Source organism: Kribbella turkmenica, from assembly GCF_004348725.1.
Classification (GTDB): domain Bacteria; phylum Actinomycetota; class Actinomycetes; order Propionibacteriales; family Kribbellaceae; genus Kribbella; species Kribbella turkmenica.
On sequence record NZ_SMKR01000032.1, the window covers coordinates 1 to 50,006 of the forward strand.

Annotated in this window: 49 protein-coding genes and 2 pseudogenes; 21 read left to right on the forward strand and 30 right to left on the reverse strand. The window is 69.9% G+C overall.

Annotated elements, in window-relative coordinates; all coding sequences use genetic code 11:
• A pseudogene (locus E1218_RS09870) lies at positions 1-264 on the forward strand (epoxide hydrolase); the annotation flags it as partial.
• 4 nt (positions 265-268) lie between these two features.
• Here E1218_RS09870 and E1218_RS09875 read toward each other — a convergent pair.
• Together E1218_RS09875 and E1218_RS09880 are read right to left on the reverse strand one after the other, a co-directional pair.
• Complete coding sequence (locus tag E1218_RS09875) at positions 269-724, reverse strand: hypothetical protein (protein WP_132318530.1); 456 nt, start codon at positions 722-724, stop codon at positions 269-271.
• 122 nt (positions 725-846) lie between these two features.
• The gene (locus E1218_RS09880) at positions 847-1,782 is read right to left on the reverse strand and encodes a GNAT family N-acetyltransferase (RefSeq protein ID WP_132318532.1); all 936 of its coding nucleotides are present in this window, start codon (positions 1,780-1,782) and stop codon (positions 847-849) included.
• Positions 1,783-1,998: 216 nt separating this feature from the next.
• Between E1218_RS09880 and E1218_RS09885 the strand changes: the two genes are divergently transcribed.
• A complete protein-coding gene (locus E1218_RS09885) occupies positions 1,999-2,394 on the forward strand; it encodes a ribonuclease domain-containing protein (RefSeq protein WP_132318534.1) in 396 nt (131 codons plus the stop codon).
• A gap of 89 nt (positions 2,395-2,483) precedes the next feature.
• The gene (locus E1218_RS09890) at positions 2,484-2,993 is read left to right on the forward strand and encodes a putative immunity protein (protein ID WP_202865890.1); all 510 of its coding nucleotides are present in this window, start codon (positions 2,484-2,486) and stop codon (positions 2,991-2,993) included.
• 158 nt (positions 2,994-3,151) lie between these two features.
• Here E1218_RS09890 and groL (E1218_RS09895) read toward each other — a convergent pair whose 3' ends face one another.
• Positions 3,152-4,777 carry a chaperonin GroEL gene (gene groL, locus E1218_RS09895; protein WP_132318612.1) on the reverse strand — a complete coding sequence of 542 codons (1,626 nt, stop codon included), beginning with the start codon at positions 4,775-4,777 and terminating at the stop codon, positions 3,152-3,154.
• A gap of 265 nt (positions 4,778-5,042) precedes the next feature.
• On the opposite strand from groL (E1218_RS09895), the gene E1218_RS35970 reads away from it, so the two are divergent.
• The 3 genes from E1218_RS35970 to E1218_RS09905 all read left to right on the forward strand — a co-directional run bounded on the left by E1218_RS35970 (position 5,043) and on the right by E1218_RS09905 (position 6,295).
• Positions 5,043-5,318, forward strand: coding sequence for a hypothetical protein (locus tag E1218_RS35970; protein ID WP_165949214.1), 276 nt, complete (start codon positions 5,043-5,045; stop codon positions 5,316-5,318).
• The gene (locus E1218_RS09900) at positions 5,270-5,569 is read left to right on the forward strand and encodes an N-acetyltransferase (RefSeq protein ID WP_165949215.1); all 300 of its coding nucleotides are present in this window, start codon (positions 5,270-5,272) and stop codon (positions 5,567-5,569) included. The genes E1218_RS35970 and E1218_RS09900 overlap by 49 nt, the downstream gene beginning before the upstream one ends.
• A gap of 141 nt (positions 5,570-5,710) precedes the next feature.
• Positions 5,711-6,295: a DsbA family oxidoreductase gene (locus tag E1218_RS09905; RefSeq protein WP_132318540.1), complete on the forward strand. Its 585-nt coding sequence runs from the start codon at positions 5,711-5,713 to the stop codon at positions 6,293-6,295.
• On the opposite strand, the gene E1218_RS09910 is transcribed toward E1218_RS09905, so the two are convergent.
• A complete protein-coding gene (locus E1218_RS09910) occupies positions 6,270-6,611 on the reverse strand; it encodes an MmcQ/YjbR family DNA-binding protein (protein ID WP_233712128.1) in 342 nt (113 codons plus the stop codon). The two genes, E1218_RS09905 and E1218_RS09910, sit on opposite strands and share 26 nt — an antisense overlap.
• Positions 6,612-6,792: 181 nt before the next feature.
• On the opposite strand from E1218_RS09910, the gene E1218_RS09915 reads away from it, so the two are divergent.
• Positions 6,793-7,137: a PspC domain-containing protein gene (locus E1218_RS09915; RefSeq protein WP_132318542.1), complete on the forward strand. Its 345-nt coding sequence runs from the start codon at positions 6,793-6,795 to the stop codon at positions 7,135-7,137.
• Between the two features lie 72 nt (positions 7,138-7,209).
• Positions 7,210-8,469: a M48 family metallopeptidase gene (locus E1218_RS09920; RefSeq protein ID WP_132318544.1), complete on the forward strand. Its 1,260-nt coding sequence runs from the start codon at positions 7,210-7,212 to the stop codon at positions 8,467-8,469.
• On the opposite strand, the gene E1218_RS09925 is transcribed toward E1218_RS09920, so the two are convergent.
• The gene (locus E1218_RS09925) at positions 8,466-9,431 is read right to left on the reverse strand and encodes a glycerophosphodiester phosphodiesterase family protein (RefSeq protein WP_132318546.1); all 966 of its coding nucleotides are present in this window, start codon (positions 9,429-9,431) and stop codon (positions 8,466-8,468) included. The two genes, E1218_RS09920 and E1218_RS09925, sit on opposite strands and share 4 nt — an antisense overlap.
• A gap of 167 nt (positions 9,432-9,598) precedes the next feature.
• On the opposite strand from E1218_RS09925, the gene E1218_RS09930 reads away from it, so the two are divergent.
• Both E1218_RS09930 and E1218_RS09935 read left to right on the forward strand, forming a co-directional pair.
• On the forward strand, positions 9,599-11,320 hold the full coding sequence (locus tag E1218_RS09930; RefSeq protein WP_132318548.1) for an ABC transporter ATP-binding protein: 1,722 nt from the start codon (positions 9,599-9,601) through the stop codon (positions 11,318-11,320).
• Positions 11,317-13,053 (forward strand): ABC transporter ATP-binding protein, encoded by a 1,737-nt coding sequence (locus tag E1218_RS09935; RefSeq protein ID WP_132318550.1) that lies wholly within the window; start codon positions 11,317-11,319, stop codon positions 13,051-13,053. The genes E1218_RS09930 and E1218_RS09935 overlap by 4 nt, the downstream gene beginning before the upstream one ends.
• Positions 13,054-13,114: 61 nt before the next feature.
• Here E1218_RS09935 and E1218_RS09940 read toward each other — a convergent pair whose 3' ends face one another.
• Positions 13,115-13,657: an rRNA adenine N-6-methyltransferase family protein gene (locus E1218_RS09940; RefSeq protein ID WP_132318552.1), complete on the reverse strand. Its 543-nt coding sequence runs from the start codon at positions 13,655-13,657 to the stop codon at positions 13,115-13,117.
• A gap of 175 nt (positions 13,658-13,832) precedes the next feature.
• Positions 13,833-14,111, reverse strand: coding sequence for a helix-turn-helix domain-containing protein (locus E1218_RS09945; protein WP_132318554.1), 279 nt, complete (start codon positions 14,109-14,111; stop codon positions 13,833-13,835).
• Positions 14,112-14,212: 101 nt separating this feature from the next.
• On the opposite strand from E1218_RS09945, the gene map reads away from it, so the two are divergent.
• Entirely contained in the window at positions 14,213-14,980 is a 768-nt protein-coding gene (gene map, locus E1218_RS09950) for a type I methionyl aminopeptidase (RefSeq protein ID WP_132318556.1), read from the forward strand.
• Between the two features lie 184 nt (positions 14,981-15,164).
• Here the strand turns inward: map and E1218_RS09955 are convergent, their stop codons facing one another.
• Positions 15,165-16,244 (reverse strand): Rv2578c family radical SAM protein, encoded by a 1,080-nt coding sequence (locus E1218_RS09955; protein ID WP_132318558.1) that lies wholly within the window; start codon positions 16,242-16,244, stop codon positions 15,165-15,167.
• Positions 16,245-16,347: 103 nt separating this feature from the next.
• Between E1218_RS09955 and E1218_RS37145 the strand changes: the two genes are divergently transcribed.
• From E1218_RS37145 to E1218_RS09965, 3 genes are read left to right on the forward strand one after another with little or no spacing between them, the layout of a single operon-like run.
• Positions 16,348-16,749 carry an SDR family oxidoreductase gene (locus tag E1218_RS37145; protein ID WP_233712130.1) on the forward strand — a complete coding sequence of 134 codons (402 nt, stop codon included), beginning with the start codon at positions 16,348-16,350 and terminating at the stop codon, positions 16,747-16,749.
• On the forward strand, positions 16,746-17,180 hold the full coding sequence (locus E1218_RS37150) for a Rossmann-fold NAD(P)-binding domain-containing protein (protein WP_233712131.1): 435 nt from the start codon (positions 16,746-16,748) through the stop codon (positions 17,178-17,180). Before E1218_RS37145 ends, E1218_RS37150 begins: the two co-directional genes overlap by 4 nt.
• Positions 17,181-17,199: 19 nt before the next feature.
• Positions 17,200-17,985: a TetR/AcrR family transcriptional regulator gene (locus E1218_RS09965; RefSeq protein ID WP_132318560.1), complete on the forward strand. Its 786-nt coding sequence runs from the start codon at positions 17,200-17,202 to the stop codon at positions 17,983-17,985.
• On the opposite strand, the gene E1218_RS09970 is transcribed toward E1218_RS09965, so the two are convergent.
• The 6 genes from E1218_RS09970 to bioA form a co-directional block, all read right to left on the reverse strand.
• Positions 17,980-18,942 (reverse strand): endonuclease/exonuclease/phosphatase family protein, encoded by a 963-nt coding sequence (locus E1218_RS09970; RefSeq protein WP_132318562.1) that lies wholly within the window; start codon positions 18,940-18,942, stop codon positions 17,980-17,982. The two genes, E1218_RS09965 and E1218_RS09970, sit on opposite strands and share 6 nt — an antisense overlap.
• A 271-nt stretch (positions 18,943-19,213) precedes the next feature.
• Entirely contained in the window at positions 19,214-20,764 is a 1,551-nt protein-coding gene (guaA, locus tag E1218_RS09975) for a glutamine-hydrolyzing GMP synthase (protein WP_132318564.1), read from the reverse strand.
• Positions 20,765-20,786: 22 nt separating this feature from the next.
• Positions 20,787-21,884: a cytochrome P450 gene (locus tag E1218_RS09980; protein ID WP_202865891.1), complete on the reverse strand. Its 1,098-nt coding sequence runs from the start codon at positions 21,882-21,884 to the stop codon at positions 20,787-20,789.
• Positions 21,881-22,537, reverse strand: a complete 657-nt coding sequence (gene bioD / locus E1218_RS09985; RefSeq protein ID WP_132318568.1) for a dethiobiotin synthase — start codon at positions 22,535-22,537, stop codon at positions 21,881-21,883. The genes E1218_RS09980 and bioD overlap by 4 nt, the downstream gene beginning before the upstream one ends.
• Positions 22,534-23,655: an 8-amino-7-oxononanoate synthase gene (locus E1218_RS09990; protein WP_132318570.1), complete on the reverse strand. Its 1,122-nt coding sequence runs from the start codon at positions 23,653-23,655 to the stop codon at positions 22,534-22,536. The genes bioD and E1218_RS09990 overlap by 4 nt, the downstream gene beginning before the upstream one ends.
• Positions 23,655-24,956: an adenosylmethionine--8-amino-7-oxononanoate transaminase gene (bioA, locus tag E1218_RS09995; RefSeq protein WP_165949216.1), complete on the reverse strand. Its 1,302-nt coding sequence runs from the start codon at positions 24,954-24,956 to the stop codon at positions 23,655-23,657. Before bioA ends, E1218_RS09990 begins: the two co-directional genes overlap by 1 nt.
• Positions 24,957-25,171: 215 nt before the next feature.
• On the opposite strand from bioA, the gene E1218_RS10000 reads away from it, so the two are divergent.
• Positions 25,172-26,653, forward strand: coding sequence for a S8 family peptidase (locus tag E1218_RS10000; protein WP_132318574.1), 1,482 nt, complete (start codon positions 25,172-25,174; stop codon positions 26,651-26,653).
• Positions 26,654-26,676: 23 nt separating this feature from the next.
• Here E1218_RS10000 and bsaP read toward each other — a convergent pair whose 3' ends face one another.
• From bsaP to E1218_RS10020, 4 genes are all read right to left on the reverse strand, one after another.
• Positions 26,677-26,877, reverse strand: a complete 201-nt coding sequence (gene bsaP, locus E1218_RS10005) for a biotin synthase auxiliary protein BsaP (protein WP_132318576.1) — start codon at positions 26,875-26,877, stop codon at positions 26,677-26,679.
• On the reverse strand, positions 26,874-27,869 hold the full coding sequence (gene bioB, locus E1218_RS10010) for a biotin synthase BioB (protein WP_132318578.1): 996 nt from the start codon (positions 27,867-27,869) through the stop codon (positions 26,874-26,876). The genes bsaP and bioB overlap by 4 nt, the downstream gene beginning before the upstream one ends.
• A 610-nt stretch (positions 27,870-28,479) precedes the next feature.
• A complete protein-coding gene (locus tag E1218_RS10015; RefSeq protein WP_132318580.1) occupies positions 28,480-30,171 on the reverse strand; it encodes a GMC oxidoreductase in 1,692 nt (563 codons plus the stop codon).
• Between the two features lie 21 nt (positions 30,172-30,192).
• On the reverse strand, positions 30,193-31,785 hold the full coding sequence (locus tag E1218_RS10020; RefSeq protein ID WP_132318582.1) for a succinic semialdehyde dehydrogenase: 1,593 nt from the start codon (positions 31,783-31,785) through the stop codon (positions 30,193-30,195).
• Positions 31,786-31,990: 205 nt separating this feature from the next.
• On the opposite strand from E1218_RS10020, the gene E1218_RS10025 reads away from it, so the two are divergent.
• Both E1218_RS10025 and E1218_RS10030 read left to right on the forward strand, forming a co-directional pair.
• On the forward strand, positions 31,991-33,442 hold the full coding sequence (locus E1218_RS10025; RefSeq protein ID WP_132318584.1) for a hypothetical protein: 1,452 nt from the start codon (positions 31,991-31,993) through the stop codon (positions 33,440-33,442).
• A 62-nt stretch (positions 33,443-33,504) separates the two neighbouring features.
• The gene (locus tag E1218_RS10030; protein WP_132318586.1) at positions 33,505-34,413 is read left to right on the forward strand and encodes a TIGR03086 family metal-binding protein; all 909 of its coding nucleotides are present in this window, start codon (positions 33,505-33,507) and stop codon (positions 34,411-34,413) included.
• Here the strand turns inward: E1218_RS10030 and E1218_RS10035 are convergent.
• The 7 genes from E1218_RS10035 to E1218_RS10065 all read right to left on the reverse strand — a co-directional run bounded on the left by E1218_RS10035 (position 34,410) and on the right by E1218_RS10065 (position 41,553).
• Positions 34,410-34,811, reverse strand: a complete 402-nt coding sequence (locus tag E1218_RS10035; protein ID WP_132318588.1) for a hypothetical protein — start codon at positions 34,809-34,811, stop codon at positions 34,410-34,412. The two genes, E1218_RS10030 and E1218_RS10035, sit on opposite strands and share 4 nt — an antisense overlap.
• A 57-nt stretch (positions 34,812-34,868) precedes the next feature.
• Positions 34,869-35,141: a hypothetical protein gene (locus E1218_RS10040; RefSeq protein WP_132318590.1), complete on the reverse strand. Its 273-nt coding sequence runs from the start codon at positions 35,139-35,141 to the stop codon at positions 34,869-34,871.
• A gap of 4 nt (positions 35,142-35,145) precedes the next feature.
• Positions 35,146-36,252, reverse strand: a complete 1,107-nt coding sequence (locus tag E1218_RS10045; protein ID WP_132318592.1) for a GuaB3 family IMP dehydrogenase-related protein — start codon at positions 36,250-36,252, stop codon at positions 35,146-35,148.
• 27 nt (positions 36,253-36,279) lie between these two features.
• Positions 36,280-37,791 (reverse strand): IMP dehydrogenase, encoded by a 1,512-nt coding sequence (gene guaB / locus E1218_RS10050; RefSeq protein WP_132318594.1) that lies wholly within the window; start codon positions 37,789-37,791, stop codon positions 36,280-36,282.
• Positions 37,792-37,938: 147 nt separating this feature from the next.
• Positions 37,939-39,342, reverse strand: a complete 1,404-nt coding sequence (locus E1218_RS10055; protein WP_132318596.1) for a hypothetical protein — start codon at positions 39,340-39,342, stop codon at positions 37,939-37,941.
• Positions 39,335-39,955, reverse strand: a complete 621-nt coding sequence (gene shbA / locus E1218_RS10060; protein ID WP_132318598.1) for an RNA polymerase sigma factor ShbA — start codon at positions 39,953-39,955, stop codon at positions 39,335-39,337. Before shbA ends, E1218_RS10055 begins: the two co-directional genes overlap by 8 nt.
• A gap of 110 nt (positions 39,956-40,065) precedes the next feature.
• A complete protein-coding gene (locus E1218_RS10065; protein ID WP_202865893.1) occupies positions 40,066-41,553 on the reverse strand; it encodes an AAA-type ATPase lid domain-containing protein in 1,488 nt (495 codons plus the stop codon).
• A 166-nt stretch (positions 41,554-41,719) separates the two neighbouring features.
• Between E1218_RS10065 and E1218_RS10070 the strand changes: the two genes are divergently transcribed.
• The 3 genes from E1218_RS10070 to E1218_RS10080 are packed head-to-tail and all read left to right on the forward strand — an operon-like array spanning position 41,720 to position 44,557.
• Positions 41,720-42,757 carry an amidohydrolase family protein gene (locus tag E1218_RS10070; protein ID WP_132318600.1) on the forward strand — a complete coding sequence of 346 codons (1,038 nt, stop codon included), beginning with the start codon at positions 41,720-41,722 and terminating at the stop codon, positions 42,755-42,757.
• A gap of 1 nt (position 42,758) precedes the next feature.
• Complete coding sequence (locus E1218_RS10075) at positions 42,759-43,526, forward strand: iron-sulfur cluster assembly protein (protein ID WP_132318602.1); 768 nt, start codon at positions 42,759-42,761, stop codon at positions 43,524-43,526.
• A complete protein-coding gene (locus E1218_RS10080) occupies positions 43,523-44,557 on the forward strand; it encodes an NAD(P)-dependent alcohol dehydrogenase (RefSeq protein WP_233712132.1) in 1,035 nt (344 codons plus the stop codon). Before E1218_RS10075 ends, E1218_RS10080 begins: the two co-directional genes overlap by 4 nt.
• Before the next feature lie 12 nt (positions 44,558-44,569).
• Here the strand turns inward: E1218_RS10080 and E1218_RS10085 are convergent, their stop codons facing one another.
• The 4 genes from E1218_RS10085 to groES all read right to left on the reverse strand — a co-directional run bounded on the left by E1218_RS10085 (position 44,570) and on the right by groES (position 47,892).
• Complete coding sequence (locus E1218_RS10085) at positions 44,570-45,259, reverse strand: DNA alkylation repair protein (RefSeq protein ID WP_132318604.1); 690 nt, start codon at positions 45,257-45,259, stop codon at positions 44,570-44,572.
• 13 nt (positions 45,260-45,272) lie between these two features.
• Positions 45,273-45,731 carry a GNAT family N-acetyltransferase gene (locus tag E1218_RS10090; protein WP_132318606.1) on the reverse strand — a complete coding sequence of 153 codons (459 nt, stop codon included), beginning with the start codon at positions 45,729-45,731 and terminating at the stop codon, positions 45,273-45,275.
• Positions 45,732-45,811: 80 nt separating this feature from the next.
• On the reverse strand, positions 45,812-47,431 hold the full coding sequence (gene groL / locus E1218_RS10095; RefSeq protein WP_132318608.1) for a chaperonin GroEL: 1,620 nt from the start codon (positions 47,429-47,431) through the stop codon (positions 45,812-45,814).
• Positions 47,432-47,595: 164 nt separating this feature from the next.
• On the reverse strand, positions 47,596-47,892 hold the full coding sequence (gene groES, locus E1218_RS10100) for a co-chaperone GroES (protein ID WP_130384566.1): 297 nt from the start codon (positions 47,890-47,892) through the stop codon (positions 47,596-47,598).
• A 317-nt stretch (positions 47,893-48,209) separates the two neighbouring features.
• Here groES and E1218_RS10105 point away from each other — a divergent pair, with 317 nt between their 5' ends.
• Positions 48,210-49,364 carry a class I SAM-dependent methyltransferase gene (locus E1218_RS10105; RefSeq protein ID WP_132318610.1) on the forward strand — a complete coding sequence of 385 codons (1,155 nt, stop codon included), beginning with the start codon at positions 48,210-48,212 and terminating at the stop codon, positions 49,362-49,364.
• 240 nt (positions 49,365-49,604) lie between these two features.
• On the opposite strand, the pseudogene E1218_RS35975 reads toward E1218_RS10105, so the two are convergent.
• Positions 49,605-50,006, reverse strand: a pseudogene (locus E1218_RS35975) (hypothetical protein); the annotation flags it as partial.

The window sequence follows — 50,006 nt, forward strand, 5'->3', positions numbered from 1 at the left end:
GTGTACGACGGCATGCAGGCCTGGAAGGCGTACGCCGCCCAGCAGGCCGAAGGCGGCTCCGAGGGGTGGGGCGCCGAGGGGGTGACCGGGCCGCCGACCGGGGTCGCGGTGTTCGGCGCCGAGACGGCGATCAGGAAGTTCGCCGACCCGGCCGGGAAGATGACCCACTGGCAGGAGTACGACCGCGGCGGCCACTTCGCCGCGATGGAGGTGCCGGACCTGCTGGCCGCGGACCTCCGGCTGTTCTTCGGTCCGCTGCGCTGAGCCGTCACCCGCCGGGCTGGGCCTCCCTGGTCCAGCCCGGCATCGGCCGGAAACACATCCACTCGATCAGCACGGAGCCGACGACGATCGGAAGCACCCACGACCAGGGATGCCGGGGCGCACTGACCACCAGGATCCCTGTCCACAAGGCGATCAAGCCACCGCCGTACCCGCGCAGGACACCGCGGTACCAGAGCCCGCCGGGAGCCTCCGCGGCGCGCTGCCCGAGATAGACGAACAGGTACGTCGCGACCGAGATCGGCCAGAAGAACCAGAGCCGGCCCCAGTCGTACGGGACCATCACCAGGGCGCTCAGACAGACGATCGCGATCGCCCAGTGATAGACCTCGCCGGCCCAGTTGAGGCCGCGCCGGCGCAAGGTGAGGACGACCGCCACCGGGCCGACCAGCACCGCCAGCACCCCCGAGGCGACATGCAGGATGAGCGCGATGTCACGCATCGCCGGTCCCGCCCCGTCCCCGGCACCCACCGGAGCACTCTGACATGTCACGGAGCTTATTGGCCGAAGCCGCCGCCGTCTCCCCCTCGGCGCGCCCTGGCCGGACGCGCCGAGGGCCGGCGTCAGCTCACCGGGAACGACAGCACCACCCGGACCGCGAAGTTCCGATAGTGCTGGCGTTCGAAGCTCCTGGCCATCGGCACGTTGCCGAAGTCGGTGTCCGCGGTGATGCGCTCCGCACCCCGCTCCACGAGGAAATGGGTGATCTCCGCCAGCAGGTCGTCGCTGTAGCGGTGACCGCGATGCTCGGCCAGCACGCCGAGGTAGCCCACCGTCGGTCCGCCCTGGTTCGCCGACGGGATCGCGAACCCGACCAGCTGGCCGTCGGCGTCGTACGCGAGCCGCCACCAGGACCGGTCGCTGTTCGGCATCGACTTGTACACCTCGAGCTCCTCGCGGGCCGCGCCGTCGGCGCCGAGGCGGGCGACCGACCGCGCGCTCGCCGCGTCGAGGGTGCCTTCGTGCACGCGCCGGAACACGTCCACGAACGCCTCGTCACCGGCTTCCGCGAACCGCAACCGGGTCGATCGCGGCGGCAGTCCGTACTCCGGCTTCCAGTCGTACCGCAGCCGTTCCGTCACCCCGGTCAGACCGGCCGCCTCGGCGGCCTTCCGCCGCGGCGCCAGCTCGGCGACCACGCTCGGTTGCTCCTTCCAGTCCGGAGACAGGAAGAAGTGGTACTCCGACGGCTCGGCATCGGCCGGGCGTGACCTGAGAGTGTGCTCGATCAGCGCGGTCCAGGCCGGCACCGGGTCGGCATCGCCGGCGTAGTAGAGGCCGTCGATGCTGAACGGGTGATCGTGGCTGGGCAACCCCCACCAGATCGCCAGCGCCCGGATCGCGCCGTTCTCCTCGACGACCCAGCTCCAGTCGTGCCGGTAGAAACCCTCGGCAAGGAACTCGTCGTAGCGCTCGCGGGTGACGGTGTTGACCGATTGCTGCTCGATCAACGCATGAATGGTGTCGAGGTCGGCCTCGACAGTGGTGCGGATGTTCACGAATCCTCCAACAGGAGGCGCGACCGCTCCGCTCAGTGCGAGCTGTGCGAGCGGACCGGGCGCGCCGGGAAACAAGCCAGTGTGCTCATCGGTCGCTCCTTCCGCTCGGGGATCCTTCTCGCCGGGCCAAACACTAGGACCTCGGAGGGTCATACTCCAACTGTTATTCAGACCTGGAATGTGCCAGGGTCGCGTCGCCCGGGGACCCTCCGGCACATGAGAAAACTCGTCGCCGCCCTCACCCTCGCCACCGCGGCCACACTCGGCTCGACGGCGTACGCCGCACCTGAGTCGACGTCGGTGACCACAGTCACCGCCATCCCCACCTGTGCACTCAGTTCGTTGCCGTCACAGGCCTCGGACACGCTGGAGCTGATCCACTCCGGCGGGCCGTTCCCGTACGAGCAGGACGGGAACGCCGTCCAGAACCGGGAGGGCATCCTGCCGGACGGATCCACGGGCTACTACCACGAGTACACCGTGGAGACGCCCGGCTCGGACGACCGCGGCGCTCGCCGGCTGGTCGGCGGCGGAGCGGTGACGACACCGGCGTACGTGTACTACACCGACGACCACTACTCGTCGTTCTGCGCGGTCGACGAGGACAGCTGAACCTGGTGCGTTGAGACTTCTGCGGCATCGTCTGTGCTCGTGCCCTGCAGAAGTCTCCATCAGTAGCTCCAAAGATACGATTGACACACATGAAGCTGACCGATGACGAGCGTCGTGCAGTCACCCGGTTCTGTGCCGACTGTGCAGAACGTGCCCTGCCACTGTTCGAGGCAGCCGCCCCTGGCGACACCCGCCCGCGCGAGGCGATCGCCGCTGCCCGGGCGTACGCGGACGGAGCCGAACGGACGAAGCGGCAACGTTCAGCCGCTTGGGCAGCCCAGACGGCGGCCGGTGAGGTCGACGATCCGGCCGCCTCGGCCGCGGCCCGTTCCGCGCTGGGTGCGGCCGGAGCGCCGTACATCCACGACCTCGACAGCCCTCACCAGGTCAAGCACGTCCTCGCCTCGGCCGTCTACCTCGCCCAGGCCCGCGAGTCCGCCGCCGGCGACCCCACCGCCGGCGACAAGGAGATCCGCTGGGCGATCGGTCACGCGTCGCCTGTCATCCGCGACGTGGTACGACGCTGGCCGCCCCGCGACCCGAGCCGCACCCGGCGAGGCACCCTCTACCACCTGCTCGACGCCGGCCTCCGTCGCTGACGCCCGCCCAACGGCAAGCGGCCCCGGACATCAGCCCGGGACCGCTCGGGTACTGCTGTGTGCTGTCGGACCTTCTACCTCCCGCCACCGCACAGCAAACGGTCCCGGGATCAATCCCCGGGACCGCCTGTACTGCTGTGCTGTCGGACCTCAGTGGATCAGAAGTCCATGCCGCCCATGTCAGGGGCGCCACCCGGAGCGGCCGCGGCCTTCTCCGGCTTGTCGGCGATGACCGCCTCGGTGGTGAGGAACAGGGCCGCGATCGAGGCCGCGTTCTGCAGCGCCGAGCGGGTCACCTTGGCCGGGTCGATGATGCCGGTGGCGATCAGGTCGACATACTCACCGGTCGCGGCGTTCAGGCCGTGCCCGGTCTCGAGGTTGCGGACCTTCTCCACCACGACGCCGCCCTCGAGGCCGGCGTTCACGGCGATCTGCTTCAGCGGGGCCTCGACGGCCGAGCGCACGATCTGCGCACCCGTCGCCTCGTCACCGTCGAGCTCCAGCTTCTCGAACGCCGCCACGGACGCCTGCAGCAGGGCCACGCCGCCACCGGCGACGATGCCCTCCTCGACGGCCGCCTTCGCGTTGCGAACGGCGTCCTCGATCCGGTGCTTGCGCTCCTTCAGCTCGACCTCGGTGGCCGCGCCGACCTTGATCACCGCGACGCCGCCGGCCAGCTTGGCCAGCCGCTCCTGCAGCTTCTCGCGGTCGTAGTCGGAGTCCGACTTCTCGATCTCGGCGCGGATCTGGTTCACCCGGCCGGCGATCTGGTCGGCGTCACCCTCGCCCTCGACGATGGTCGTCTCGTCCTTGGTGACGACGATCTTGCGGGCCTGGCCGAGCAGCTCCAGGTCGACGGAGTCGAGCTTGAGGCCGACCTCCTCGGAGATCACCTCGCCGCCGGTGAGGACGGCGATGTCGACCAGCATGGCCTTGCGGCGGTCACCGAAGCCCGGCGCCTTGACGGCGACGGCCTTGAAGGTGCCCTTGATCTTGTTGACGACCAGGGTGGCCAGCGCCTCGCCCTCGATGTCCTCGGCGATGATGGCCAGCGGCTTGCCGGTCTGCATCACCTTCTCCAGCACCGGGACCAGGTCCTTGATGCTCGAGATCTTGCTGTTCACGATCAGGATGTACGGGTCGTCGAGGACCGCTTCCATCCGCTCGGTGTCGGTGACGAAGTACGGCGAGATGTAGCCCTTGTCGAAGCGCATGCCCTCGGTGAGCTCGAGCTCGAGGCCGAAGGTGTTGCTCTCCTCGACGGTGATGACGCCTTCCTTGCCGACCTTGTCCATCGCCTCGGCGATGATCTGGCCGACCTGGTTGTCGGCGGCAGAAATGGACGCGGTCGCCGCGATCTGCTCGCGGGTCTCCACCGGCTTGGCCAGCGACAGCAGCTGCTCGCTGATGGCCTCGGTCGCCTTCTCGATGCCCTTCTTCAGGCTCATCGGGTTGGCGCCGGCCGCGACGTTGCGCAGACCCTCGCGGACGAGAGCCTGGGCCAGCACGGTGGCGGTGGTGGTGCCGTCACCCGCGACGTCGTCGGTCTTCTTCGCAACTTCCTTGACGAGCTCGGCCCCGATCTTCTCGTACGGGTCCTCGAGCTCGATCTCCTTGGCGATGGAGACACCGTCGTTGGTGATCGTGGGGGCGCCCCACTTCTTCTCCAGGACGACGTTGCGGCCCTTCGGGCCAAGCGTCACCTTGACGGCGTCGGCGAGGGTGTTCATACCCCGCTCGAGGCCGCGGCGCGCCTCTTCATTGAAAGAAATCAGCTTGGGCATTCTCCGCGAGTCCTCCCGCGTCGAGTCTTTGTGGTTCAGCCGGCCGGGATGCCCGCGACGGACGGCGCCGAGGTCGCGGCGGTCACGTCCCGCCACGCTCCGGCACCTCATCGAGGCCGTCTTCTGTCACACACCGGGGCGACGAGCCTTATCACTCTCACCCGTGGAGTGCTAACCAAGTATTAGCACTCGACCCAAGCGAGTGCAAGCCAGGCCCTCGCTACCGTAGGTCCATGGTGGACGTACGGGCGGCCGGACCGGACGCGTGGCCGGACCTCGCCGCGGGATGGGCGAGCGCGGGGATCCTGCGCGCTGCTTCTGCCAGTACTTCCGCCTGCGCGGACAGCAATGGAACGCCGCCACCCGCGAGCGCAACCGGCGCGGCCTCCGCGACCAGGTCCGCAAGGGCGACGTCCCGCCCGGAGTCCTCGCGTACGACGGTGAGACACCGGTCGGCTGGTGCGCGGTCGCCCCGCGGACGTCGTACCCCGGGTGGTCGCCTCAACCAACTGGCGCACCGACCGCCCCGACGCCTGGGTGATCTCGTGCTTCGTCGTACCCGTCGGCCACCGCCGCCAGGGGCTGGCCGGGGAGCTCGCGCTCGGCGCGGTCGAGTTCGCCCGGTCACAGGGCGCCGCTGTCGTGGAGGGCTGTGCCGTCGACACCGCACTCGCTGACCGCACGTCCTCGGCCGACCTCTATCGTGGCCCGCTCTCCGTCTTCCTCGACGCCGGCTTCACCGAGGTCAGCCGCACCAGCGACCGCTGGGTCCTGGTCCGCAGAGAGTTCTAGACCCTCTCGGGAGCTGCTGCCGTGCCCTGCTGCTTGTGTTGAAGATTAAGATTCAATCAGGTTGGAATCGTCCGGCCTCCCTCTCCCGCGCGGCTGTGACGCGACCCCCACTGCGCGCGTAGTTGACCTTCGAGGAGTTTGATGGTCGTCGAGCACTGGTTCGACTTCGTCTGTCCGTACTGTTACGTCGCGCAGGACCGCAACCGGATCCTCCGCGAGCGTGGGCTCGAGGTGGTCGAGCACGCGATCCGGATCCATCCCGAGATCCCGCCGGGCGGCCGGCCCGCCGGTCCGCGGGTCGGGCCGGCGTACGACTTCCTCGCCCGCGAGGCCGAGGCGGCCGGGCTACCGCTGCGCTGGTCGGCCCGGACGCCGAACACGCGGACCGCGCTGGCCGCCTTCGAGTGGCTGAACAGCCTCCGGCCCAAGGTCGCGCAGCGGTTCGCAGAGTCGGTCTTCTCCGCGTACTTCGGCCACGGGCACGACATCGAGTCCGTCGACCTGCTCGCCACCATGGCCGAGTCGGCCGGCGGCAGCGGTGAGCGTCTGCGGATCGCTTTGACCGGCGGGACGGCGTACGAGGCCCTGGCCCGGTCCGAGCGCCAGGCCAAGGAGTACGGCGTGAGCGGCACACCCACCTGGAACGTCCTGGGCCAGTCCGTCAGCGGGCTGCGGCCGCGGGCGTGGTTCCGGGACCTGACTACTGTGCTGCGTCCAACCGGCTGACCAGACGCTTGGGGGCGCTCAGTCGCCAGGCCTCGGTGACGAGCTCGCGAAGCTCCTGGTCGTCGGCCGCTTCGATCATGACGTCGAGCCAGGCGAACCGTCCGGACGCCCACGACGGCGCGTAGACGTCCGGGTCGTCGGCGACCAGGGCCTCCTGCTCCTCGCGAAGCGCCTTGAGCAGCAGTCTGGCGCCGTCCTCGGACATGTACGCGAAGCTCTTGCCTCGCACCTTGAAGACCGGCTGACCGGCCCAGCCCTCGTGCTCCTCGACCTCCGGCAGCCCGAGCACGACCTTCGTCAGTACGTCGACGTCCATCCTCCGACCGTAGCCGCGGCCACGGACATTTCTCCGTCCCCGCCCCTCCGCCACGGTCAGGCACTCCTGGTCCGGTCCGAAAGTCGTCAGGGCCGCCGGTTCGGGGTCCCGGGGTCGGGCCAGGGTCGGGTCGGTACCGATCCGGATATGGCGGACACCCTGCGGGCGGGAGAGTTGAGCCATGACGAACTCCAACGCACCGTTCTCCAACCTGTCCGGCAAGGTCCTGCGCCGCTCCCGCGAGCAGCGGATGCTCTCCGGTGTCTCCGGCGGCATCGCGGAGTACCTGAACGTCGACGTGACTCTGGTCCGCCTCGGCATCGTCGGCCTGACCCTGCTCACCGGCGGCACGGCCCTGATCGGCTACGTGGTGGCCTGGGTCGTGATCCCGGAGTCCGACGGCAAGGCCGTCTGGCAGAACGTCCAGCAGTCGGTGAACCAGCCGCAACCGACCCCCGAGGCCGACATCGCCGCCCGCATCTACGACGACACCAACCCGACCGACAACAAGCCCCCAGCGGCATGACCGACGCAGCAGCAGGGTGAGGCGCCGCGACGGAGCCGTCACCCCGCTGCCCGGTACTGGCACACTTCTCGCGTGCAGAGCGCCGGCGAAGTCACGAACTGCCCCGAGTGCGGGCACCAGATCCGGGTCGACCGGCGCTACGTCACCTGGTGTGACAAGTGCGACTGGAACGTCGACCCCTCGCCGGTCGAGGACTCGACCCCTGCCTGGCGACTCAAGCTCGAGCACCGGCTCGCGGAGTCGCTGTACCGCGAGCTCGAGACCGGCGCGGTCCACCGGCCGGGATGGGACGCGGCCCGCATCGCCGCGCATGTGCTGTCCGCACTGATCCTGCTGGTGCCGCTGGCCTGTCTCCTGGCTGGGATCGCGCTGCTCGCCCTCTATCGGCCGCTCTGGCTGAGCGTCCCCCTGGCGCTGCTCGCCTTCTGCCTGACCTTCCTCCTCCGCCCACGCCTCGGCCGACTGCCCACAGACGCGCAACTGGTCCACCGCGACCAGGCACCCGTCCTGTTCCGCGTGCTGGACGAAGTCGCGACCGCTGTCGGCACCCGGAAGGCGACCGCCGTTGTCGTCGACGCAGACGCCAACATCTCGTACCAACAGGTCGGATGGCGTTTCCGGCCGGTCGTCGGCATCGGACTGCCGCTGTGGGCCGGACTGCGGCCACAGGAGCGAGTGGCCGTACTGGCGCACGAGTTCGGCCACGGCCGCAACGGCGACGCCGGCAGCAGTTGGCTGCTGGCGGGTGCCTGGTCCGTCCTGGACGAGCTGCATCAGACCTTCTCCGAGCAGCATGGGGACCGAATCCGGCGCGAGGAAGGCTACGAGGACTACACCGGCGCCACCTTCGCCAGCCGCCTGGTCAACGCCACCGTCGGCGGCCTCGTCCGCGGCATCGCCTGGCTGCTCCTGCGACTCGAGCTGCGCAGCGGTCAGCGGGAGGAGTACCTCGCCGATCGGCGGTCCGGCGAGATCGCAGGGTCGGAGGCGGCCGCCCGGGCGCTGGAACGCCTGCTGCTGGCGGACAGGGCGTACCACGCGATGGAACGAGCCCTGCGCTTCCCGGGCGACGTCAGTTCGCTGGAGGCAGTACGGCGGAGCGTGAGCGAAGTGCCCGCGCGGGAGATCGAGCGGCATGTCCGCGCCAGCCGTGCCCGCGAGACCCGGACCGACGCCTCGCACCCGCCCACGTACCTTCGGATCAAGCTGCTCCGGGCCCGGCCCGCGACGACAGCACGCGTCGTCCTCGGCATCAGCGAGAGCGCCGCCATCGACCGCGAGCTCGCGGACCCGGCACACCGCGTTCTGGCGGAGCTGCGGAGTGAGCTCTAGACCTTCAGGGCGGGCTTCCGGAGGGCTGCGACCGCGTGGTCGGGGTGGTCGGTGAAAACGGCCTGGATGCCGAGGGTGGTGAAGCGGGAGAGCTCGGTCGGGAAGTCCGTGCCGGTGGGGAGGAAGCGGCGTTCGGCGCGGAAGGTCCAGACGTGGACGGCGAGCGCGGCGCGGTGTGCCTGGTCGATGAGGCGTGTCGGCTCGCCCAGGGAGCCGTCGGGCCGGCGGGGGACGACCAGATCCTTGTGCGGCGCCAGGACCTGCGCGTACGTCGAGATCTCACGCAGACCGGCAGGCGCGATCAGGTCCGCGAACGACCGGCCGTCACCGGTGCGGAGGAAGTCGTGCGGCGCGCTCTCGGAGTCCACCAACTGCACCAGCGGCACCCGGGTCATCACCGACAACCGGCGCAGGCTGGTCGGCTCGAACGACTGCACCATGATCTCGTCGGTTCGCAGTCCGAGTGTGAGGATCCGCTCGGTCAGCAGCTCCTCCAGCGGCAGCCCGAGCCGCCGGAAGTACGCCGGGTGCTTGATCTCCGGCAGTACGCCGATGCGCCGGCCGAGTCGCTGGGACTCCTGCCGGGCGAGGGCCACCACCTCGTCGAAGGTCGGGATGATCTCCAGCCCGTCGTACGCCGTGTTGCCGGCGCGCAGGCAGGGCATCCGCTCGCGGGCCCGCAGGCTGCGCAGCTCCTCGTAGGTGAAGTCCTCGACGAACCAGCCGGTGACCGCGGTCCCGTCGACGATCTTGGTGATCTTCCGGTCGGCGAACACCGGGTGGTCGGCGACGTCCGTCGTACCGGAGATCTCGTTCTCGTGCCGGCAGACCAGGACGCCGTCGAGGGTGGCGACCAGGTCCGGTTCCAGGAAGTCGGCCCCGAGCTCCGCGGCCAGGCGGTACGCCGCCGGCGTGTGTTCCGGGCGATAGCCACTCGCTCCCCGATGCGCGATCACCAGCATGGTCCCAGGACAGGCGGCGCACATGGCGGCCCGGGAACTCGTTGCCCAACGCAAGATGAAGCTCTTCCGATGCGCCGGGAGACGGCGGCGGCACGGATCGTGACCGTCCACAGGTGCGAGTAATTCGCATGCGGACTGTCGGTCGCCGCACCTAGCCTGAGGAGGTCATGAAACAGCTGCCACTCGCCGATCCCGGCGTCCCCGACCACCGCTCGCCGGCCCGCTACCTGCTCTGGGTCGCCCGCGGTCAGTCGCGCACGCTCGTCGGCGGGATGGCGTTCGGCATCCTGTGGATGGGCGCGCAGGCGTTCATCCCGGCGATCCTCGGCCGGGCGATCGACGAGGGCGTCGCCGCGCGCGACGGCGACCGGCTGCTGCAGTGGACCGCGGTGCTGTTCGCGGTCGGCGTGGTGCAGGCGATGGCCGGCATCATGCGGCACCGGTTCGCGGTGACGAACTGGCTGTCCGCCGCCTACCGCACGGTCCAGGTGGTCACCCGGAAGTCGGCCGACCTGGGCGCGACCCTGCCGAAGAACCTGGCCACCGGCGAGGTGGTCAGCATCGGCGCCGGCGACCTGGCCTACATCGGCAACCTGATGGAGATCTCGGCCCGGTTCACCGGCGCGATCATGGCCTTCGTCGTGGTCGCCTCGATCCTGCTGTCGACCTCGACCACGCTCGGCCTCGTCGTGCTGATCGGCGTACCGGTCATGTTGTTCTGCCTCGGGCCGATGCTGCGGCCGCTGCACCGGCGGCAGTCGGCGCAGCGCGACGCGGTCGGCGAGCTGAACTCACTCGGCTCCGACATCGTGGCCGGTCTGCGGGTGCTGCGCGGCATCGGCGGCGAAGAGTCCTTCTCCCGCCGCTACCGCCGCGAGTCGCAGCAGGTCCGGCAGGCCGGTGTGAAGGTCGCGCGGATCCAGTCGGTGCTCGACGCGGCGCAGGTGCTGCTGCCCGGCGTGTTCGTCGTCCTCGTGGTCGGCATCGGTGCGCACTTCGCCCTCCGTGGCGAGCTCAGCGCCGGCTCGCTCGTCGCGTTCTACGGCTACGCGACGTTCCTGGTGCTGCCGCTGCGCACGGCCACCGAGTTCGCCAACCAGTTGATGCGCGGCCTGGTCGCGGCCCGGCGGGTCATCCGTGTGCTCTCGCTGTCGCCCGACATCACCGATCCGGCGGAGCCGGTGCGGCTGCCCGACGGCGGTGACCTGGTCGATCCGGTCTCCGGCATCCGGGTCCGCGACGGACAGCTGACGGCGATCGTGGCGGTCGAGCCCGACGTGTACGACGAGTTGGCCGATCGCCTCGGCCGCTACGACGACACCAGCGAGGTGCGGTACGGCGGAGTCACGCTGGCCAGTGCCACTCGCGAGGACGTGCGATCCCGGATCCTGGTGAGCGACACCGGTTCCCAGTTGTTCACCGGCACGTTGCGCCGGGAGCTGGACCCGGACAACCGGCGTACCGACGACGAACTGATGGCCGCGATGCGGACGGCGTCGGCCGAGGACGTGCTGGTCGCGCTGGCCGACGGGCTCGACTCCGAGGTCGAGGAGAAGGGCCGGTCGTTCTCCGGTGGTCAGCGGCAGCGGCTGGTGCTGGTCCGGGCGCTGCTGGCGGATCCGTCGGTGCTGGTGCTGGTCGAGCCGACGTCCGCGGTCGACGCGCACACCGAGGCGCGGATCGCGGATCGGCTGCGCGAGCACCGGGCGGAGCGGACGACCGTCGTGCTGACCGCGAGTCCGCTGCTGCTCGACCGGGTCGACGAGGTGATCTTCGTCGCCGCCGGCCGAGTGGTTGCCACCGGCAAACATCGCGCGTTGCTCGAGACAGAGCCGCTGTACCGCAGGACGGTCACCCGGCAGACGGAAGAACAGGAGGTGCTCACATGAGGCAGATCCTGCCCGTGGCGGGCCCTGCCGAGATCCGTCGGCACGCTCGCCGGCTGGCCCGGCGGCACCCGCGTCCTCTGCTGGTCGCGTTGCTGCTGCACGGGCTGGCCGCGATCGCCGGTCTGGCCGCGCCGCGGCTGATCGGTGGCCTGGTCGAGGACGTCCAGCGCGGCACGACCGTCGGCAAGGTCAACCAGGTGATCCTGGTGATCGCGGTGTTCATCGTGGCGCAGTCGCTGCTGACGCGGTGGGCGCGGTTCAGGTCGTTCGCGCTCGGCGAGCAGGTGCTGGCCGAGCTGCGGGAGGACTTCGTCGACAACGCGCTCGCGCTGCCGATCGGCACGGTCGAACGGGCCGGCACCGGTGACCTGCTGTCCCGAACGTCGCGTGACGTCGACACACTCTCGCGGACCGTCCGGTTCGCCGTACCGGAGACGATCATCGCGTTCGTCACCGTGCTGTTCACGGTCGGCGCGACGCTGCTCGTGGGTGTCTGGGTGCTGGTGCCGCTGCTGGCCATGGTCCCGGCGCTTTGGCTGGGCACGTGGTGGTACCTGCGGCGCGCGAAGGACGGCTACCTGCGCGAGAACGCGGCGTACGCCCAGATGACGAGCTCGCTCGCGGAGACCGTCGAGGGCGCCCGCACCGTCGAGGCGCTGCGCCGGTACGACGAACGCGTCCGGCGGACCGACGCGGACATCCGCGGCTCCTACCTGGCGGAGCGGTACACGATGTTCCTCCGGACCATCTACTTCCCGGTGGCCGAGGTCGGGTATCTCGTGCCGGTGGTCGGGACGCTGGTGTTCGGCGGCTGGTTGCACATCAACGGTCATGTCTCTCTGGGCGCGGTCACGGCTGCCGTGCTGTACGTCAACCAGCTGATCGACCCGGTCGACCGGCTGCTGTCCTGGCTGGACGAGCTGCAGTCCGGTGGTGCCGCGTTCGCACGGTTGCTCGGTATCAGCGACGTGCAGGACGACCGGAGGCCGTCCGGGCGGTCGCCGGCGGGTGAGCTGGTCGAGGCGCGCGACGTCCGGTTCTCGTACGTCGACGGCCGCGACGTGCTGCACGGAGTGGACCTGACGATCCAGCCGGGTGAGCGGGTCGCGATGGTCGGCCCGTCCGGCGCGGGCAAGTCGACGCTCGGGCGGCTGGTCGCGGGCATCCATCCGCCGCGCACGGGTTCGGTGACGGTCGGCGGGGTCGGGATGACCGAGCTGCCGCTGGACGAGCTGCGCAAGCAGGTCGCGCTGGTGACGCAGGAGCACCACGTGTTCGTCGGTACCCTGCGGGACAACCTGTCGATGGCCCGGCCGTCGGCGACCGATGACGAGTTGCTGAGTGCGCTCGCGGCGGTCGACGCACGCGAGTGGGCAGAGGCGCTGCCGGATGGTCTGGACACCCGCGTCGGGTCCGGCCAGCTGTCGTTGACGCCGGCGCAGGCGCAGCAGCTGGCGCTGGCGCGTCTGGTGCTGGCCGACCCGCACACGCTGGTCCTGGACGAAGCGACCTCGCTGATCGACCCGCGGGCCGCACGCCACCTGGAGCGCTCGCTGGCCGCCGTGCTGGCGGGCCGGACCGTGATCGCGATCGCTCATCGGCTCTACACCGCGCACGACGCCGACCGGGTCGCCGTGGTGGAGGACGGCCGGATCTCCGAGCTGGGCAGCCACGACGAGCTGGTCGCGCGGAAGGGTTCGTACGCCGCCCTGTGGACGTCCTGGCACGGCTGACAGGTGCCAACAGTGAGGACCCCCACCGGTCACCTCTGACCGGTGGGGGTCCGCGCTCCTTCTACCGTTTGCGCAGTACCAGGACTGCTGAGTCGACATGCGGCGGCGGGGTGAAAGCCTTGCGGGGAAGGCGTAGACCGATCGACAGGTCGTAGTGCTGGAACCACCGGTTCGCACCTGGCGCGTCACCGCGGGACCACCGGTTCACCACCGCCCGCTGCAGCACCAAGTCTGCCGACACCAGGCGGGAGCCCGGTGCCAGCAAGCGCTTCAGCAAGGCGGTGGAGACGCTGTACGGCGGACTCGACACCACCCGGAACGGCCGTGACGGCAACCGCAGGTCGGCGGCATCGACGCGAACCACCTTCACCGGCGCATCCGCGAACCGCCGACGCAGCCGGTCGGCACGACCGGGGTGGAGCTCGACGGCGATCACCTGGGCTCCGGCCTGGACCAGCGGCGCGGTCAACGCACCGAGTCCGGCTCCGACGTCGAGGACGAGCTCACCGGGTCTGACCCCGGCGGCGTCCACGACCCGTTGAGCCCAACGACTATCGAGCGGATGCCATCCCCAGGCACCCCTCGCCTGCCCGGAGGCGGGCACGACGGACCATCACGAAGTACGTAACCATGTGCCGACGATAGATCGCCGCACCGTGCGCCCTCAAAGCATTTTCCCGGCGGATCAGTCGAGGCTGCCGTCAGCACGCAAGCGTGACGCCTGCTGGTGGCGGGCCGGGCGGTGATCGTCGCCGCCACCTTCCCGGTGGTGCGCTGCGCTAAGCGATCAGGTTGGAATCGTCCTGGATGGACGGATTGTCCTGGCAGGCTTCGACCAGCGTGTCCAGCGAGAGGTCGAGGGTCGCGGCCACCGCGGCGACGGTGAACAGCGCGGGGGTCGGGATCCGGCCGGTCTCGATCTTGCGGAGCGTGTCGACGGAGACCCCGCAGGCCGCGGCGACGTCGACCATGCTGCGCTCACCACGAGCCTCGCGGAGCAGCCGCCCGAGTTGCCGGCCCCGCTCGCGGTCCCAACTGGACAGAGGTGGTCGCACCATGACCGTGATAATAGTACCGGTATAGTTATCCGTGAAGTACCGCGGTCGAGGACAGCGCCGAGATCGAGGACCGGGACGAGGAGCGAGGTCGAGGAGCGGGCATGGTCGAGTTGAAGACTCCGGCGGAGATCGAGCGGATGCGGGCGGCCGGGCGGGTCGTCGCGGGCGCACTGGCCGCGGTGAGGAAGGAAGCCGCGGTCGGGATGACACTGCGTGAGCTCGACGCCGTGGCGCGCGACGTACTGCGGTCCGGCGGAGCCGTGTCGCTGTTCGAGGGGTACCAGCCGACCTTCGCGAACACCCCGTTCATCGGCGTGATCTGCACGTCGGTCAATGACGCCGTACTGCACGGCCCGCCGGGGGACCTCATACTGCAGGACGGCGACCTGCTCAACGTCGACTGCGGCGCGTCCGTCGACGGCTGGTGCGCCGACTCCGCGATCAGCTTCCCCGTCGGTACGCCGCGCGCCGAGGATCTCGAGCTGATCGCGACCACCGAGGAAGCACTCGCCGCCGGGATCGCCGCGTCGGTCCCGGGCAACCGCCTCGGTGACGTCAGCGCCGCCATCGGCCGCATCGGCAAGGCAGCCGGTCTCGGCACCAACCTCGACTTCGGCGGCCACGGCATCGGCCGGCGCATGCACGAGGACCCGCACGTCCCCAACAACGGCCGCCCCGGCCGCGGCCTCAAACTCCGCCCAGGCCACGTCTTCGCCATCGAACCGTGGTTCTGGACCGGCCCCGGCAGCACCTACGTCATCGACGATGACGGCTGGACTCTCCGCTCCGCCGACGCTACCCGAGGAGCCCATGCGGAACACACCGTTGCCATCACCGACGACGGCCCCCAGATCCTCACGCTCCTGTAGTCCCCACACAGCGCAGCCCGCGAATCCGATGGCCGCGTGACCCGGTCGGGCGAGCAGACCGCCCAGGCACACACCGTGCAGTCGAACGACGCGGCGGTAGCCTCGCGCAAGGGCGATGGGCCGGACCGGCGAGCACACGACGCAGGAGCGCGCGTGGCGGTCGCATGGGAGGAGCACCAGCTGATCAGAAGAGGGTCTGCTGGTTGATGTCGGGTGAGGTGCCGGGGACGCGGGCCGGCGCCCGGTGGCGCGGCTTGCGGAAGCGAGCTGTGGTGGAGGGGTGTGATGGCGCCATCGGGTCCGCGCGGTGGCGGGACGAGCGACCGAAGCCGTGTTTGTCCAGCAGGGGCCGGACTTTGGCTTCGAACGCGGATTGGTAGCTGGGAGCCGCGTTGACGCCGTGGGCGTAGAGAGACTCGTAGCGGACGACCAGCTCAGGGCGCTCACGAGAGAGCCAACTCATGAACCATTCCTTCACCCCCGGCCGCAGGTGCAGCACCAGAGTGGTGACCCCAGTGGCACCAGCATCCGCCAGCGCACCGAACAAGTCGTCGAGCTGGTCAGCAGAGTCGGTGAGCCACGGCAACACCGGCGCGACCATGACGCCGCATGACAGGCCGGCCTCGCGGATCGAGCGGATCAGGTCGAGACGTCCGCGGACGGACGGTACGCCCGGCTCGACCACCCGCCGGAGCTCCTCGTCCGCCAGAGCGAGCGAGACCCCGATGCCCACGGACACCTCCGAGGCCGCCGCGACCAGCAGATCCAGGTCGCGCCGGAGCAGCGTCCCCTTGGTCAGCACGGACAGCGGCGTCCCGGAGCCGGCCAGCGCCTCGATGATCCCCGGCATCAACCGGTACCGCCCCTCGGCCCGCTGGTACGGATCGGTGTTGGTGCCGAGGGCAACCTGTTCGCCGGACCAGGACGGCCGGGCGAGCTCGCGCCGGAGCACGTCGACGACGTTCGTCTTGACCACGATCTGCCGGTCGAAGTCGTCGCCCTGGTCGAGCTCGAGGTAGCTGTGGGTCGGCCGGGCGAAGCAGTACCGGCAGGCGTGCGTGCAGCCGCGGTACGGATTGATGGTCCAGTTGAACGGCAGCGACGTCCCGGGGACGGAGTTCAGCGCCGACCGCGCCAGCACCTCGTGGAAGGTGACACCGCGGAATTCCGGCGTGGTGACCGACCGGACCAGGCCCGCGATCGACCCGAGCCCCGGCAACGCCCCTGGGAGCTCCGCGTCGAGCTGCTGACCCGCCCATCTCATGCATGACAGTCGAACATATGTTCCCCGAATCTTCAAGTCGGCCCGCCTGCGGTCGGAGGCATTCTCGTATACCATACGGAATATCCGGAGAGGGAGGAACCAGATGACGGTCCTGGTGACCGGCGCGACCGCGAGCGTGGGGCGCCTGCTGGTCGACGAACTGGTGGCGGCGAACGCACCGGTCCGCGCGCTCACCAACAACCCGGAGAAGGCCGCGCTGCCCGGCGTCGTCGAGGTCGCGAAGGGCTACCTCGGCAAACCCGAGACGCTCCCGGCAGCCCTGCACACCATCGACACGGTCTACCTCGCGCCACTTCCGGCGTACGTCGACGAGTTCGTCACCTGCGCGAAGGAGGCCGGCGTACGGCGGGTCGTCGTACTGTCCGGCGAGCCGGCGGAGGACGAGAAGCAAGGCAATCCGTCGGAGTGGCACTACTACAAGATCGAGCGGGCGACGAGGACGCCGGGTTCGAGTGGACATTCCTGCGACCGGGACAGTTCATGAACAACACCCTGGACTGGGCCACGTCGATCAAAGCCGGGAACGTCGTACGGGCGCCCTACCCGGCAGCCGTCCAGACGCCGATCGACCTCAGCGACATCGCCGCCGTGGCACGAGTCGTCATCACCGGCGAGCGCTATACCGGGCAGAAGCTCACCCTGAGCGGGCCGGAAGGGCTGACGGCTCCGCAGCAGGTCGAGTACATCAGCCAGGCGATCGGGCGCGAGGTGAGGTTCGAGGAGCAGTCACCCCAGCAGTACCTGGCGCTCTGGCGCTCCATCGTCGGTGAGGAGACCGCACAGTGGCTGCTCGACGGCTTCCGGATGATGGCCGAGCATCCGATGGCCCCTGAGCCGACGGTGCCCGCACTGACGGGTCGTCCGGCGGTCACCTACCGCGAATGGGCGATAGCCAACGCCGACGCCTTCCGGTGAGGCATGGGACGCTGTGCACGTGACAGTGCGGCACAGCGGTGGAGGTCAACCGGAGCGCACCCTCGCGCTGCTCTGGCGCAATCAGCGACCCGCAGCGAGCGACGGACGGCGAAGTGCGGGCCGGCGGCCGTCGTTGGACGTCGACGGAGTCGTGCGGGCCGGTGTCCGGTTGGCCGACGAGCGCGGGCTCGACGCGGCCTCGATGGGCGGTGTCGCCAAGGCCCTCGGCGTCGGCACCATGACTCTCTACACCTACGTCCCCTCCAAGGAGGAGTTGCTGGACCTCATGGTCGACGAGGTCCTGGCCGAGCGCGAGCTTCCCGCTCCAGGAGAGCCGAGACCGACGAACTGGCGTGAGCAGGTCGAGGTGTACTCCGAGGAGACCCGTGCGATGTTCCAGCGTCACCCCTGGCTCGCCCGGGTCTCCACCGTCCGTCCGCCTGTCGGCCCGGGCATGCTGGCCGGCCGTGAGTACCTGCTCTCCACCCTGCTCCCCCTCGACCTGAGTCCGCGCGACACGAACACGGCCGCGCTCGCCATCACGACGTACGTCGACTCGGCCGCAGGACAGGAGGCGGAGAGTCTGCAGGTCGAGCGCACGACCGGACAGAGTCACGAGGCCTGGTGGCACGAGCGCAGCGACCTCTGGGAGACGTACTTCGACGCCGGAAAACATCCCGCGATGACGACGATCTGGCACGCGAACGGCTACCAGGACACCGTCCGCGAGGCCGCCACCGACGCCTACCGCTACGGTCTCGACCGGCTCCTGGACGGCATCCAGGCACAGTCGGACGCCCTATAGATCAAGACAGATCCAGGCCGGGTCGTGATCGGTCCCGTCCCGTTCGAGCTTCCGCCGCCGGCCGATGAACGCTTCCCGCAACCGCGGCGCCAGCGACGGCGACAGCCAGATCTGGTCGATCAGGTCGAACGCCCGCGGCTGCCCGGACGCCTTGAACGTCGACGTCCAGGCCGGATTCGCCGGCAGCGTGACCGACGTCGTCACGGTGCCGATCTCGGTCGGCGTCAGCAGCGCGTTCACCAGCCCCGCCTTCTGGAACGACGCCAGCGCGGGTGAGTCCGGGGTGTCGTTCATGTCCCCGCACAGCAGGAACCGCTGCCGGGTGCTCGTCCGCTGGGCGATGATCCGCATGATCATGTCCGCCTGCCGGGTGCGCAGCAACTGCGCCTCCTCGGCGGCCGCGACCGGGTCCTCGACGGTGAAGTCGACGAACTTCGACTTCAGGTGCGTGCCGAACACCGTCAGCACCTTCCGCCCGCGCGCGTCCAGGATCTCCGCCTCGACCAGGTCGCGGGAGAAGATCGGCCGGTCCGGCACCTCCGGGTGGAACGCCCGCTGGTAACTGGTCACGCCGCCGAGCGGCCGCCGTGACAGGACGCCGATGTCGATGAACCGGGTCGAGTCGTTGCCGTCGATCACCATCAAGTGCGGGTACGCGCCGTTCAGGTGGTCGCGGTTGAACTCCCGCAGGACGTCGGCGTTCTCCACCTCCTGCACGACCCACACGTCCACGTCCGCGGCGAGCAGCCGCTCGGCGACCCGGTTGGTGTCCTCGGGCTTCTTCGCGACCAGCAGTCGGCCCCGGCTGTCCAACTGCAGCCGCCGGCGGTGCTCGTCGTCGAAGGTGTACGTCGCCGGCACCGAACTCGTCCCCTGCGCGAGCGCGTCCACCGCTCCCGCGAAGTTCCACCGGTCGAACAGGTTGTTCAGGTTGAAGGTCCCCACCGTCAGCGCCATCTGCCCTCCCCTTGCTGACAAAGTACGCCGTTCGCAACCCGGCGTCACCAACGCCAAGCGAACAGTTGCCAACGCCTTCCGGGCAGACCCCGAGGAGCTCGGCTACCGCCGGGTAAGTGGGCCTAACACCCACGGATCAGCGGGCTGATCGCCGCGCCGGCCCGACACCGCACCGCGGGCGGCAACCCGCGAGATGAGCGCGACAGCGCCGCAGGTAGGTCATGTCCGCGCGACGACCGTGGCAACGGCTACGGCGTTACCAGGCTTCCGACTACTCCCACTCGATCGTGCCCGGCGGCTTGCTGGTGATGTCCAGCGTCACCCGGTTGACTTCGTCGACCTCGTTGGTGATGCGGGTCGAGATCCGTTCGAGGACGTCGTACGGGAGGCGGGCCCAGTCCGCGGTCATGGCGTCCTCGCTGGTGACGGGACGGAGAACCACCGGGTGGCCGTAGGTGCGGCCGTCGCCCTGGACGCCGACCGAACGGACGTCGGCGAGCAGGACGACCGGGAACTGCCAGATGTCGCGGTCGAGGCCGGCCGCGGTCAGTTCGGTGCGGGCGATCAGGTCGGCGGAGCGAAGGACGTCGAGGCGTTCCTTGGTGACCTCGCCGATGATGCGGATGCCGAGGCCGGGGCCCGGGAACGGGTGCCGGTAGACCATGGTCTCCGGCAGGCCGAGGGCCAGGCCGAGCTCGCGGACCTCGTCCTTGAACAGGGTCCGCAGCGGCTCGATCAGGCTGAACTGCAGGTCGTCGGGCAGGCCGCCGACGTTGTGATGGGACTTGATGTTCGCGGTCCCGGTGCCGCCGCCGGACTCGACCACGTCCGGGTAGAGCGTGCCCTGGACCAGGAACTCGATGTGCCGCTCGGCGTCCAGCTTCCGCGCGGTCGCCTCGAAGGTCCGGATGAACTCGCGGCCGATGATCTTCCGCTTCTGCTCGGGATCGGTGACCCCGGCGAGCGCACCGAGGAACTGGTCCTCGGCGCCGACCACCTCGAGCCGGATCCCGGTCGCGGCGACGTAGTCCTTCTCGACCTGCTCCGACTCCCCGGCCCGCTGCAGGCCGTGGTCGACGTACACACAGGTCAACTGGTCGCCGATCGCCTTGTGCACCAGGGCTGCCGCGACCGCGGAGTCGACGCCGCCGGACAATGCGCACAGCACCTGCTTGTCGCCGACCTGCTGCCGGATGAGCTCGACCTGCTCCTCGACGACGTTCGTGGTGGTCCAGTCGCCCTTGCAGCCGGCGATCTCGTAGAGAAAGTGCTCCAGCACAGCCTGCCCGGCCTGCGAGTGCAGCACCTCCGGGTGCCACTGCACGCCGGCCAGCCGGCGGTCCAGGTCCTCGAACGCCGCGACCGGCGCGCCCTCGGAGGCCGCCAGGACGGCGAAGCCGGCCGGCGGCGCGTGCACCGCGTCACCGTGCGACATCCACACGTTGAGGTCCTCGGGGATCCCGGCCAGCAGCGTGCCCGCCGAGCTCACCGTCACCGGCGTCCGGCCGAACTCGCGCAGCCCGGTACGACGGACCTCGCCACCGAGTGTCTGTGCCATCGCCTGGAACCCGTAGCAGATCCCGAACGCCGGTACACCGGCCTCGAACAGCCCGGACTCGACCCGCGGCGCACCCTCGGCGTAGACCGACTGCGGCCCGCCGGACAGGATGATCGCCTTCGGGTTCCGGGCGAGCATCTCCTCGACCGGCATCGAGTGCGGCACGATCTCGGAGTACACCTTGGCCTCGCGGACCCGGCGCGCGATCAGCTGCGCGTACTGCGCTCCGAAGTCGACGACCAGAACCAACTCATGCTCACTCACCCGCAAAGCCTATCGGTGCAGGTCAGCGGGGCTGTAATCCGCGGCGGCCGTCACTCCGTGTCACAACCCGGAGCCGGCGCGGCGCCCGGAACGACAGCAGGTCGATCATCGGCGGTTCTTCCACCAGGCCCACGTCGCTCAGCAGGCCGGCCGCACACTCGAGCGCGACCCGGGCCTCCAGCCGCGCCAGCCCGGCACCGAGGCACCGGTGGATCCCGATCCCGAAAGCGAGGTCGGCCGGGCCGCCGTGCCCGGTCAGCCCGAGCAGCACGGGAGCTCCCGCCGGCAACTCGACCTCGCCGACCGTGGCCGGCCGCCCGGTGACCCGGCGCCACGTCGGCACCGAGGACGCCTCGCGCAGAACCCCCTCGACCAGGTCGGCCGGGTCGACGTCGGAGGCAACAGCGTCCGCGCCGAGGGAACGCCGGAACGCGGTGGAGATCAGCTGGATCGTCGTCTCCTGCCCGGCGATCAGCAGGAAGTACCCGACCGCGCACACCTCCTCGTCGCTGAGCCCGAGTCCTACGAGCACCCCGAACAGGTCGTCACCCTGATCCCGTCGCGCGGCCCTCGTACGCCGGCGGAGCCAGTCGTAGAACTCCGCCGCACTGTGCGCGAGCTCCAGCTGCCGGTCCTCGTCGGGCCGCCCCCAGAACAACTCCAGCGAGTCCCGGCTCCACGCCTTCAACGCGAGTACGTCGACCTCGCGCAGGCCGAGCATGTCGAGCAGCACCAGCGCCGGTGGCTCCGCAGCGATTGCCTCCACCAGGTCGACCTCGGAGCCCGCAGCCAACCGGTCAGCGGCCGACTCCACCCGCGAGACCGTCAACGACCGAGTCAACGGCTCGACACCCGCAACCCGGGCCGGGCTGAAGAACCGCGCCACCGCTGCCCGGATCGGCCGGTGCGACTCCCCCGCGTTGTTCGCCAGCGTCGGCGGCAGCGAGAACCCCACCGATGCCAGCACCCGCAACGCCTTCACCGACAGCGGCGTATGCGCGAGTACGGCGTTGTCCGGCCGGAACGTCTCCGGATCCAGCAGCACTTCCCGGGCCAGCGCAGGATCGTCGACCACCAAGTACCCGAGCTCCTCGTCGTACCGGGCCGGGCAACCGGTCACACGAACCAGCCAGGCGCATCGTGCACGAAGGTCTCGAGCTCACCGGCGCCCGCCGGAAGACGCCCGATCACCGGTACGCCGGTCACCGCGGGCAGGTCCTCCAGATTGCACTGCTCGGCCAGGTCGGGCTCGGCCGGCCAGGAACCGATGACCAGTCCTTCGACGGGCAGGTCACGCCGACGCAGTGCCTCGACCGTGAGGCCCGTGTGGTTGAGAGTGCCGAGACCGGACCGCGTGACCACCACGAAGGCGCAGGGCACAGACAACTCGGCGGCGAACTCCGCGAGACCCCGGCCCTCGTCGTCCAGGCCGACCAGCAGACCGCCGGCGCCTTCGACCAGGACCGTGTCCCGGGTCGCCGCGAGGTCCGACACGAACGAGGCATGATCCTTGACCGTCGGCAGGTGAACACCCTCGCGCCGGGCCGCGGTGGTCGGCGCGAGCGGGTCGCGCAGCCGAACCCCTTCGTGCAGGTCGGCGAGTCCCGTCAGCCGCCGGACCTCGGCCAGATCACCCGGTTCGCCGGCGCCGACGCCGGTCTGCGCGGGTTTGACGACGGCCACCGAACCGGACAGCGCGGCTCGTGCGGCGAGGGCCGCGGTGGCAATCGTCTTCCCTACGCCGGTGTCGGTGCCAGTGACGATCGTGATCACGAGACCTGCCCGATCGCGTCGGTGACGACAGCGCAGGCCCGGTCCAGGTCGTCGGCGGTCAGGCCGGCGTTCGCGGTCAACCGCAACCGGCTGACTCCGTCGGGCACGGACGGCGGCCGGAAGCTGCCGACCCGGACACCCGCGTCGAGGCAGAGCTCGGCAGCCTGAACCGTCTCCCGGGGCCCCGGGAGGGGGACCGAGACAACAGGCCCGGACGACGGCGGTACGTCGCACGCCGCCGCCAGCCGGGCCGCCGCGGCGTGGATCGCGGCCGGGCGTTCAGGCTCGGCCTGCAGGACGCGGAGCGCGGCGAGTGCGGCCGCGCAGGCCGCCGGGTTGAGCCCGGTGTCGTAGATGAAGGACCGCGAGCGGTTGATCAGGTGCTCACGCAGCAGCGCCGGGCCGAGCACGACACCGCCCTGCGCGGCCATTGCCTTGGACAACGTCATGGTGACGATGACGTGGTCGAGCCCGGCCAGCCCACCGGCGTGCACCGAGCCGCGGCCCGCACCCGTGACACCCAGGCCGTGAGCCTCGTCGACGAGCAGGACCGCGTCGTGGGCGGCGGCGGTGGCGGCCAGCTCGGCCAGCGGGGCGGCGTCGCTCAGCACGCTGAACACGGACTCGGTCAGCACCAGCGCGTGCGGTTCGTTGCGCTCGGCAAGCGCCTTGCCGACCGCCTCGACGTCGTTGTGCGGGACGACTTCCACCCGCGACCGCGACAACCGGCACGCGTCGACCAGCGAGGCATGGACGTGGTCGTCGGAGACCATCAAGGTACCCGGACCGCCGAGCGCCGTCACCACGCCCAGGTTGGCGAGGTAGCCGGAGGAGAAGACGAGCCCGGACTCCTGGCCGGCGTAAGAGGCCAGCGCGGACTCCAGCTCCTCGTGCAGCGACGTCGTGCCGGTGACCAGGCGGGACGCGGTCGAGCCGGTCCCCCACAGGCGCAAGGCCTCGGCGGCCGCACCGACGACGCGAGCGTCCCGGGACAGGCCGAGATAGTCGTTGCCGGCCAGGTCGATCAGGTCTTCGTCGGCTGCGCGGGAGCGGAGGCGGCGGGTGAGGCCACGGGCTTCCAGCGCCGCGGCCTTCGGGGCGAGCCAGTCCGCGAGCATCAGCCGACCTCCCGCACCGCGCCGGTGATCGCGGCGCCGATGGCCGCGATCTCCTCGTCGGTGCAGACGTACGGCGGCATCGTGTAGACCAGATCGCGGAACGGCCGGACCCACACGCCCCGCCGCAGCACGGCCTCCGTCATCCGCTTCATGTCGACCGGCCCGCCCAGCTGGACGACGCCGACCGCGCCGAGCACCCGGACGTCCTTGACTCCGGGCAGCGACGCAGCCGGCGCCAGTCCGGCCGACAGGCCGGCGGAGATCCGTGCGACCCGGGCAGCCCAGTCCTGCGACAGCAGCAAATCGATCGAGGCAAGCGCGACCGCGCAGGCCAGCGGGTTGGCCATGAAGGTCGGGCCGTGCATCAGCGCACCGCCCGGCCCGTCCGAGACGGTGTGCGCGACCTCCGTCGTACACAGGGTGGCGGCCATCGAGAGGTAGCCGCCTGTCAGCGCCTTGCCGATGCAGAGGATGTCGGGGTCGACCCCTGCGTGCTCGGAGGCGAACAACGTCCCGGTCCGGCCGAAGCCGGTGGCGATCTCGTCGAGGATCAGCAGGAAGCCGTGCCGGTCGGCGAGGTCGCGCAGGACCCGCAGGCAGGCCGGGCTGTACGGGTACATCCCACCCGCGCCCTGCAGGACCGGCTCGACGATGATCCCGGCGATCTGGTCCGCCTGCCGCTCGGCCAGCCCGGTGATCGCCGCGGCCCAGGCGGCGAACTCCGGATCGTCGTCCGGGCGCTCGAACCCGGCCGGCGGCTGCGGGCCGAACACCTGCTCCTTCAGCGCTCCGGTGAACAGCGAGTGCATCCCGTTCACCGGGTCGCACACGCTCATCGGCGCGAAGGTGTCGCCGTGGTAGCCGCCGCGGACGGTCAGCATCCGGGTCCGGCCGCTGTTTCCCCGGGCGACCTGGTACTGCAGCGCCAGCTTGATCGCGACCTCGACCGAGACCGATCCCGAGTCGCAGAAGAACACGTGCCGCAGCGGCGCGGGGCTGATCTCGACCAGCCGCTCGGCCAACCGGATCGCGGGTTCGTGCGTCAGCCCGCCGAACATGACATGGCTGAAGTCGTCCACCTGGCGCTTCACCGCGGCGTCCAGCACCGGGTTGCGGTAGCCGTGGATCATGCACCACCACGATGACATCGCGTCGATCGCCTCGACCGTCCCGCCGGCGCCGTCGTCGAGCCGCAGCCGGACGCCGGACGCGCCCCGGACGAGCCGCACCGGCGAGGGCTCGGTCAGCGAGGAGTACGGATGCCAGAGACGCTCCGAATCCCGCCGTAACCACTCGCTCACCGACTGTTCCACCGCTTCCCGCCTCCGATCCTGAAGATCCACACGGTAATCCGTTGCCGTGGGGCGCGGCGGCACGGGTGGGTGAGATGTGGTGCACCTCTCCTAAGGCCTTCTCATTCCGTGGTCATCGACTTACATTGGGCGAAGCCTTTGTTACCGGCCCGTAACCGCGTCCGCCCGACGCCGTGGCCGGTCCCGTCAAGTGAGGAGACACTATGCGCAGCCCCAGGGCCCTGATCGGCGCCGCCGCGGCCGGTCTGCTGGCCGTGACCATCACCGTCCCGGTGCACGCCCAGCAGACCGCGCCGGCTCCGATCCAGCCGTTCCTGAGCCGCCAACTCGACCAACTCGGATCCCTGCCCCTGCTGCAGCAACGGGCCACCGTGCTCGTCCACGGCACCGACCTCGCGGCCGCCCGGAACGCGGTCAAGGCCAGTGGCCTGAAGCAACTGACGTCGTACGACAAGATCGGCGTAGTGGTTGCTGAGGGCACCAGCTCGCAAATTCGGGCCGCGCGGACCGAACCGGGGGTGACGTACCTCGAGGGCAACCAACCGATCAGGACCAGCCTGTCGACGTCCAATACCGCCACCCGCGGCGCCGAGGCCGTCACCACCCGGACCGGTGCGGACGGCAATCCGCTCGACGGCCGTGGCGTCAGCGTCGCGGTGATCGACACCGGCGTGGATCCGGCCCACCCGTTCTTCCGCAACGCCGACGGCACCTCGGCGGTGGTGAAGAACCTGAAGATCGTCTGCGACCCGCTGACCGAGACGAACTGCGCGCCGGTCGACGCGGGCTCGGCCGACACCGACCTGCTGTCGGGCGGCGGCCACGGCACGCACGTCAACGGCATCGTCGCCGGTCGCCCCGTCACGCTGTCGGACGGCACCAAGATGCAGGGAGCGGCACCGGGTGCCTCGCTGGTGTCCATCTCGGTCGGCGCCGTCCTGTTCGTCGTCGGCGCGGACGCCGCGCTCAACTGGGTGCTGGAGAACCACGAGGCGCCGTGTGGTGCCGGCGTCCCGGCCAGCACCTGCCCGCCGATCAAGGCGACCAACAACTCCTACGGCCCGAGTGGCGGCGGCGAGTTCGACCCGAACTCGGCGACCGTGAAGCTGCAGCGAGCGCTCGCGGCCGAGGACGTCGTGACGGTCTGGGCCGCAGGCAACGACGGCGGTGACGGCAGCGAGTCGCTGACCAACCCGCCCGGCCAGGACCCGACCGGCGGCATCCTGTCCGTCGCCTCGTACTTCGACCAGAACACGGGCACCCGCGACGGCCAGATCTCCTCGTACTCGTCCCGCGGCGAGAACGGCAGCGTTTCCACCTACCCGGACATCTCCGCTCCAGGCGAGGACATCACCTCGTCGTGCCGGATCTACCTGCCGATCTGCTCCACCGGGCTGGATCCGCGCAACGCCGGCGACTACAACACCATCAGCGGTACATCGATGGCCGCTCCGCACATCGCCGGCATCGTCGCCCAACTGTTCCAGGCGAATCCGTCGGCGACCGCGGCACAGGTCGAGACCGCGCTGATTTCGACGGCGCACCAGTACACCGACGGCGCGGCGTACGAGCAGGATCCGCGCGGCGGCCGAACCTCGTTCGACAAGGGACACGGACTGGTCGACGTCGTGGCCGCGTCCGGCGCGATCGACTCACCGGCGGTGAAGCGGCGCCCCCGCCGGTAACGCGCGGGCGCTGCCGAACCCGGTTACCGGCGGTCGGACGAGACGTCGCCGTGGACCGAGCAGCGCGCTGACCAGCCCATCGGATGGACTTGTACGACCATCCGGCGCCGGCACTCGGCGCAGTACCTGGGCGGCTCCAGCATCAAGGCCCGACGGCAGTCCTCGTGACTGCCGTCGGCCTGCTCCTGGCCGCAATGACCGCAGTACATGTCCAGAGTGGTCATAGCGTCTTCTGGAGTTCCTTGACCGGCATCTTCAGCTCGGCCAGCAGGTCGAGGTCGGCAGTCGCCGGGCGGCCCAGGGTGGTCAGGTAGTTGCCGACGATGACCGCGTTGATGCCGCCGAGCAGGCCGTCGCGGGTGCCCAGGTCGCCCAGGGTCAGCTCGCGGCCGCCGGCGTACCGGAGCACCGTCCGCGGCATCGCCAGCCGGAACGCCGCGATCGTCCGCAGCGCGTCCTTGCCGGCCATGATCTCCAGGCCGCCGAACGGCGTACCCGGGCGCGGGTTGAGGAAGTTCAGCGGCACCTCGTGCGGGTCCAGCTCGGCCAGCTGCGCGGCCAGCTCGGCGCGCTGCTCGAGCGTCTCCCCCATCCCGACCAGGCCGCCGCAGCACAGCTCCATGCCGGACGCCTTGACCATCAGGCAGGTCTCCCAGCGCTCCTCGAACGAGTGCGTGGTGACGACGTCGCCGAAGTACGAGCGGGCCGACTCGAGGTTGTGGTTGTAGCGGTGCACCCCCAACGCCTTGAGCTCGTCCACCTGTTCCTGTGTCAGCATGCCGAGTGAGCAGGCGATGTTGATGTCGACCTCGGCGTTGATCGCCTCGATGCCGGCCTTCACCTGCGACATCAGCCGCTGGTCCGGGCCGCGGACGGCGGCGACGATGCAGAACTCGGTCGCACCGGTCTTCGCGGTCTCCTTGGCCGCCTCGACCAGCTCGGGGATGTTCAGCCAGACCGAGCGGACCGGCGAGGTGAACTGGCCGGACTGCGAGCAGAAGTGGCAGTCCTCCGGGCAGCCGCCGGTCTTCAGTGAGATGATCCCCTCGACCTCGACCTCCTCACCGCACCACTGCACCCGGACCTCGTGCGCGAGGGCGAGCAGGTCGGCCAGCTGGTCGTCCGGCGACCGCAGCACCTCGATCAGCTGCTCCTGGCAGAGGCCGACGCCCTGCTCCAGAACCTGCTTCCGGGCCACCTCGAGGATGTCGCTCATCGTTCTCCTGCCTCATCTGACGGTCGCCACCGTAAGGGTGTGCGTGGCATCGCCAGCCACACCTTAGGTCAGCCGGCCTGCAAGTCTCTGCGAGGGGCGTCACGTGGAACACCCGGGGCCCGGTCGACTCAGCACTCTCCGCAGCGTCCGGAAAACTTTCTGGATTTTCTGCGGAACCTCGTAACCCCTTGTAGAGGGCCTCGTTGATGTGTGCAGAGGCGGTTACCGCAAGGGAGACCGCCACCCGGTTACCGGGAGCGACGAATCGCCGATCATTACGATCAGCACGCAGAGTGGTCACAACCACTTGCGAAGGCTCGAAACTCCGGAAATCGGATGTAAGGTAGTGACCAAGAGCTCGGGTCGCCAGCTGTGGTTGGTGACCCGATCCCAAAAGCGCCGGGCGCCTCACCCCGGCTTGAGTGGGTCCCTCGGGAAACGATTTGGGCGGAAACGTTCCCGAGGGACCTGCTCCCTTTTCTGGCCCCTTTCCGGCCCCTTTTTCGGGCCTTTCGGAATACCTCCCGAACCTCAGCAGTCACATCAGTTGCTGAGGTTTTCTCATTTCACCTGACAGCGCGTGAACTATTGCCGTTGTGTTACGGATCCGTCACAGCCTGTTCGGCACGATCGGCAACCGCAGAGCCCCGGGCGCATCGGCCGGTACGACGGGCCGGGCCGGCTTCACCGGTTGCACCCGCCGGTACGCCGATCCTGCCGGCGGCCGGACATCCTCCTCGCCCTTGTTCGGCCAGAACGACAGCGCGCGCTCGGCCTGGGCGGTGATCGTCAGCGACGGGTTGACTCCCAGATTCGCCGAGATCGTCGACCCGTCCAGGATGTGCAGGCCGTCGTACCCGTAGACCCGGTGGTACGGGTCGACCACGCCGGTTTCGGGTGAGTCGCCGATCGCGCAGCCGCCGATGAAGTGCGCGGTCATCGGGACGTTGAACGGCTCGCCGATGGTGCCGCCCGGCGTACCGTTCATCAGCTTCGCCATCCGCCGGACCACCTGGTTCGCGACCGGGATCCAGGACGGATTCGGCGCTCCGTGGCCCTGCTTCGAGGTCAGCCGCCAGCGGCCGAACCGGTCCCGCGTGCCGTACGTCGTGATCGAGTTGTCCGCGGTCTGCATCACCAGCGCGATCACGGTCCGCTCGGACCAGTGCCTCAGGTCGTACAGCCGGCGGATGTTCTTGCGCTGGACGCCGAGCTCGCGCAGCCAGGTCCGCCAGCGCGGCCGGTCGCCGTCGCCGTCGGTGAGGACGGTCTGCAGCAATGACATCGCGTTGCTGCCCTTGCCGTACCGGACCGGTTCGATGTGAGTGATGTCGTCGGGATGGAACGACGAGGTGATCGCGACCCCGCGGCTGTAGTCGACGTCCCGGTCGCGGGCGATCGCCCCGACCAACGACTCGGAGTTCGTCCGGGTGAGCACGCCGAGCCGGTCCGACAGCCGCGGCAGTCTGCCTTCGTCCCGGAGCCGGTGCAGCAGTTTCGCCGTCCCCAGGGCCGAGGCGGCGAACACCACCTGCTGGGCGGTGAACCGGCGCGTGCTCCTCCGGTTCGCGGTCCGGCGGGTGTCGACGGCATACCCGCCGTTCGCCAGCGGCTCGACCGAGGTGACCGTGGTCATCGGGTACACGTCGGCGCCGGCCTTCTCGGCCAGATAGAGGTAGTTCTTGGTCAGTGTGTTCTTCGCGTTGTGCCGGCAGCCGGTCATGCACTCGCCACAGTCGATGCAACCGGTACGGCGTGGGCCCGCGCCACCGAAGTACGGGTCGTCGACCTCGACGCCGGGCTGGCCGAAGAAGACGCCGACCGGGGTCGGGTGGAACGTGTCCCCGGCCCCCATGTCGTCCGCGACCTGCTTCATCACCCGGTCGGCCGGGGTGAAGTGCGGGTACGTCGTCACGCCGAGCATCCGCTTCGCCTGGTCGTAGTACGGGGCGAGCTCGGACTTCCAGTCGGTGATGTGCGCCCACTGACGGTCGGTGTAGAACGCGGGCAGCGGCTCGTACAGCGTGTTGGCGTAGACCAGGCTGCCGCCACCGACCCCCGCGCCGGACAGGATGATGACGTCCCGCAGCGCGCTGATCCGCTGGATGCCGTACCAGCCGAGCTTCGGCGCGAACAGGAACCGGCTCTTGTCCCAGGAGTTCTTCGCGAACCCCGCGTCCTCGAACCGTGCGCCGGCCTCGAGCACCGCGACCTTGTAGCCCTTCTCGGTCAACCGCAGGGCTGACACGCTGCCGCCGAACCCCGACCCGATGACTACGACGTCGTAGTCATGCTGCCCCATGCACGTCCTCGCTTCGCTCGGTCATGGACGGCCCAGTTTCTTGAGCACCCGGAGGGCTCCGGTGATCAGCTCGGCGTACGTCTCGTCGGACATGCCGTGCGAGGCGGCGATCGGGAGCACGCGCTGGGTGGCGATCGCCTGCGAGTTGACGTACCGGTGGATGCCCTCGGCACCCTGGCGGCGGCCGAGGCCGGAGGACCGCATGCCGCCCATCGGGGTGTCGATCGAGCCGAACGTCGCGCCGTACGCCTCGTTGACGTTCACCGTCCCCGCCACCAGTTGCGCCGCGATCGCCCGGCCGCGGCGGCCGTCCCGGGTGTAGACGCTCGCGTTCAGCCCGTACTCGCCCTCGTTCGCGCGCTGGATCGCCTCGGACTCGTCGGAGAACCGGTAGATCGACACCACCGGCCCGAACGTCTCGTTGTCGAAGCACTCCATCTCCGGCGTCACGCCGGACAGCACGGTCGGCTCGTAGAACAGCGGTCCGATGTCCGGCCGGGCCTTGCCACCCGCGAGCACGACGGCCCCCTTGGACCGCGCGTCCTCGACGTGCCGGGTGACGGTCTCCAGCTGCGCCTTCGAGATCAGCGAGCCCATGTCGACGTCCCAGCCGGTCCCCGCGGACAACCGGAGCTTCTTCACCCGGTCGATGAACGCCGTGACGAACGCGTCGTACACCTGGTCGGCGACGTACAGCCGCTCCATCGAGACGCACAACTGACCGGCGCTCGAGAAGCATGCCCGGACGGCGCCTTCCGCGGCCCGGTGGATGTCGGCGTCGCGGAGCACGAGCATCGGGTTCTTGCCGCCGAGCTCGAGGCTGCAGCCGATCAGCCGCTCGCCGGCCTGCTGCGCGACCAGCCGGCCGGTCCGGGTCGAGCCGGTGAAGCAGACGTAGTCGGTGTTCTGGATGATCGCGCCGCCGACCGTCGGGCCGTCGCCGTGCACCGGCTGCCAGGCTTCGCGCGGCAGACCGGCGTCGTACAGCAGCTCGATCGCCCGGAGCGCGGTCAGCGGGGTCTGGCTGTCGGGCTTGTGAACCACGGTGTTGCCGGCCAGTACTGCCGGGAGACCGTCGCTGATCGCCATGCTGAGCGGGTAGTTCCAGGGCGAGATGACGCCGACGACACCCTTCGGCACGAACCGCTGCTCGGCCCTGGTGAGGATCGGGAACATCCCCAGCTTGCGCTGCGGGTCGAGCAGTTCGGCGGCCTTGCGCCCGTAGTACCGGGCGGTGAGGGCGACGTGCGCGACCTCCTCGAAGGCCTGCTTGCGGGCCTTGCCGGACTCGAGGATCACCAGGTCCACGAGCTCGTGCCGGTGGTCGAGGACCAGGTCGTGGTAGCGCAGCAGGATCGCGGCGCGCTCGGCGAGCGGCACCCGCTTCCAGGTCTGCTGCGTCCGTCGCGCCGACCGGACCGCGGCAACCACGTCCTCCGGGCTGGACACCGGCAGCGTCGCGATCGGCTGACCGGTCGCCGGTGCGTACGACGTCCGGGCGCCGGCCGAGGCGCGGAGCAGCCCCGACAACCGGCGGACGACCGACTGGTCGGTGGCGTACGACGCGGTCGGATCGAGCTCCGGGTCGGCAGGAATCGACGTCTGCTCGCTCATGCCTCCACCTCGCTGGCGCTCGGCTCCGGCATGAGCGAGAACGCTCCTGTGCCTGTGATTCGCTCGCTCCGCTCGCTCATGACCCCAGGCTACCTGTCGGTAATAGCCATGTCAGTACCGGAAATCGCTCGTGTCAGCCCTAAGAGTTCCGCCCTGTGGAGCACTAAGGTGTTCGGTTGAACCTGCGAAGGGGTGGAACGTCGAGATGGTGGACAGCGGGGGGCTGTGGACGCCTCCTGAGGACGAGCTCGCTGAGGCTCTGCAGACTGCTCAGGTCCTGATCGAGGAAGGCCGGGCCGATGAGGCCGGGCCGTACCAGCAGCGTGTCATCGAGCTGGCCCGGGAACGCGCCGAGGGGCACCCGGACCACTACGAGGCCAAGCACCTGATGGCCGCGACGCAGTACGAGCTGGCCGGCTCGCTGAACGCGTCCGGGCGGCACGAGGAAGCGCTTGCCGCGCTGCACGAGGCCCAACTCGGCTACACCGAGCTCAGCGACGCCGGCGTCCTGGACGCCACCTCCTTCCTGGCCGATGTCCGCGCCCGGCGGGCGATGACTCAGGCACACCGCGGCCACGGCGCGACCGCCGTACTCGAGATGGACGGCGCGGTGATCGCGTACGGGCAGCTCGTCGGCGGCGAGGACGGGCCGAAGCACCAGCCGGACTTCGCCCGCGTGCTGGCGATGAACGCGCTCATCCTGCGCCGGTACGGCGACCCCGCACTGGCGGTCGCGTCCGCCGACGCGGCGACCCAGCTGTTCCTGCAACTGGCGGACCAGATCAACGAGAGCCCGCAGTCGCTGTCCTACGCGCGCTACCTGTGTACGGCGGCCGCCGTGTCCGCCGACGTGCACGCGGCCGAGGGCCGGCTCGACCTCGCGCTCGAGGCCGACGAGATCGGCCTCACCACCGCGGACACGCTCGCGGACTCGGAATCGGCGACCGACCTGCGCACGTTGGTGGCCGCCCTCACCCGCAAGGGCAAGCACCTCAGCGTCGTCGGCCGGATCATGGAAGGCGAGAGCTGCCTGAGCACGGCGTTCGCCACCGACGCGGAGACCGCGCAACGGGTCACCGAGGAGCTGGACCGCGGACTGCCGCTGAGCCTGGTCGCGGCGCTGGAGAACGCGGAGCTCAGACTCGGGCCGTTCGAGCAGTACCACCGGCTGCTGGCGCTGAGCGAGCCCGCGCCGGGGATGACGCTGGCGACGGTCTCGGGCCGGACCGATCCGGAGTCGGCCGCGGTCCGCGCGAGCGAGCTGGCCGAGTTGATCCGGCCGCTGCTGCTGCAGGACGTCGACACCGCACTCACGCTGGGGATGGAGGCGCACTACCTGTTCGCGATCTCGTCCGAGCGGGAGTCGCACCGGATGCGGTACGAGACCAGCAAGTACGCGCCGGTCTGGGCGCAGGTGCTGCTCGCCATCTCCGAGGCGTACTACCAGGCCGGGCGGATCGACCTGGCGCTCGACCTCGGCGGCTGGTGCGCGGAGGTCGCGACCGCCCTGATCCCGTTCACCGACGACGACTCGGTGATGAAGTACCTGGCCGGCTCCTGCTACCGGCACCACGGCGACCTGCTCGCGGCCACCGGCGACCTGTTGGCCTCCCAGCACGCCCACGAGGCCGCGCAGCAACTCCAGCTCGGCCGGTAACCACCAGGTCATTGACGGCCCCTGCACTCAGGCGGACGCTGACGCTGAGAGGGGGAACGATCATGCATGTGGTGCAACTGCACAATCGAACCGTCGACGGCTTCGCCAGGTTGGTCAACCAGGTGGCGCCCGACCAATGGACGGCTCCGACGCCCTGCACGGACTGGAACGTCCGTGAGCTGGTCAACCACGTCGTCGGCGAGGAGCGCTGGTCCGTCCCGCTGATGGAGGGCAAGACCATCGCCGAGGTCGGCGACGCCCTCGACGGCGACCTGCTCGGCGACGACCCGATAGCCGCCGCAACGGCAGCCGCCCGGGCCGCTCAGGCCGCGGCCGACCAGCCGATCGAGAAGGTCCATCTCTCGTACGGCGACGAGGAGCCGGCCGAGTACCTGCGCCAACTGGCCGCGGACCACCTCGTGCACGGCTGGGACCTGGCTGCCGCGATCGGCGCCGAACCGCAGCTCGACCCGGACCTGGTGGACGAGGTCGCCACCTGGTTCGCCGAGCGCGCCGAGCTGCTCCGCTCGATGGGTGCGATCGCCGACCCGGTCGAAGGTTTCTCCGACCCCGGGGACCAGCTCATCGCCGGTTTCGGACGGAACCCGCGCTGGTCGGCGGGCGACTCGGTCGTCGCCGGCTTCGGCGCCGCGTTCAACCGGCGGGACCTGGACGCGGTGATGGCGCTCGTCACCGACGACTGTGTGTTCGAGTCCACCTCACCCGCGCCCGACGGAGTCCGGTCCGAAGGCGCGGACGCCGTACGGGCGGAGTGGGTGAAGCTGTTCGCGAACACCGACGACCCGCGGTTCGAGACCGAGGAATCCGTGGTGCTGGGTGACCGGGCCGTGGTGCGGTGGAGGTACTCCTGGCGGGAGCCGTCCGGTGACCGCGGCCACGTCCGCGGCGTCGACGTACTGCGGCTGCGGGACGGGAAGATCGCGGAGAAGCTGTCCTACGTGAAGGGTTAGGAGTCCTGCAGGTCGGTCTTGAGGGCACCGACGAACAGTCCGGCCTCGGTCTCGGTCATCCCGGTCTCGGAGACGACCAGGGCCGTGGCCTGGTGCAGCTCGCCCTGAGCCTTGAGGGTGCGGGTGCGCTCGGCCAGGTTGGTACCCGGCAAGCGGACGACCGGGGTGACGGTGACCGGTGCGACGTACCGGCCGAGCCGGATGTCGTCGACCAGACCCTTGGCGTGCTTCAGGTCCAGGCCGGTGCGGTCGCGGATCAGCTTGACCGCGTGCACCATCTTCTTGGTGGTGATCAGGAACCGCACCTGATCGATGTCGTCGGAGGAGAGTCGGGCCCGCGCGGCGGCGAGGGCAACGTTGTCGGCGTCCTGGCTGCTCCGTCGGCTGAACAATCCCATGGCGTCATCCTTCCAGAACCACCCGACCCGTGAGGACTGGACGCACGCCGCCCGCGGTCAGCCGGCGAGGAGTTTGCGGACGTCAGCCCAGGCCAGCGCGCCGAGCTCCCGATCGGCCTCGTCGGCGCCGCGGGACGTGCCCATCACCGCGACCCGGTCGTTGCGGGCCGCCAGTTCGTCCAGCGGAAACGACTCCAGCGGGATCTCGCTGATCCGCCGGCCGAACCACGCCGGCGCGAGAACGTCGTACCCCTCGGCCTCGAGGATCCGGGCCCGCTCTACCTCCGGCGGACCGCTCGAGCCGTGCAGGAGCAGGACGCCGGTGCTCATGCCGTCACCCGACGACGACCTCGACCCGCTGGAACTCCTTCAGCTCCGTGTAGCCGGTGGTGGCCATCGCCCGCTTCAGCGCGCCGACCAGGTTCATCGTGCCGTCCGGCACCCAGGACGGGCCGAACAGGATCTGCTCCAGCGTCCCGGTGACGCCGACCTCGACCCGCTCACCGCGGGGCAGGTGGGAGTGCCACGCCTCGGCACCCCAGTGGTACCCACCGCCCGGGGCGTCGCTCGCCCGGGCCAGCGGCGAACCGACCATCACCGCGTCCGCACCGCAGGCGATCGCCTTCGCCACGTCGCCGGACCGCCCGACCGAGCCGTCCGCGATGACGTGCACGTACCGGCCACCGGACTCGTCCATGTAGTCCCGCCGGGCTGCGGCCACGTCGGCCACCGCGGACGCCATCGGCACCGCGACACCGAGCACCTTGCGGGTGGTGTGCGCCGCGCCGCCGCCGAAACCGACCAGCACGCCGGCGGCTCCCGTCCGCATCAGGTGCAACGCGGCCTGGTGCGTCGCGCACCCACCGACGATCACCGGTACGTCGAGGTCGTAGATGAACTGCTTGAGGTTGAGCGGCTCAGCCTGACCCGAGACGTGTTCCGCGGAGACCGTCGTACCCCGGATGACGAACAGGTCGACGCCCGCGTCCACGACGTGCTTGGCGAACTGCTTCGTGCGCTGCGGCGACAGCGCGCCGGCCACGGTGACCCCGGAGTCGCGGATCTCCTGCACCCGCTGCGAGATCAGCTCGGGCTTGATCGGCGCGGAGTAGATCTCCTGCAGCCGGTGGGTCGCCTGCTCCTTGCTGATGCTCGTGATCTCCTCGAGCAGCCCGCTCGGGTCCTCGTACCTGGTCCAGAGACCTTCGAGGTTGAGCACACCGAGACCACCGGCCTTGCCGATCGCGATCGCGGTCGCCGGCGACATCACCGAGTCCATCGGCGCGGCCAGGATCGGCAACTCGAACCGGTACGCGTCGATCTGCCAGGCGACCGAGACCTCCTCCGGGTCCCGCGTCCGCCGCGACGGCACGATCGCGATGTCGTCGAACGCGTACGCCTGCCGGCCCCGCTTGGCGCGGCCGATCTCGATCTCGGTCATCTGGTGTCCTAACGGGTTGCAGGCGGGTCAGCGGCCGGAGTAGTTCGGCGCCTCGACCGTCATCTGAATGTCGTGCGGATGGGACTCCTGCAGACCGGCGGAGGTGATCCGGACGAACCGGCCCTTCTCCTGCAGCTCCGCCACCGTGCGGGCTCCGGTGTACCACATCGACTGCCGCAAGCCGCCGATCAGCTGGTGGGCCACGGCCGACAGCGGCCCCCGGTACGGCACCTGGCCCTCGACGCCCTCGGCGATCAGCTTCTCGTCGGAGCCGACGTCGCTCTGGAAGTAGCGGTCCTTGGAGTACGACTTGCGCAGGCCACCGGACTGCATCGCGCCCAGCGAGCCCATCCCGCGGTAGGCCTTGAACTGCTTGCCGTTGATGAACACCAGGTCGCCGGGCGACTCCTCGCAACCCGCCAGCAGCGAGCCCAGCATGACCGTGTCCGCACCGGCCACGAGGGCCTTGGCGATGTCACCGGAGTACTGCAGGCCGCCGTCGCCGATCACCGGCACCCCGGCCGGCTTGCAGGCCAGCGAGGCCTCGTAGATGGCGGTGACCTGCGGTACGCCGACGCCGGAGACGACCCGCGTCGTACAGATCGAGCCCGGGCCGACGCCGACCTTGACGCCGTCCGCGCCCGCGTCGACCAGCGCCTGGGCGCCCGCACGGGTGCCGACGTTGCCGCCGACCACGTCGACGCCGCGGGTGGCCGGGTCGGCCTTGAGCTTGCGGATGATCTCCAGCTGCGCCTGGGAATGACCGTGCGCGGTGTCCACCACCAGCACGTCGACGCCGGCCTCGACCAGCGTCATCGCGCGCTTGTAGGCCTCGCCGAAGAAGCCGATCGCGCCACCCACGCGCAGCCGGCCGGTGGCGTCCTTGGTGGACAGCGGGAACTTGTCCCGCTTGACGAAGTCCTTGAGCGTGATCAGGCCGGTCAGCTTCCCGGAGTCGTCGACCAGCGGCAGCTTCTCCACCTTGTGCCGGCTCAGCAGCGCCATCGCGTCGTCCGCGGAGATGCCCTGCTTGCCAGTGATCAGCGGCTGCCGGGTCATCACCTCGCGAACCGGCCGGGACAGGTCGTTCTCGAACCGCATGTCCCGGTTCGTCACGATGCCGACCAGGACGCCGGCGTCGTCGACCACCGGGACGCCGGAGATCCGGTACTGCCCGCAGAGCGCGTCGGCCTCGCCGATGGTCGCGTCCGGGCCGATGGTGATCGGCTGCGCGATCATCCCGGACTCGGAGCGCTTGACCAGGTCGACCTGCTGGGCCTGGTCCTCGACCGACAGGTTGCGGTGCAGGACGCCGAGGCCGCCCTGACGGGCCATGGCGATCGCCATCCGCGCCTCGGTGACGGTGTCCATCGCGCTGGACAGCAGCGGGATGTTGACCTCGATGTTGCGGCTCACCCGGGACCGGGTGTTGGCCTCGGAGGGGATGACGTCGGACTCGTTGGGCTGCAGCAGCACGTCGTCGAAGGTGAGACCGAGGACGGCGAACTTGTCGGGAACTCCAGCGGGTGTGATGTCCATGGGGAAAACGAGCACCTTTACACGGCGAGAACGGGACACCATCCTATGCCGCCCCCTGCCGGGTGCCCGAATCGCCCGTCCACAACCGGCTGGTCCCCGGCAGCACGACGTACCCGCCCGGGCGTTGCCGGGCGGGTACGCGCAGTATCAGTTCGTCGGCTTGTTGACGACGCCGAGGATCTTCAGCACGTCCGGGGACGCGGTGGAGCCGTGCGCCCGGGCGATGGCCGCGTGCTTGCCCTCGGCGTACCGGCCGCTGGAGTGCTTGCCCTTGACGTACGTCCTCTTGAGCGAGCCGGTGGTGAGCCTGCCGTTCGAGTGCTTGCCCTCGGCCTTCACCCCGTCGCCGGAGTAGTCCTTCACGCCCGGCACCTCGACCGGTCCCCCGGTCGGCGGCAGGAGCTTCTCGAGCAACTCGGTCAACGGCGCCCGGGCCGGCTCCTCGTCCGCCGGCGGCTGCTTCTGGTCGTCGGCGGGCGAGCTGGTGTCCGCGGGCGTGCTGTCGTCGGCCGGCGGGCTGGTGTCGGCCGGCAGCTGGTCCTCGTCCGGCGAGTCGTTCCCGGACTCCCCGGTGCCCGACCCCGGCGCCTGGTCGGACCCCTGGTTGCCACCCGGCACCGTCGTCGGCGTGCCCGGCGCCGGCGTCGGGTTGGACTCGGTCTCCGTGCCGGTCTCACTGTTCGGCGGCGGAGTCGTGGTCGGGTCGGTGGACGGCAGCGGGTCCGACGGCTGCGTGGTCGGATCGGTGGTCGGATCGGTCGTCGGGTCGCCGGACGGCTGCGTCGTCGCGTCGCCGGAGGGCTCCGTCGTCGGCTCCGTCGTCGGCTCCGTGGTCGGCTCCGTGGTCGGCTCCGTGGTCGGATCCGTGGTCGGATCGTCGCTCGGCTTCTCCCCGTCGACCTGCTCCGGGACGTTCGTCGGCTCCGCGATCACCGGCTCGATGGGATCTTCGACCACCAGCGGCTTCACCGGCACCGGCCGCAGCAGCGGCGGCATGGCTTGCTGCCGGTCCGCAGGCGGGTCGGTGACGAGCGGATCGACCTTGGCCTTCTGCTCCTCGGCTTCCTTCCGCTGCTTCTGCTTCTCCTGGTAGTCCTTCGAGACCTTGACGATCTTGGACTTGTCGACCACGGGCATGCCGTCGAGCTGCTCGGCCGGGAAGCTGGTCTGCGGGCGGACCGCGTCGACCATCTTCTCGATGACCTTCTCGTACGGCGACAGCGGATCGCCGGTGACGGCCGCGGCCACACCGGAGACCGACAGCGCGGCCACCGCGGCGACACCGAGTGCCAGACCACGCGTCGCCACCTTGCGGGCGAACGGGTCCGTCACCGGGTTGAGCGCCGCGCAGCGCGCCAGGAAGCTCTCCGGGTCGTCGATCGTCTCGACCGGCAGCTCGTCCTCGACTTCCACGGCGAGCCGCAGATCGGCCAGCAGCTTCACGGCCGGGTCATGCCCACCCGCGGTCCGCGCGGACTCCCCACCAGCGGCCAGCAGGTCGAGTAGTGCGTCATCGGCGTCGATCGCGTCGAGGTCGAAACGGTCAGCCATGATGCCCCTCCCCTGCTCCTCGTTCCAGCCCTGCCTCATGCCCCACAAACCCCCTGAGCGTGTTCAACGCTCGATGCTGTGCGACCCTCACCGCCCCCGGTGTCATCCCCAGTGCCCGGCCGGTCTCCTCGGCTGACATCCCCGCTACCACCCGGAGCCGCAGGATCTCCCGCAACTTCTCCGGCAACTTCTCCAGCAATCCCATGATGTGCTGGACCTCCGAATGCCGGACCGCGTGCTCCTCCGGCGTCGGTGACTCGTCCGCGCCGTCCGGCAGGTCCGGCGTCGAGACGTCGGCCACCGCGAACGCACGCTGGGCATCGGCGACCTTGCGGGCAGCGATGCCGTAGACGAAAGCCTCGAAAGGCCTTCCCTCGTCACGGTACCGGCCGAGTGCACCGAACACCGCGACACAGACTTCCTGGGCGACGTCGTCGACCATGTCGGCGCCGCCCGGGTACGTCCAGAGCCTCGACCGCACATAGCGGTGGGCCACGGCACGTACCCGTGTGAGCAGGTCGTTGAGAGCTGTCCGGTCACCTTCGCCCGCAAGCGCGGCGAGATCCCTGAGCTCGACCCGGTCGTGGGTGTGCGGTACTTGGACCTCGGTCACCCCTCGCCCCCTCGTGTTGGACCGGTCAGCCTGAAAGATGGTACGGCGCTCACCATCTCTTGCCTAGTGGCAATTGGTGATCACCCCAGACTTGTCATCACGATCCGTCACTACCCGTCCGTACGAATCCCGTACTGGGCGATCTTCCGGTAGATCGTCGCCCGGCTCATCCCGAGCTCGGCGGCCGCGGCCTTCATCGAGATCCCCGGGCGGGCGAGCACCCGGATGATCTCGTCCCGTTCGAACGCCTCGATCCGGGTCAGCCGGTGACCGGGCCCGGATCTGAGCTCGCCGGGCAGGTGCCCGACGTCGATCACGTCGGTACGCCGGGCCGCGTCCTTCACCACCCGGTGCAACTGCTCCACGTTGCCGGGCCACCCGTAGTCCGCCAACGCCCGCTGCGCCGCCGGCGTGAAGTCGACGTCACGCCCGCGTGCCCGGCGGGCGGCGTACCTGGCCAGGGGCAGTACGTCGGTCGGCCGGTCCCTCAGCGGTGACACCTGAACGACGGTGTCCACGAGTGACGCGAGTGCCGCCGGGATGTCCTCGAAGCGTTCGGCCGTCATCGAGAACGGGACCGGGCCGCCCGCATGCAGGACGAGGTCACGCAGACGCTCGGCCACCCAGGCGGGAAGTGCGTCCACGTCACACAGGACCACCGCGGTGTGCGGCTTGCCCAGCTCGGGTGTCCAGAGGGAGAGCCACGCCTCCACGTCCTGTGGCGCCGGCGGGCTCGCGGCGAGGATGCGTTCTCGCGGCCGAGTCTCCCGCTCGGCCTGCGCGAGCACCGTGGATCGTCCTGAGCCCGGCTCGCCGACGGCTGCCACCACCCGGCCGGCGGCCAACGCCGTCTTGGTCAGACTCAGCGCGCTGGTCCAGGAGGTCGACAGAGACCGCAACGTCCCCGACCCCGGCTCCAGGCGAGCCGTCTCGACCCGGAAGACCTCGCCACGGGGCGTGGGCCGAGGACTCCGGCCTCGAGAGCGGGCCAGCATCAGCACAGCGGTGTTGTTGGCCGCGGATTGCGCCAGCGCCAGCAGCAGTTCACTGGACGAGCTGGACCAGGTCGTCAGATTGACACTGCCCTCCAGCCGACCTGTCCGCGGGTCCAGCACCGGCACGGCGGCACAGGTGTACGTGCAGAGGCTCAACGAGTAATGCTCCTCCGCCCGGACCAGCGTCGGCACTCGGTCAGCCAGTGCCAGCCCGAGCCCGTTGGTCCCCGCCTCTCGCTCGGAGTACGCGAACCCAGGGGCCAGATGTACGGCGTCCAGCGCGCGCAACAGGCTGTGGTCGCCGCTGAGCCGGTTGAGCACCAGCCCTTCGGCATCGGTGAGCATCAGGCTGATCGGCTCGGCCGCCAGCGTGCGGTGCAGGTCGGTCAGCACCTCACGACCGCACTGGAAGAACAGCGACTCCTGGTCGAACGTGCCGGTGAAGACCGGCTCCACGTCCTCGACGGAGACGCCGTACTCCTCACTGCGTTGCCAGGAGGCCAGCAGGCGCTCGGGCAGCGCACTGACCGGAGTCAGGTCTCCCTCGATCGGGAGCTGACTGCCCAGCCGCTGGTGGAGCAGCGCGCGCTCAGAGATCGCCACCGGCCGCCTCCTCTCACCATGAGGGTGGGGTCGAGCGTACAACCGGTCCAGTGGGCGCGTGTCTCAGATTGAGACGGCGGGGAGTCTCAGATTGAGACGTTCACCGGCTGCCGCGGGCCGGGGCGCCGTACCTACGTTCTCGTCAACCGCTTGGACGGAGGACGAGATGTACACCAGTAACGGCGAGAACTACTACGTCGTCGACGCCCACATCGCCCTGTGGGACGGCCGGCCGGAGAACCAGCGCAACATCCACGGCAAGCAGTTCATCGACTGCTTCTACGACTACCACCGCAACCTGTCCCCGGAGAGCGAGGTGTGGAGCTACGAGGAGTACCTGTACTACGGCGGCGACCGGCTGATGAAGGACCTCTTCGAGGACGGGTACGTCGACCACGCGGTGTTCCAGCCCGCGTACCTCGGCGAGTTCTACCGGACCGGGTTCGGTCAGACCGAGGAGGCGTTCGCACTCGCGAGCAAGCACCCCGACAAGCTGACCTACAACCACTGCTTCGACCCGCGCAACGGCGAGGCGGGGCTGGACCAGCTGCGGGCTGACGCGGAGCGGTTCCACCTGAAGGGCGTGAAGCTCTACACGGCCGAGTGGCACGGCGACTCCCGTGGCTGGCGCCTCGACGACCCCTGGTCGTACCGCTACCTGGAAGCCTGCCGGGAGCTCGGCGTCACCAACATCCACATCCACAAGGGCCCGACGATCCGGCCGCTGGACCGGGACGCCTTCGACGTCGCCGACATCGACCACGTGGCCACCGACTTCACCGACCTGAACTTCGTCGTCGAGCACGTCGGCCTGCCCCGGCTGGAGGACTTCTGCTGGATCGCCACCCAGGAACCGAACGTGCACGGCGGCCTGGCGGTCGCGATGCCGTTCATCCACACCCGGCCGCGGTACTTCGCCCAGATCATCGGCGAGCTGCTCTACTGGATCGGCGAGGACCGGATCCAGTTCTCCTCCGACTACGCGCTCTGGACGCCGAAGTGGCTGGTCGAGTCCTTCGTCGACTTCGAGATCCCGGCCGACCTGACCGAGTACGCGCCGCTGACGACCGCGCAGAAGAAGAAGATCCTCGGCCTGAACGCCGCCAAGATGTACGACCTCGACGTCCCGGCCGAGCTGCGGCTGCCGGACGCCGACGAGACCGCGACCGGTCCGCGCGGCGCGGACGAGCTCGTGGGGGCGTGAGGTGACCCGGCTGGAGTGCGCGTACGACGCGCTCGGCGCGGTGCTGGACCCGGAGCTCGACGAACCGATCACGCGGCTCGGGTTCGTCCGTTCGCTCGAGGTCCGCGACACCGAGGTCGAGGTCCACCTGCGACTGCCGACCGCGTTCTGCGCACCGAACTTCGCCTACCTGATGGCGTCCGACGCCAAGGACGTACTGACCGCGCTGCCATGGACGGACCTGGTGATCGTCCAGCTCGACGACCATCACGACTCCGGCCTGATCAACGCCGGCCTGGCCGCCGACGCCGGCTACCGCGGGACCTTCCGGCACGAGGCCGAGCAGGACCTCGAGGAGCTCCGGGAGACCTTCCGCCGCAAGGCCCACACCGCCGCGATGGAACGCTGCCTGACCGCCCTGCTCCGGGAACGACCGGAAACCGAGCCCAGCAGGGTCACCCTGGCCGACCTGCCGGCCGGACCGCACCTCGACGCGCTCCACCGGCGCCGCGCCGCCCTCTCCCTACCGGACGACGCCACCGCCCTGATCCTGGTCGACCACGACGGACACGGGTACGACGAAGCCGCCGTACCGCTCGTCCTCCGCCGGGCCCGGGCCACCCGGATCTCGATCGAAGGCAACGCGCACTTCTGCCGCGGCCTGCTGCGCACCCGCTACCCCGACGAACTTCTGGAGGTTGTCACCATGGACGAGCGAAGCGAGTTCATCATCGAGGACAGCGCACCTCGTGTCTCATCCGCGCCCGGAGCGAAGCGAGCACGTGGATGAGCACGATGCGAGCTGTCCAGGTGGTCGGTTACCACCGAAACCTCGAGCTCACCGAGGTGCCGGTCCCCGAGCCCGCCGGGCCGTGGGACGTGATCGTGAAGATCGGCGGCGCCGGAGTCTGCCGGACCGACCTGCACATCCTCGAAGGACAGTGGGCGGACAAGAGCGGCGTCGAGCTCCCCTACACGATCGGCCACGAGAACGCGGGCTGGGTGCACGCCGTCGGCTCCGCCGTCACGAACGTTGCCGAGGGCGACAAAGTGATCCTGCACCCGTTGGTCACCTGCGGTCTCTGCCGGGCCTGCCGATCCGGTGACGACGTGCACTGCGAGTCGTCGGCGTTCCCCGGGATCGACACGAACGGCGGGTACGCCGAGTACCTGCGGACCTCGGCGCGCAGCGTCGTCCGGATCGACGACTCGCTGGAGCCGGCGGACGTCGCGGCGCTCGCGGACGCCGGCCTGACCGCGTACCACGCGGCCGCGAAGGCCGCTCGCCGGCTGACGCCGAGGGACCGCGTCGTCGTCATCGGCGCGGGCGGGCTCGGCCACATCGGCATCCAGGTGCTGAAGGCGCTCACCCCGGCCGAGCTGATCGTGGTCGACCGGAACCCGGACGCGGTCAAGCTGGCAGTCTCGATCGGCGCCGACCACGGCGTGGTTGCCGAGGGCGATCACGTGGACGACGTGCTGGCGCTGACCGGCGGCCACGGCGCCGAGGTGGTGGTCGACTTCGTCGGCGAGGGCGGCGCGACCGCCGAGGGTGTCCGGATGCTCCGGCGGGCCGGCGACTACCACGTCGTCGGGTACGGCGAGGACGTCGTCGTACCGACCATCGACATCATCTCCACCGAGATCAACATCGTCGGCAACCTGGTCGGGTCCTACAACGACCTGTGCGACCTGATGGTGCTCGCGGCCCGCGGTGCGGTCAGGCTGCACACCGCGAAGTACGCACTGGACGACTTCCAGACCGCGATCGACGACCTGGACGGCGGGCGGGTCCGCGGCCGGGCGATCCTGATTCCCTGAAAGGAGCGTCGTTCACTCCAGGTAGGACCGGCGGTCGGCCGGGTCGAGCTTCTCGACGGCGTAGCGCAGGGCGGGTCGTGGCATCCGGGCGGCGTACCGGTCGAGGAAGGCGCGGAGGGCGGGCTCGTCGGCGGTGCCGGCGTACTTGAGCGCGATACCGACGGGTTTGGACACGACCGGGTCGGTGTCGTCGACGAGCAGCTCGGCCAGGGCGAAGAGGTCGGCGAGCGCGTCGCGGTCGCCCGAGCCGGTGAAGGCGAGCGGCGCCGTCATCGCCGTCCGGCGGCGCAGCGGATCGTCCGTCCGGGCCAGCTCGAACAGCGGCGTCCGCGGCTTGTCGAGCAGGTAGCTGCCGACGACGCGCGGGGCGGCCCGGTCGACCATGTCCCAGGTGTCGATCCGGTCGTGCCGGCCGAGGTAGAGCTCGTAGCAGCCGCGACGTTCCCCGGCCGGCAGTCTCGGCTTCCGGACCTTGAAGTCGAGCACGCAGAAGGCCGCCAGGCGCGGTTCGTACTCCGCGACGTCGAGCAGCCGGTCGACCTCGCCCAACGGCAACGCGGTGAACCGCTTGGCGATCTCGAAGAGCGTGCCCATCCGGACCCCGAGAACGGCCGCCGAGCCGTGGTAGTGCTTCTGCGGGTACTCGTCCGGCCGAGCCTGCGATCGCAACTCGTCAACCAGCCCGGATGCCGTCAGATCCATGTTGGGAGAGTAGTCAGGTCGGGGGTTCGAAGTGCAGCAGGTGCGAGGCGTGATCGCCGGCCCAGTCGATCGGCGTGCGACCGGTCTCCCGCCAGCCCGCGCGGCGGTACAGGGCGATCGCCGCGGCGCCCGGCATGTCGACCACCTCGAGCGAGAGCTTGCGTCCCAGGCCGGCGGACGCGGCGGCGCAGTACTCGAGCAACATCCGGCCCGCCCCGGCCCGGGTCGCCCCAGGGTCGACGAACAACCGCTCGACCTGTGCTCCGTCCGGACCGTCCGCCGTCAACGCGACATGGCCGATCACCCGTCCCTCGGCCACGGCCACCCAGCAGCCGAGGCCCTCGACGGGCGTCAACCACGCGCGGGGGTCCGCCGGCCAGTTCACCGGGTAGCCGGCCAGCTCGTGCACGTCCCGCAGCACCTCGACACAGGTCTCGAGGTCCGCGTCGGTGCGCTCGCGGATCTCAGTCACCCGCCCAACCCAATCACAACGAAGAACCGCCCGGTGGTCCGAGTGGACCACCGGGCGGTTCGGGTGCTTCTCACCTGAGGTCAGTGACCGTGACCGTGGCCGTGACCGGCCGCGGTTGGCTCCTCTTCCTCGGGCTTGTCGACCACCAGGGTCTCGGTGGTCAGCAGCAGCGCGGCGATCGAGCCGGCGTTGGCGAGCGCGGACCGGGTCACCTTGACCGGGTCCAGCACGCCCTGGGCCAGCAGGTCGCCGTACTCGCCGGTGGCGGCGTTGAAGCCGCTGCCGGACTCGAGCTCCGCGACCTTCGAGGTCACCACGTAGCCCTCGTACCCGCCGTTCTCGGCGATCCAGCGCAGCGGCTCGACGATCGACTTGCGGACGATCCGGACGCCGGTGGCCTCGTCACCCTCGAGGTCGAGGGAGTTTTCCAGCACGACGGCCGCGTGCACCAGGGCGGAACCGCCGCCGGCGACGATGCCTTCCTCGATCGCGGCCCGGGTCGCGGACACGGCGTCCTCGATCCGGTGCTTCTTCTCCTTCAGCTCGACCTCGGTGGCCGCGCCGACCTTGATCACGCAGACGCCGCCGGCCAGCTTGGCCAGCCGCTCCTGCAGCTTCTCGCGGTCCCAGTCGGAGTCGGTGCGCTCGATCTCGGCCTTGATCTGGTTGACCCGGCCCTCGATGTCGTCGGCCTTGCCGGCGCCCTCGACCACCGTGGTGTCGTCCTTCGTGACCACGATCCGGCGGGCCGAACCGAGCACCTCGAGGCCGACCTGGTCGAGCTTCAGCCCGACCTCCGGGGCGACGACCTGCGCGCCGGTCAGCGCGGCCAGGTCCTCCAGCATCGCCTTGCGGCGGTCACCGAACCCCGGCGCCTTGACGGCGACGGAGGTGAAGTTGCCGCGGATCTTGTTCACCACCAGGGTGGACAGCGCCTCGGCCTCGACGTCCTCGGCGATGATCAGCAGCGCCTTGCCCGACTGCACGACCTTCTCCAGCAGCGGCAGCAGGTCCGCGATCGCGGAGATCTTGCCCTGGTGGATGAGGATGTACGGGTCCTCCAGCACCGCCTCGCCGGCCTCGGCGTCGGTGATGAAGTACGGCGAGATGTAGCCCTTGTCGAACTGCATGCCCTCGGTGAACTCGAGCTCGGTCCCGAAGGTGTTCGACTCCTCGACGGTGATCACACCGTCCTTGCCGACCTTGTCGAACGCGTCCGCGATCAGGCCGCCGATCTCGGCGTCCCGGGCGGAGATGGTCGCGACGTGGGCCATGTCGCCCTTGTTGTCCACCGGCTTGGCGGTGTCGACCAGCTTGGCCGACACGGCCTCGACGGCCGCCTCGATACCGCGCTTGAGGCCCATCGGGTTGGCGCCGGCGGCGACCGCCCGCAGGCCCTCGTGCACCAGTGCCTGCGCCAGCACCGTCGCGGTGGTGGTGCCGTCACCGGCGATGTCGTTGGTCTTGGTGGCGACCTCCTTCGTCAGCTGCGCACCAAGGTTCTCGAACGGGTCGTCCAGCTCGACCTCACGGGCGACGGTGACACCGTCGTTGGTGATGGTCGGGGCACCCCACTTCTTGTCCAGAACGACGTAGCGGCCCTTCGGGCCCAGCGTCACCTTCACCGTGTTCGCGAGCTTGTCGACGCCACGCTCCAGCGCGCGCCGCGCGTTCTCGTCGAACTCGAGGATCTTCGGCATGAAGAAAACCAGTCCTTTTCTGAAATGTCTCGTTGCAGGTGAAGTCCGTCCCACTGTGTCGACCCCGACCGGCCCCCTACGCGCCGGTCAGGCACTGACCGACTCCGCCCCGGCGCCGGTGTGTCGGCACCGGGGCGGTGTCAGTCAGGAACAGTGGGCGGTCGTCACTTGCTGACGACTGCGAGGATGTCGCGGGCGCCCAGGATCAGGTAGTCCTGGCCGTCGTACTTGACCTCGGTGCCGCCGTACTTGGAGTAGATGACCTTGTCACCGACGGCGACGTCCAGCGGGACGCGGTTGCCGTTGTCGTCGATCCGGCCCGGACCGACGGCGAGGATCTCGCCCTCCTGGGGCTTCTCCTTGGCGGTGTCCGGGATCACCAGGCCGGACTTCGTGGTCTGCTCGGCTTCGAGCGGCGCGACGAGGACACGGTCCTCGAGCGGCTTGATCGTGACCGACACTTGCTGACCTCCACGGTCGATTCGCTTGTCTGTGGTTCTCGGGTGGTCGCGCTCCCCTGCCGTCGCGGGAGTCAAGGGCCGGACCGCTGGCACCCTCCACCGGAGAGTGCCAACACTGAATCTAGGCCGCGATTAGCACTCGGTCAACTCGAGTGCCAGATTTCTCCGGGCTCGCAGCCGCTGGACCGGTCAGTACGCCGCGGCCGAGCACCGACCCGCCCCGGGCCGGCGCGCGACGACGACCCGCTCGGCGATGAGTTGGCGCCTGTACCCGTTGGCAACCCGAGGCTGAAGCGAGCCACCTCTAAAGTGGCGGGGTGACAGTCACCGGCTTGCTGGACGGCCCCGGCGCCGAACTCCTCGCCGACGCCTGTGCCGACTACCGGCCCGGCCAGGAGCTCCGACTGGTCGAGAAGCTTCGCCGCCGGTACGACGCCACCCTGGTGACCGCCGCGGTGACCCAGGCCTCGCTGCGCCATCGGGCCGTCGCCAAGTTCGGCCCGGACGCAGTCCGGATGTACTTCACTCCGGACGGCCTGGAGCAAGCGACCCGAAGCACCGTCGGCGCACATCGGGCCCGGCGCATCGCAGCGACACTGGCAGGCTGCAGTGTGGTCGACCTGGGCTGTGGCATCGGTGGCGACCTCATCAGCGCCGCACGTGCGGGCCTGCGGGTCACTGGCGTCGAACGCGACCCGGCCACCGCCGCCACTGCCCGCGCCAACCTGGCCGCCCTCGACCTGCCCGGTGAGGTGCTGGTCGGGGACGCCGAGTCGTTCGACCTCACGCCGTACGACGTGGTGTTCGCGGACCCGGCCCGTCGGGCGGACGGCCGGCGCGTGTTCGACCACAACGCGTACTCACCGCCGTGGACCTTCGTGACCGGACTGCTCAGCCGGACGGCCTGTGTGAAGGTCGCACCGGGCATCCCGCACGACGCCGTACCGGATGGTGTCGAGGCTGAGTGGATCAGTGATGCCGGTGAAGTGAAAGAGGCCGCGTTGTGGTCCGGCCGGTTGTACACCGGGACTCCGCGACGGGCGACGCTTCTGCCGAGTGGCGCTTCGGTCAGTGAGGCGCCCGAAGCTGAGAGCGGGCCGGTGGCGCGGTACATCTACGAACCCGACGGGGCTGTTGTCCGGGCCGGTCTGGTGACGGCGGTGGCGGCCGCGGTCGACGGATGGCTGCTGGATCCGCGGATCGCGTACGTGACCGGGCCGTACCTGGTGCCTACTCCGCTCGCGTCGGCGTACAAGGTGGTGGAAGAGCTGCCGTACAAGGAGAAGGCGCTGCGGTCCTGGGTTCGTACGCAGGGCATCGGCACGCTCGAGATCAAGAAACGCGGCGTCGACGTCGACCCGGCGCAACTGCGGAAGAAACTCGCGCCGAGGGGCCCGGCGGCGGCCACGCTGATCGTCACGCGGATCGGCCGGGACGCGGTCGCCTATTCCTGTCGCCGAGTTGCGCTCTGAGTACAGTCGAACATATGATCGATCTTGCGTGCGGGTCTTCGGGAGACTTCCGGTGGGCGAGGTGCTGCGTCTGCTGCCGCAGACTCCCGGAGACCCGCCACTAGAGCTCGACGTGCGGACGAGGAGCCGTACGTCGGCAAGCTGTTACGCGGGTGCAGTCGTCCGTTCACCTGGCTCCGGCAGAGTCCGGTGGCGAACCGGTCGGCCGCTGACCGCTCACCTGGGGATCAAGCGGCGTACTCACCCCAGGTCTTTGCCCGCTGCTGTGCCCTTCCCCGCATCGCAGCGCGCGACCACGGGCAGCCGCAGCCGCGCGACCGCGATGGCGGCCACCGCGGCCGCCGGGGAAGCCTTCCGTCCGTCCGGCCGAAGCACCTCGTCACCGTCCTCGGAGGCCGGGGACGAAGCAGCGCCGGATCCGGGTGGCAACGGGGTGAGGACTGTGGTGGTGAAGGTGGTGACCAGGGTGTTCCAGTCGGTGTGCCGGCGGAGCATGGCGTGGGTTTCCCCGGCGAGCAGGTAGACCTTGACCGGAGTCCCGGCGGCCCGCAGCCGGCCGGCGTAGGCAGTTGTTGCCCGCGGATCGGTGATCGTGTCCTCGGTCCCGTGGGCGAGGGTGATCGGCGGCCGCACGGCCGGCAG

Coding starts and splice junctions, on each gene's coding strand:
- E1218_RS10080 (WP_233712132.1), top strand. CDS start 43,523: ATGAGCACGATGCGAGCTGTCCAGGTGGTCGGTTACCACCGAAACCTC.
- E1218_RS09990 (WP_132318570.1), bottom strand. CDS start 23,655: ATGCTCGCGGACTGGCTCGCCCCGAAGGCCGCGGCGCTGGAAGCCCGT.
- guaB (WP_132318594.1), bottom strand. CDS start 37,791: ATGGACATCACACCCGCTGGAGTTCCCGACAAGTTCGCCGTCCTCGGT.
- E1218_RS09885 (WP_132318534.1), top strand. CDS start 1,999: ATGAGAAAACTCGTCGCCGCCCTCACCCTCGCCACCGCGGCCACACTC.
- E1218_RS10000 (WP_132318574.1), top strand. CDS start 25,172: ATGCGCAGCCCCAGGGCCCTGATCGGCGCCGCCGCGGCCGGTCTGCTG.
- E1218_RS09875 (WP_132318530.1), bottom strand. CDS start 724: ATGCGTGACATCGCGCTCATCCTGCATGTCGCCTCGGGGGTGCTGGCG.
- E1218_RS10030 (WP_132318586.1), top strand. CDS start 33,505: ATGCATGTGGTGCAACTGCACAATCGAACCGTCGACGGCTTCGCCAGG.
- E1218_RS10085 (WP_132318604.1), bottom strand. CDS start 45,259: ATGGATCTGACGGCATCCGGGCTGGTTGACGAGTTGCGATCGCAGGCT.
- E1218_RS10025 (WP_132318584.1), top strand. CDS start 31,991: ATGGTGGACAGCGGGGGGCTGTGGACGCCTCCTGAGGACGAGCTCGCT.
- E1218_RS09890 (WP_202865890.1), top strand. CDS start 2,484: ATGAAGCTGACCGATGACGAGCGTCGTGCAGTCACCCGGTTCTGTGCC.
- groL (WP_132318612.1), bottom strand. CDS start 4,777: ATGCCCAAGCTGATTTCTTTCAATGAAGAGGCGCGCCGCGGCCTCGAG.
- E1218_RS10045 (WP_132318592.1), bottom strand. CDS start 36,252: ATGACCGAGATCGAGATCGGCCGCGCCAAGCGGGGCCGGCAGGCGTAC.
- E1218_RS10020 (WP_132318582.1), bottom strand. CDS start 31,785: ATGAGCGAGCAGACGTCGATTCCTGCCGACCCGGAGCTCGATCCGACC.
- E1218_RS10015 (WP_132318580.1), bottom strand. CDS start 30,171: ATGGGGCAGCATGACTACGACGTCGTAGTCATCGGGTCGGGGTTCGGC.
- map (WP_132318556.1), top strand. CDS start 14,213: ATGGTCGAGTTGAAGACTCCGGCGGAGATCGAGCGGATGCGGGCGGCC.
- bsaP (WP_132318576.1), bottom strand. CDS start 26,877: ATGACCACTCTGGACATGTACTGCGGTCATTGCGGCCAGGAGCAGGCC.
- E1218_RS37150 (WP_233712131.1), top strand. CDS start 16,746: ATGAACAACACCCTGGACTGGGCCACGTCGATCAAAGCCGGGAACGTC.
- E1218_RS09945 (WP_132318554.1), bottom strand. CDS start 14,111: ATGGTGCGACCACCTCTGTCCAGTTGGGACCGCGAGCGGGGCCGGCAA.
- E1218_RS09910 (WP_233712128.1), bottom strand. CDS start 6,611: ATGGACGTCGACGTACTGACGAAGGTCGTGCTCGGGCTGCCGGAGGTC.
- E1218_RS10070 (WP_132318600.1), top strand. CDS start 41,720: ATGTACACCAGTAACGGCGAGAACTACTACGTCGTCGACGCCCACATC.
- E1218_RS10035 (WP_132318588.1), bottom strand. CDS start 34,811: ATGGGATTGTTCAGCCGACGGAGCAGCCAGGACGCCGACAACGTTGCC.
- E1218_RS09915 (WP_132318542.1), top strand. CDS start 6,793: ATGACGAACTCCAACGCACCGTTCTCCAACCTGTCCGGCAAGGTCCTG.
- E1218_RS09905 (WP_132318540.1), top strand. CDS start 5,711: ATGGTCGTCGAGCACTGGTTCGACTTCGTCTGTCCGTACTGTTACGTC.
- E1218_RS10040 (WP_132318590.1), bottom strand. CDS start 35,141: ATGAGCACCGGCGTCCTGCTCCTGCACGGCTCGAGCGGTCCGCCGGAG.
- bioB (WP_132318578.1), bottom strand. CDS start 27,869: ATGAGCGACATCCTCGAGGTGGCCCGGAAGCAGGTTCTGGAGCAGGGC.
- E1218_RS09930 (WP_132318548.1), top strand. CDS start 9,599: ATGAAACAGCTGCCACTCGCCGATCCCGGCGTCCCCGACCACCGCTCG.
- E1218_RS09970 (WP_132318562.1), bottom strand. CDS start 18,942: ATGGCGCTGACGGTGGGGACCTTCAACCTGAACAACCTGTTCGACCGG.
- E1218_RS37145 (WP_233712130.1), top strand. CDS start 16,348: ATGACGGTCCTGGTGACCGGCGCGACCGCGAGCGTGGGGCGCCTGCTG.
- E1218_RS09925 (WP_132318546.1), bottom strand. CDS start 9,431: ATGCTGGTGATCGCGCATCGGGGAGCGAGTGGCTATCGCCCGGAACAC.
- groL (WP_132318608.1), bottom strand. CDS start 47,431: ATGCCGAAGATCCTCGAGTTCGACGAGAACGCGCGGCGCGCGCTGGAG.
- E1218_RS09935 (WP_132318550.1), top strand. CDS start 11,317: ATGAGGCAGATCCTGCCCGTGGCGGGCCCTGCCGAGATCCGTCGGCAC.
- E1218_RS09955 (WP_132318558.1), bottom strand. CDS start 16,244: ATGAGATGGGCGGGTCAGCAGCTCGACGCGGAGCTCCCAGGGGCGTTG.
- E1218_RS10055 (WP_132318596.1), bottom strand. CDS start 39,342: ATGGCTGACCGTTTCGACCTCGACGCGATCGACGCCGATGACGCACTA.